At 74.1% G+C, this 56778-nt stretch carries 54 protein-coding genes and 4 pseudogenes (1 of these 58 only partly in view); 23 read left to right on the forward strand and 35 right to left on the reverse strand.

The window, feature by feature from the left end; genetic code table 11:
- From KPL59_RS37485 to KPL59_RS37495, 8 genes and pseudogenes are all read left to right on the forward strand, one after another.
- Positions 1 to 419, forward strand: a pseudogene (locus KPL59_RS37485) (YbaK/EbsC family protein); the annotation flags it as partial.
- A 78-nt stretch (positions 420 to 497) separates the two neighbouring features.
- Positions 498 to 578: pseudogene (locus KPL59_RS35530) on the forward strand (hypothetical protein); the annotation flags it as partial.
- A gap of 10 nt (positions 579 to 588) precedes the next feature.
- On the forward strand, positions 589 to 873 hold the full coding sequence (locus KPL59_RS36810) for an SAM-dependent methyltransferase (protein ID WP_308187853.1): 285 nt from the start codon (positions 589 to 591) through the stop codon (positions 871 to 873).
- Between the two features lie 165 nt (positions 874 to 1038).
- Positions 1039 to 1305, forward strand: a complete 267-nt coding sequence (locus KPL59_RS35540) for an SAM-dependent methyltransferase (protein WP_374111609.1) — start codon at positions 1039 to 1041, stop codon at positions 1303 to 1305.
- 19 nt (positions 1306 to 1324) lie between these two features.
- Complete coding sequence (locus KPL59_RS09220; RefSeq protein WP_226360560.1) at positions 1325 to 1822, forward strand: hypothetical protein; 498 nt, start codon at positions 1325 to 1327, stop codon at positions 1820 to 1822.
- Positions 1823 to 1910: 88 nt separating this feature from the next.
- Positions 1911 to 2396 (forward strand): annotated as a pseudogene (locus tag KPL59_RS37490) (diguanylate cyclase domain-containing protein); the annotation flags it as partial.
- Positions 2279 to 3133 carry a diguanylate cyclase domain-containing protein gene (locus KPL59_RS35550; RefSeq protein WP_374111613.1) on the forward strand — a complete coding sequence of 285 codons (855 nt, stop codon included), beginning with the start codon at positions 2279 to 2281 and terminating at the stop codon, positions 3131 to 3133. The pseudogene KPL59_RS37490 and the gene KPL59_RS35550, both read left to right, overlap by 118 nt.
- Before the next feature lie 14 nt (positions 3134 to 3147).
- Entirely contained in the window at positions 3148 to 3567 is a 420-nt protein-coding gene (locus KPL59_RS37495) for a hypothetical protein (protein WP_374111614.1), read from the forward strand.
- Here KPL59_RS37495 and KPL59_RS09235 read toward each other — a convergent pair.
- The 3 genes and pseudogenes from KPL59_RS09235 to KPL59_RS09245 all read right to left on the reverse strand — a co-directional run bounded on the left by KPL59_RS09235 (position 3564) and on the right by KPL59_RS09245 (position 5996).
- Positions 3564 to 3872 carry a hypothetical protein gene (locus tag KPL59_RS09235; RefSeq protein ID WP_226360562.1) on the reverse strand — a complete coding sequence of 103 codons (309 nt, stop codon included), beginning with the start codon at positions 3870 to 3872 and terminating at the stop codon, positions 3564 to 3566. The two genes, KPL59_RS37495 and KPL59_RS09235, sit on opposite strands and share 4 nt — an antisense overlap.
- Before the next feature lie 697 nt (positions 3873 to 4569).
- Positions 4570 to 5181: pseudogene (locus KPL59_RS09240) on the reverse strand (alpha/beta family hydrolase).
- Positions 5178 to 5996: an SOS response-associated peptidase gene (locus tag KPL59_RS09245; RefSeq protein WP_226353275.1), complete on the reverse strand. Its 819-nt coding sequence runs from the start codon at positions 5994 to 5996 to the stop codon at positions 5178 to 5180. The pseudogene KPL59_RS09240 and the gene KPL59_RS09245 overlap by 4 nt, the downstream one beginning before the upstream one ends.
- A 35-nt stretch (positions 5997 to 6031) precedes the next feature.
- Between KPL59_RS09245 and aroA the strand changes: the two genes are divergently transcribed.
- The 4 genes from aroA (at position 6032) to KPL59_RS09265 (ending at position 10101) form a co-directional block, all read left to right on the forward strand.
- A complete protein-coding gene (aroA, locus tag KPL59_RS09250; RefSeq protein ID WP_226353274.1) occupies positions 6032 to 7324 on the forward strand; it encodes a 3-phosphoshikimate 1-carboxyvinyltransferase in 1293 nt (430 codons plus the stop codon).
- Between the two features lies 1 nt (position 7325).
- Positions 7326 to 8345 carry a ribosome small subunit-dependent GTPase A gene (gene rsgA / locus KPL59_RS09255; protein WP_226360563.1) on the forward strand — a complete coding sequence of 340 codons (1020 nt, stop codon included), beginning with the start codon at positions 7326 to 7328 and terminating at the stop codon, positions 8343 to 8345.
- 65 nt (positions 8346 to 8410) lie between these two features.
- The gene (locus KPL59_RS09260) at positions 8411 to 9217 is read left to right on the forward strand and encodes a hypothetical protein (protein ID WP_226360564.1); all 807 of its coding nucleotides are present in this window, start codon (positions 8411 to 8413) and stop codon (positions 9215 to 9217) included.
- A 77-nt stretch (positions 9218 to 9294) separates the two neighbouring features.
- Positions 9295 to 10101 carry a crotonase/enoyl-CoA hydratase family protein gene (locus tag KPL59_RS09265; protein WP_226353271.1) on the forward strand — a complete coding sequence of 269 codons (807 nt, stop codon included), beginning with the start codon at positions 9295 to 9297 and terminating at the stop codon, positions 10099 to 10101.
- An 8-nt stretch (positions 10102 to 10109) separates the two neighbouring features.
- On the opposite strand, the gene KPL59_RS09270 is transcribed toward KPL59_RS09265, so the two are convergent.
- The 3 genes from KPL59_RS09270 to rhaI are packed head-to-tail and all read right to left on the reverse strand — an operon-like array spanning position 10110 to position 14823.
- Complete coding sequence (locus tag KPL59_RS09270; RefSeq protein ID WP_226353270.1) at positions 10110 to 11588, reverse strand: rhamnulokinase family protein; 1479 nt, start codon at positions 11586 to 11588, stop codon at positions 10110 to 10112.
- On the reverse strand, positions 11585 to 13624 hold the full coding sequence (locus KPL59_RS09275; protein WP_226360565.1) for a bifunctional aldolase/short-chain dehydrogenase: 2040 nt from the start codon (positions 13622 to 13624) through the stop codon (positions 11585 to 11587). The genes KPL59_RS09270 and KPL59_RS09275 overlap by 4 nt, the downstream gene beginning before the upstream one ends.
- Before the next feature lie 35 nt (positions 13625 to 13659).
- Complete coding sequence (gene rhaI / locus KPL59_RS09280) at positions 13660 to 14823, reverse strand: L-rhamnose isomerase (RefSeq protein ID WP_226353269.1); 1164 nt, start codon at positions 14821 to 14823, stop codon at positions 13660 to 13662.
- 237 nt (positions 14824 to 15060) lie between these two features.
- Here rhaI and KPL59_RS09285 point away from each other — a divergent pair, with 237 nt between their 5' ends.
- The 3 genes from KPL59_RS09285 to KPL59_RS09295 all read left to right on the forward strand — a co-directional run bounded on the left by KPL59_RS09285 (position 15061) and on the right by KPL59_RS09295 (position 17826).
- Positions 15061 to 15387, forward strand: a complete 327-nt coding sequence (locus tag KPL59_RS09285; RefSeq protein WP_308187854.1) for an L-rhamnose mutarotase — start codon at positions 15061 to 15063, stop codon at positions 15385 to 15387.
- A gap of 38 nt (positions 15388 to 15425) precedes the next feature.
- A complete protein-coding gene (locus KPL59_RS09290; protein ID WP_226360566.1) occupies positions 15426 to 16751 on the forward strand; it encodes an MFS transporter in 1326 nt (441 codons plus the stop codon).
- Positions 16752 to 16836: 85 nt separating this feature from the next.
- On the forward strand, positions 16837 to 17826 hold the full coding sequence (locus tag KPL59_RS09295; protein WP_226353267.1) for a LacI family DNA-binding transcriptional regulator: 990 nt from the start codon (positions 16837 to 16839) through the stop codon (positions 17824 to 17826).
- A gap of 4 nt (positions 17827 to 17830) precedes the next feature.
- On the opposite strand, the gene KPL59_RS09300 is transcribed toward KPL59_RS09295, so the two are convergent.
- Together KPL59_RS09300 and KPL59_RS09305 are read right to left on the reverse strand one after the other, a co-directional pair.
- Entirely contained in the window at positions 17831 to 18337 is a 507-nt protein-coding gene (locus KPL59_RS09300; RefSeq protein WP_043276975.1) for a hypothetical protein, read from the reverse strand.
- Positions 18338 to 18359: 22 nt separating this feature from the next.
- Positions 18360 to 19796 carry a wax ester/triacylglycerol synthase family O-acyltransferase gene (locus KPL59_RS09305; RefSeq protein ID WP_020622724.1) on the reverse strand — a complete coding sequence of 479 codons (1437 nt, stop codon included), beginning with the start codon at positions 19794 to 19796 and terminating at the stop codon, positions 18360 to 18362.
- Between KPL59_RS09305 and KPL59_RS09310 the strand changes: the two genes are divergently transcribed.
- From KPL59_RS09310 to KPL59_RS09320, 3 genes are read left to right on the forward strand one after another with little or no spacing between them, the layout of a single operon-like run.
- Entirely contained in the window at positions 19795 to 20589 is a 795-nt protein-coding gene (locus tag KPL59_RS09310; protein ID WP_075310372.1) for an RNA methyltransferase, read from the forward strand. The genes KPL59_RS09305 and KPL59_RS09310 overlap by 2 nt on opposite strands.
- A 22-nt stretch (positions 20590 to 20611) precedes the next feature.
- Complete coding sequence (locus KPL59_RS09315) at positions 20612 to 21883, forward strand: alpha-hydroxy acid oxidase (RefSeq protein WP_226360567.1); 1272 nt, start codon at positions 20612 to 20614, stop codon at positions 21881 to 21883.
- Positions 21884 to 21902: 19 nt separating this feature from the next.
- Positions 21903 to 22154 carry an antitoxin gene (locus KPL59_RS09320; RefSeq protein ID WP_020622727.1) on the forward strand — a complete coding sequence of 84 codons (252 nt, stop codon included), beginning with the start codon at positions 21903 to 21905 and terminating at the stop codon, positions 22152 to 22154.
- 126 nt (positions 22155 to 22280) lie between these two features.
- On the opposite strand, the gene KPL59_RS09325 is transcribed toward KPL59_RS09320, so the two are convergent.
- The 4 genes from KPL59_RS09325 to KPL59_RS09340 form a co-directional block, all read right to left on the reverse strand.
- The gene (locus KPL59_RS09325) at positions 22281 to 22685 is read right to left on the reverse strand and encodes an HAD-IA family hydrolase (RefSeq protein ID WP_226360568.1); all 405 of its coding nucleotides are present in this window, start codon (positions 22683 to 22685) and stop codon (positions 22281 to 22283) included.
- A 183-nt stretch (positions 22686 to 22868) separates the two neighbouring features.
- Positions 22869 to 23633 carry an ABC transporter permease gene (locus KPL59_RS09330; RefSeq protein WP_226360569.1) on the reverse strand — a complete coding sequence of 255 codons (765 nt, stop codon included), beginning with the start codon at positions 23631 to 23633 and terminating at the stop codon, positions 22869 to 22871.
- On the reverse strand, positions 23630 to 24616 hold the full coding sequence (locus tag KPL59_RS09335) for an ABC transporter ATP-binding protein (RefSeq protein WP_226360570.1): 987 nt from the start codon (positions 24614 to 24616) through the stop codon (positions 23630 to 23632). The genes KPL59_RS09330 and KPL59_RS09335 overlap by 4 nt, the downstream gene beginning before the upstream one ends.
- A 16-nt stretch (positions 24617 to 24632) precedes the next feature.
- Positions 24633 to 25136 carry a MarR family winged helix-turn-helix transcriptional regulator gene (locus KPL59_RS09340; RefSeq protein ID WP_226360571.1) on the reverse strand — a complete coding sequence of 168 codons (504 nt, stop codon included), beginning with the start codon at positions 25134 to 25136 and terminating at the stop codon, positions 24633 to 24635.
- 363 nt (positions 25137 to 25499) lie between these two features.
- Here KPL59_RS09340 and KPL59_RS36815 point away from each other — a divergent pair, with 363 nt between their 5' ends.
- Entirely contained in the window at positions 25500 to 26294 is a 795-nt protein-coding gene (locus KPL59_RS36815; RefSeq protein WP_308187855.1) for an Rv3235 family protein, read from the forward strand.
- 139 nt (positions 26295 to 26433) lie between these two features.
- Here the strand turns inward: KPL59_RS36815 and secA are convergent, their stop codons facing one another.
- From secA to ald, 13 genes are all read right to left on the reverse strand, one after another.
- Positions 26434 to 29259 (reverse strand): preprotein translocase subunit SecA, encoded by a 2826-nt coding sequence (gene secA / locus KPL59_RS09355; protein ID WP_226360573.1) that lies wholly within the window; start codon positions 29257 to 29259, stop codon positions 26434 to 26436.
- A 211-nt stretch (positions 29260 to 29470) separates the two neighbouring features.
- Entirely contained in the window at positions 29471 to 30130 is a 660-nt protein-coding gene (gene hpf / locus KPL59_RS09360) for a ribosome hibernation-promoting factor, HPF/YfiA family (RefSeq protein ID WP_020622735.1), read from the reverse strand.
- Between the two features lie 325 nt (positions 30131 to 30455).
- On the reverse strand, positions 30456 to 31184 hold the full coding sequence (locus KPL59_RS09365) for a ComF family protein (protein ID WP_226360574.1): 729 nt from the start codon (positions 31182 to 31184) through the stop codon (positions 30456 to 30458).
- 117 nt (positions 31185 to 31301) lie between these two features.
- Positions 31302 to 33026, reverse strand: coding sequence for an LpqB family beta-propeller domain-containing protein (locus tag KPL59_RS09370; protein WP_226360575.1), 1725 nt, complete (start codon positions 33024 to 33026; stop codon positions 31302 to 31304).
- Complete coding sequence (gene mtrB / locus KPL59_RS09375; RefSeq protein ID WP_374111615.1) at positions 33023 to 34804, reverse strand: MtrAB system histidine kinase MtrB; 1782 nt, start codon at positions 34802 to 34804, stop codon at positions 33023 to 33025. The genes KPL59_RS09370 and mtrB overlap by 4 nt, the downstream gene beginning before the upstream one ends.
- Positions 34805 to 34835: 31 nt before the next feature.
- Complete coding sequence (gene mtrA, locus KPL59_RS09380; protein ID WP_020622190.1) at positions 34836 to 35513, reverse strand: MtrAB system response regulator MtrA; 678 nt, start codon at positions 35511 to 35513, stop codon at positions 34836 to 34838.
- A gap of 25 nt (positions 35514 to 35538) precedes the next feature.
- A complete protein-coding gene (locus KPL59_RS09385) occupies positions 35539 to 36183 on the reverse strand; it encodes a dTMP kinase (RefSeq protein ID WP_226360576.1) in 645 nt (214 codons plus the stop codon).
- 18 nt (positions 36184 to 36201) lie between these two features.
- On the reverse strand, positions 36202 to 36681 hold the full coding sequence (locus KPL59_RS09390) for an NUDIX hydrolase (protein ID WP_075310358.1): 480 nt from the start codon (positions 36679 to 36681) through the stop codon (positions 36202 to 36204).
- A gap of 140 nt (positions 36682 to 36821) precedes the next feature.
- Positions 36822 to 38309: an adenosylhomocysteinase gene (gene ahcY, locus KPL59_RS09395; RefSeq protein ID WP_226360577.1), complete on the reverse strand. Its 1488-nt coding sequence runs from the start codon at positions 38307 to 38309 to the stop codon at positions 36822 to 36824.
- 265 nt (positions 38310 to 38574) lie between these two features.
- Entirely contained in the window at positions 38575 to 39912 is a 1338-nt protein-coding gene (locus KPL59_RS09400; protein ID WP_226360578.1) for a glutamate mutase L, read from the reverse strand.
- 186 nt (positions 39913 to 40098) lie between these two features.
- Positions 40099 to 41643, reverse strand: a complete 1545-nt coding sequence (locus tag KPL59_RS09405; RefSeq protein ID WP_226360579.1) for an amino acid permease — start codon at positions 41641 to 41643, stop codon at positions 40099 to 40101.
- Positions 41644 to 41727: 84 nt separating this feature from the next.
- Complete coding sequence (locus KPL59_RS09410) at positions 41728 to 43236, reverse strand: amino acid permease (protein ID WP_226360580.1); 1509 nt, start codon at positions 43234 to 43236, stop codon at positions 41728 to 41730.
- A gap of 121 nt (positions 43237 to 43357) precedes the next feature.
- Entirely contained in the window at positions 43358 to 44458 is a 1101-nt protein-coding gene (gene ald, locus KPL59_RS09415; RefSeq protein WP_226360581.1) for an alanine dehydrogenase, read from the reverse strand.
- A 96-nt stretch (positions 44459 to 44554) separates the two neighbouring features.
- Between ald and KPL59_RS09420 the strand changes: the two genes are divergently transcribed.
- Positions 44555 to 45058, forward strand: a complete 504-nt coding sequence (locus KPL59_RS09420; RefSeq protein ID WP_020623597.1) for an Lrp/AsnC family transcriptional regulator — start codon at positions 44555 to 44557, stop codon at positions 45056 to 45058.
- Positions 45059 to 45119: 61 nt separating this feature from the next.
- Here the strand turns inward: KPL59_RS09420 and KPL59_RS36820 are convergent, their stop codons facing one another.
- Complete coding sequence (locus KPL59_RS36820; protein ID WP_226360582.1) at positions 45120 to 45710, reverse strand: TetR/AcrR family transcriptional regulator; 591 nt, start codon at positions 45708 to 45710, stop codon at positions 45120 to 45122.
- A gap of 75 nt (positions 45711 to 45785) precedes the next feature.
- Between KPL59_RS36820 and KPL59_RS09430 the strand changes: the two genes are divergently transcribed.
- Positions 45786 to 47003: an NAD(P)/FAD-dependent oxidoreductase gene (locus tag KPL59_RS09430; RefSeq protein ID WP_226360583.1), complete on the forward strand. Its 1218-nt coding sequence runs from the start codon at positions 45786 to 45788 to the stop codon at positions 47001 to 47003.
- Between the two features lie 40 nt (positions 47004 to 47043).
- Here the strand turns inward: KPL59_RS09430 and manA are convergent, their stop codons facing one another.
- The 5 genes from manA to KPL59_RS09455 form a co-directional block, all read right to left on the reverse strand.
- On the reverse strand, positions 47044 to 48255 hold the full coding sequence (gene manA, locus KPL59_RS09435) for a mannose-6-phosphate isomerase, class I (RefSeq protein ID WP_226360584.1): 1212 nt from the start codon (positions 48253 to 48255) through the stop codon (positions 47044 to 47046).
- A 28-nt stretch (positions 48256 to 48283) separates the two neighbouring features.
- Complete coding sequence (locus KPL59_RS09440) at positions 48284 to 49402, reverse strand: SIS domain-containing protein (protein WP_139318934.1); 1119 nt, start codon at positions 49400 to 49402, stop codon at positions 48284 to 48286.
- Complete coding sequence (locus KPL59_RS09445) at positions 49399 to 49602, reverse strand: Trm112 family protein (RefSeq protein WP_226360585.1); 204 nt, start codon at positions 49600 to 49602, stop codon at positions 49399 to 49401. Before KPL59_RS09445 ends, KPL59_RS09440 begins: the two co-directional genes overlap by 4 nt.
- A gap of 110 nt (positions 49603 to 49712) precedes the next feature.
- Positions 49713 to 51125: a phosphomannomutase/phosphoglucomutase gene (locus tag KPL59_RS09450; protein ID WP_226360586.1), complete on the reverse strand. Its 1413-nt coding sequence runs from the start codon at positions 51123 to 51125 to the stop codon at positions 49713 to 49715.
- 64 nt (positions 51126 to 51189) lie between these two features.
- Entirely contained in the window at positions 51190 to 51540 is a 351-nt protein-coding gene (locus tag KPL59_RS09455; RefSeq protein ID WP_020627719.1) for a DUF3499 domain-containing protein, read from the reverse strand.
- Between the two features lie 134 nt (positions 51541 to 51674).
- On the opposite strand from KPL59_RS09455, the gene KPL59_RS09460 reads away from it, so the two are divergent.
- A complete protein-coding gene (locus KPL59_RS09460) occupies positions 51675 to 52160 on the forward strand; it encodes a metallopeptidase family protein (RefSeq protein ID WP_374111610.1) in 486 nt (161 codons plus the stop codon).
- A gap of 194 nt (positions 52161 to 52354) precedes the next feature.
- Here the strand turns inward: KPL59_RS09460 and KPL59_RS09465 are convergent, their stop codons facing one another.
- On the reverse strand, positions 52355 to 52645 hold the full coding sequence (locus KPL59_RS09465) for a WhiB family transcriptional regulator (protein WP_043282017.1): 291 nt from the start codon (positions 52643 to 52645) through the stop codon (positions 52355 to 52357).
- A gap of 221 nt (positions 52646 to 52866) precedes the next feature.
- Here KPL59_RS09465 and KPL59_RS09470 point away from each other — a divergent pair, with 221 nt between their 5' ends.
- Positions 52867 to 53637 carry a site-2 protease family protein gene (locus tag KPL59_RS09470; protein WP_226360587.1) on the forward strand — a complete coding sequence of 257 codons (771 nt, stop codon included), beginning with the start codon at positions 52867 to 52869 and terminating at the stop codon, positions 53635 to 53637.
- 323 nt (positions 53638 to 53960) lie between these two features.
- Here KPL59_RS09470 and KPL59_RS09475 read toward each other — a convergent pair whose 3' ends face one another.
- The 3 genes in view from KPL59_RS09475 to cofD are tightly spaced (at most 4 nt apart) and all read right to left on the reverse strand, a layout consistent with a single transcriptional unit that may run on beyond the window.
- Positions 53961 to 54491 (reverse strand): NUDIX hydrolase, encoded by a 531-nt coding sequence (locus KPL59_RS09475; protein WP_020627715.1) that lies wholly within the window; start codon positions 54489 to 54491, stop codon positions 53961 to 53963.
- Between the two features lie 4 nt (positions 54492 to 54495).
- Positions 54496 to 55881 (reverse strand): coenzyme F420-0:L-glutamate ligase, encoded by a 1386-nt coding sequence (locus tag KPL59_RS09480; protein WP_226360588.1) that lies wholly within the window; start codon positions 55879 to 55881, stop codon positions 54496 to 54498.
- Positions 55874 to 56778, reverse strand: partial view of a 2-phospho-L-lactate transferase gene (gene cofD, locus KPL59_RS09485; RefSeq protein WP_226360589.1) — the 3' portion only. It continues 94 nt past the right edge of the window; the window shows 905 of its 999 coding nt (coding positions 95–999); its start codon lies beyond the right edge, outside the window; the stop codon is at positions 55874 to 55876. The genes KPL59_RS09480 and cofD overlap by 8 nt, the downstream gene beginning before the upstream one ends.

Raw genomic sequence — 56778 nt, forward strand, 5'->3', positions numbered from 1 at the left:
CATGGGGCAGGACCCGCGACGGGTGTTCAAGACCCTCGTCGCACTCGTCGACGGGACCATAACGACCGCGGGATCGTGGCCGGTGGCGGCCCAGGCTGGACCTCAAGGCGCTGGCCCCGCCGCCGCGGGCGGGAAGAGGCCGTCATGGCCGACGTCGCGACGCCGAGCGGACCACCGGCTACGCGCGGGCGGCATCTCCCCGCTGGGCCAGCGTCGGCGGTTGCCGACGGTCCTGGACGTCTCTCCGCGAGGAGCACCCGACGGTGTTCTGCTCCGGGGGCAGGCGCGGCCTGGAGATCGAGCTCGCCCCGGCGGACCTGGTGGCACTCACCGGCGCCGTCGTCGCACCGTCGCACCGCGACCGACGGCTGACCGCAGGGGTCACACGGACGGGTCCGATCCGGGCTCCACGCCAGTAGGGTCGGGCCACCGACGGCCCCGGACCGCCGTCGGCACCGTCGAGACGAGCAACGGGGAGCACGCGTGGACCGACCGGAATGGGCGCCCGACGAGGTGGACATGACCAGCCGAGCGTCGCCCGGGTCTACGACTACTACCTGGGCGGGTCGCACAACTTCGAGGTCGACCGTGCCTTCGCCGACGGGTGCTCGACGCGCTGCCCGAGATGGCGGCCGTCGCGCAGGCCAACCGGGCGTTCCTGCGCCGGGCCGTGCCCACCTGTGCGCGCAGGGGATCCGCCAGTTCCTCGACCTCGGCTCGGGCATCCCGACCGTCGGCAACGTGCACGAGGTCGCGGCGACCGCCTGCGACGACGCCCGGGTGCTCTACGTCGACAACGACCCGATCGCCGTCGCGCACAGCCGTGCGTGCTCGATGACGACCCGTCGACGGCCGTCCTCGCCGCCGACCTGACCGACCCGCGACGGGTCCTCGACGACCCCCTGACCCGCAGCCACCTCGACCTGACGCAGCCGGTGGCGTGCTGCTCGTCTCGGTGCTGCACTTCGTCCCGGACGAGGCCGACCCGGCCGGGATCATCGCCGCATACGCCGCCGCGACACCGTCCCCGGCAGCCACGTGGTCGTCAGCCACGCGAGTGACGAGGGGGGCCTCTCCGGTGCGAGCCAGGCCCAAGACAACCTCTACAACAGGGACACGTCCCCGAACCGGATGCGGATGCGCGACACCGAGGAGCTCACGGCGCTGCTGGCCGGCCTGGAGCTGGTGGAACCCGGAGTCGTGCGGATCCCGCTCTGGCGTCCGGAGACCCCGGTGGGCCCCGAGGCGCAGCGCTACCCCGGCCTGGCCGCCGTCGCCCGTCACACCGGGCCGCCCGGCGACTGACAGTGGGAGGAGAGCCGTCATGGCGAAACCCGTCCCCGTCCTGCCCGACGACGGGGGCCCGGGGCCGTCGACGCTGGCCGACGCCTGGGTGCGTCGCCGCGATCGAGGCCCGCAGCTTCGTCTCCGCCGCGCCCGGGCCGACCTGCACGCGGTGCTGTCCGGCGCGGGCTGGTGGTTCACCGCCGTCGTCGAGGGGCGGGCCGAGGAGGTCATGGCCGAGGAGGTCGGCGCCGAGCTGGTCGCCGCACACCTCACCGACCCGGCCGCCCTGCGCTGCTCGATCGACGTGCTGTCCGAGCACTTCGCCGAGCACACCCTCGACCCGGAGCGGGTTCCGCCGCTGGAGCAGGGCGGTCGGGGCGCTGTCGACGGGATACGCCCGGATGCTGCGCGACCGCACCCGGCTGGAGCAGGAGCGGATCAGCTCGGCCGCGTTCGCCGCACGCACGCGCCGCCGCCGAGGACGCCCGCTGGCGCTCCGAGGCGCGCTACGGCGTGGTGTTCGAGAGCTCCGTGATCGGCATCAGCGTCGCCGACACCGAGGGCCGGATCCTGGAGGCCAACCGCACGCTGACCCAGATGCTCGGCCACCGGCCCGGCGGCTCGTGGGCCGCTCGGTGTTCGAGTTCATCCATCCCGAGGACACCCCCGACATGTGGCCGCAGATCGAGGCCATGCTCGCCGGACGGATCGGGCACGTCCGGATGGAGAAGGCCTACTTCCGGGTCGACGGCGACCAGGTGTGGACCGAGCTGACCGTCTCGCTGGTCCGCTCCCCCGACGGCGAGCCCCGCTACCTCGTCGCGCGATGGTCTCCGACGTCACCGAGCGCCGTCGTCGTGCACAGTCGCGGCTGCGTCACCAGGCCCGAGCACGACCCGCTCACCGGGCTGCCGAACCGCTCGCTGTTTCTTCACCCGGCTCGAGGACCGCGCTCGCCGGGCCGTACGGGCTCCCCCGCCCCGGTCGGGGTCTGCTACCTCGACCTGGACGGCTTCAAGGCCGTCAACGACACCCTCGGCCACGACGCGGGCGACCAGCTCCTGCGCACCGTCGCGCACCGCCTCGACGCCGAGCTCCGCCCGGCAGGGCAACACCGTCGCCCGGATGGGCGGCGGACGAGTTCGTGGTCCTCGTGGAGCAGTGCACCGGCGTCGAGCAGCTGGCCGAGGTCGCCGACCGGGCGCTGGCGGTCGTCCGGCGGCCGGTGCACGTGCGCGGCCGGGAGGTGGTGGTGTCGGCCAGCATCGGGATCGTCGCCCGCCCGTTCCGCGACGCCGCGGGCACCGCCACCGGCGAGGACCGTCGCCGGTGCCGCGGGCGCCGCCGAGCTCATGCAGGCCGCGGACACCACCATGTACTGGGCCAAGCGCGACGGCCGGACCGCATCGCGGTCTTCGACCCGGCCCGGCACGCGAACGACGTGCACCTGTTCGAGCTGGCCGGCCGGATGCCGGGCGCGCTGGAGCGCGGCGAGTTCCACCTGGAGTACCAGCCGCTGGTCGCGCTCGACGACGGCGCGCCGTCGTCGGGGTGGAGGCGCTGGCCCGCTGGCGCACCGCCGACGGCGAGCGGCGGCGGCCGGCCGACGTGTTCATCCCGCTGGCCGGCAGACCGGCCTTATCGTCCCGCTGGGGGGCTGCACCTGTTGGAGCAGGCCTGCACCGACGCCCGGTCCTGGGTGGACTCGGGCGCCGACGCGGGCCTGGTGCTCAGCGTGAAAGGCGGGGGGCCAGCAGCTGCGCAGGCCCGACGCCGTCCTCCGCATCGCCGACGTGCTTGGAGCGGACGGCGGGTGGCCCGCCTCGTCGCGTGCAGCTGGAGCTGACCGAGAGCGACCTCATGTCCGCCCTGCGGGGCGCCCGGTGCAGGCGTTGGAGGAGCTGTCGCGGCTCGGGTGTGCGCATCGCCATCGACGACTTCGGCACCGGCTACTCCGAACCTGGTCTACCTGCACCGACATGCCCGGTGGACGGGCTCAAGCTGGCCGGGTCGTTCGTCACCGGCCGGGGGTGGCGCCTGCCCCGGCGAGGAGGGTCCGGACGACCCGGGCCCCGGCGACGTCGACAGCCCGGTCATCCTCTCGGCGATGATCGAGCTGGCGCACACCCTCTCGGGCTGACCGTCGTCGCGGAGTCGGTCGAGACCGGCTGGCAGGCCCGCAGGCTGCACGACCTGGGATCGACATCGGCCAGGGCTGGCACCTGGGGGTCGCCACGCCCCGCGGCCGAGCTCGCCGCGCTGCTGGCCGGGGCCCGCTAGGACGGCGGGCCCGGGGCCAGACGCTGCCGCACGTCGTCGACGATCCGGTCGGCGCGCCGAGCACGGCCGATCCCACCATCCAGGTCTCGTCCTCGACCTCGTGCACCCGGCCGGCGCGGACGGCGGGGCGGCGGTGCCCACAGCCTGCTCACCGCACCCCGGGCACCGGCCGACGGGTCACCGGCCCGGTCGGTGAAGAACACGACGTCGCCGTCGATCTCCGAGGCCATCTCCGGTCCGACCTGCAGCATCGAGTACTCGTTCCAGGCACGGTCGCCCAGGTCGAAGCCCATCGCGGTCAACACGGACCCGGAGAAGCTCCTCGGCCGTAGAGCCGGAACGACTCCGGCTGGAACCGCACGATCGACGCCGTCCGCGGCCGGGCGCACCGACCTCCCTGCCCACCTGCTCGGCGCGCAGCCGCCACCTGTCGAGCAGCTCCTCCATCTCGCCGGTGCGCTGCACCGCGGCAGCGGTGACCCGGGCCTGTTCGGTCCAGTCGGTGCCGCTGCCGATCGAGGAACACGGTCGGGGCGATCCGCGCGAGCTGCGCGTGGAGCGGGGTGTGCCGCGTGGCCGAGCCGATGATCAGGTCGGGCCGCAGCGACGCGACCCGCCTCGAGGTCGGGATCGTTGATCGCTCCGGTCGGCCGGGTGCCCGTCAGGCGGTCGACCAGGTACGGCGGGAACCCGGCCCCGACCGACGACTCACTCGCCCCGACCGGGACGATCCCGAGCGCGACCAGCGCGGTCCAGGGTGCGGGAGTCCAGCACCACGACGCGCGACGGCCGCGCCGGCAGCCGCGTCTCACCATCCGCGTGGGTGACCGTGTAGCCGCCTCCCCCGGACGGGGCCGGCTCGGGCGCCGCGGCGCACCCGGCCACCACGAGGCAGCAGCGCGGACAGGACCGCAGCGGCCGCCGACGCTCTCAGAGATCGGATCTTCGACACGGAGGGAACATACCGGGCACATAGGGTAGGCATACCTTTTCTGCCGGCTTCTACCGGTCGAGCTGCTCTCGCCGCCGCCATCCGGCGACGACCTCGCGCAGCCGGTCGTGTTGTTGCTTCTTCAGACCGTGATCGCCGTCGAGCAGCACCACCCGCCGGTCGGGGACCGTCGCCGGGACGCCGAACCGGTCGCTGCGGCCCTGCTCCACCACGAGCACCGGCACCCCGGCGCCGTCGAGCTCCGGTGCCCGGGTCCGCTCCGGACGGCCCGGGGGTGGTGCAGCGGGAAGGCCAGGCACAGCACCGCGGCGGCACCGGCCGTCGTCGCCGTGCGGCAGGCGACGCGCGCACCGGAGCTGCGGCCGCCGACGACCAGCGGCCCGTCGTGGCCGGGCCGCACCGCCGCGACGACGGCGAGCCACGCCTCGTCGAGGTGCCCGGCCGGCGGGGGGCCCGCCGGCCCGCGACCCGGTAGGGCTGCTCGACCAGGCCGACGTCGAACCCGGCGGCGGTGGCCGCCGCGGTCGCGGTGACCAGGTCGGGGGCGTCGACACCGCCGCCGGCGCCGTGCCCGAGCAGCAGCAGCCCGCGCGGTTGTTCCGCCCGGTGCAGGGTGACCCGGCCGGTCCGCGCGGGGTGTCGACCTCGCGCGCCCCGGTCACGACAGCAGGTCGAGCTGGATCGGCTCGGTCACCTGGTCGTCGGGGATCCGGTCGAGCAGCTCGGGAGCGTTGTTGCGGACGTTGTTGACCTGCGGCGACACCGGCCGGATCTCGAGGGTGGACACCAGCTCGGGGGTCGGCGGGACGAGCAGCCGGGTGACCCGGTCGTCGCCGGTGCCGCGGTCCGGGTCGAGCCAGTCCGACCAGTCGTCGGGGCGCAGCACGAGCGGCATCCGGTCGTGCACCTGGGCGAGCGGGCCGACCGCCTCGGTGGTGAGCACGCAGGCGGTGACCAGGCCGTCCGGGTACTTCTCGGCGAGCTCGCCGCCGCTGGGCCGCCAGTACTCCCACAGGCCGGCCATCGCCATCGTGGCGTCGTCGGCGTAGTGGGTGAAGTACGGCTGCTTGGTCGGCTTGCCGGTCCCGCCCTGGCTCTTCGGGACGGCGTCGTGGCGCTGCCACTCGTACCAGCCGTCCATCGGGAACAGGCAGCGCCGCGACGCGGCCGCACGGCGGAACGCGGGCTTCTCGGTGATCGTCTCCGACCGGGCGTTCACCATCCGCGCACCCGCCGACGGGTCCTTCGCCCAGAACGGCACCAGGCCCCAGCGGACGGTCCGCAGCGACCGCTCGGTGGTGTCCCGGTCGGGTTCGCCGCTCTCGTCGCGGGGGTGGCGTTCGACCACCACGGTGATGTCCTTGGTCGGCGCCACGTTGTAGTCCGGACGCTGCGAGGACTCCTGCGTCGCGTCGACGGCGTGGAACTCGTCGGCCAGGTCCGCGGGGGCCTTGGTGGAGGCGTAACGGCCGCACATGCATCCCATGCTCCCATGTGGGGAAGGATGGGGGCGTGAGCTACTGGACCGCCCCCACGCCCGGGTCGCCGGTGACCGGCACCGTGACCGTCCCCGGGTCGAAGTCGGTGACCAACCGTGCGCTGCTGCTCGCCGGGCTGTCCGGCGGCGGGGTCCGGGTCGACGGTGCGCCGCCCACCCGCGACACCGCGCTGATGACCGGCGCGCTCACCGCGCTGGGCGTCCCGGTCGTCACCGAGGGCGACACGGTGCGGATCGGCGCGCACGGCGGGCTGCGCGGCGGCACGGCGGCGTTCCCGGCGGAGGTCGACTGCGGGCTGGCCGGGACAGTCATGCGGTTCGTCCCGCCGGCCGCGGCGACGGCGTCGGGTGCGGTCCGCTTCGACGGCGACCCGCGCGCCCGGGAGCGCCCGATAGGCACCGTGCTGGGCGCCCTGCGCGACCTCGGCGCCACCGTGTCCTTCGACGGCGCCGCCGACGCGCTGCCCTTCGTCCTGGACGGGGGCCCGGTCCGGGGTGGCGAGGTCACGATCGACGCGTCGGCGTCGTCGCAGTTCGTGTCCGGGCTGCTGCTGTCCGGGGCGCAGTTCGAGCGCGGGGTGACCGTCCGCCACGACGGGAAGCCGCTGCCCTCGCTGCCGCACATCGCGATGACGGTGGAGATGCTCCGCACCGCCGGGGTGGTCGTCGACGACGGCGAGCCGAACCGCTGGCGGGTCGAGCCCGGCCCGGTCGCGGCGCGGGACTGGACGGTCGAGCCGGACCTGTCGAACGCCGCGGTGTTCCTCGCCGCGGCCGTCGTGACCGGTGGGCGGGTCACCGTGCGCGGCTGGCCCGCCGAGACCACCCAGCCCGGCGTCGACGTGCTGCCGGTGCTGGAGCAGTTCGGCGCGACCGTGTCGCACACCGCCGAGGGGCTGACCGTGACCGGCCCGGACCGGCTCAACGGCGTCGACGTCGACCTGCACGACGCGGGCGAGCTCGCACCCACCGTCGCGGCGATCGCCGCGCTCGCCTCGGGCACCTCGCGGCTGCGCGGGATCGGGCACCTGCGCGGGCACGAGACCGACCGGCTCGCCGCGCTCGCCACCGAGATCACCGCGCTCGGCGGCGCCGTCACCGAGACCGACGACGGGCTGGTCATCGAACCGAAGCCGCTGACCGGGCGCGCCGACCGGCCCTGGGGCGCCTACGCCGACCACCGGATGGCGACCGCGGGCGCGATCATCGGTCTGGTCGTGCCGGGCGTCGAGATCGACGACGTCGCCAGCACCGACAAGACCATCCCGGACTTCCCCGGCCGGTGGGCGGCGCTGGTCGGGAACTGACGTGCCCCGCGACATCAGCAGGCTCGACGAGTCCGACGTCCGCGTCCGCCCGGGACGGCGCGGCAGCCGTCCGCGCAGCAAGCGCCGCCCCGCGCACGCCGACGCGACCCGCGCGATGGTCACCGCCGTCGACCGGGGCCGCTGGACCTGCGCGGTCGACGCCGACCCGAGCCTCCCCCAGGTCGTCGCCATGCGGGCCCGCGAGCTGGGCCGGACGCCGGTCGTCGTCGGGGACCGGGTGGACCTCGTCGGGGACCTGTCCGGCGAGCCGGACACCCTCGCGCGGATCGTGCGGGTCGCCGAGCGCGAGACCGTGCTGCGCCGCACCGCCGACGACACCGACCCCTACGAGCGGATCGTCGTCGCGAACGCGCAGCGGCTGATCGTGGTCACCGCCGTCGCCGCCCCGGTGCCGCGCAGCGGGTTCGTCGACCGCTGCCTGGTCGCGGCGTTCGCCGGCGGGCTGCAGCCGGTGCTGTGCCTGACCAAGTCCGACCTCGCCGACCCGGAGCCGTTCGCCGCGCAGTACCGCGAGCTCGGCGTGCCGGTGCTGGTGACCGGACGTTCGGAGTCCGGGCCGCCGACCGGGCTGGACGCGCTGCGCGCGGAGCTGTCCGGGCGGCTGTGCGCGCTCGTCGGACACTCAGGGGTCGGCAAGTCCACGCTGGTCAACGCGATCGTCCCGGCCGCGACCCAGGCCATCGGGCGGGTGTCGGGCGTCGGCAAGGGGCGGCACACGACCACCGCGGCCCTGGCGTTCCCGCACGCCCACGGCTGGGTCGTCGACACCCCGGGGGTCCGGTCGTTCGGGCTCGCGCACGTCAGCGCGGACGACGTCGTCGCCGCGTTCGGCGACCTCGCCGAGGCCATCGAGGACTGCCCGCGCGGCTGCGGACACCTCGGGCCGCCCGCCGACCCGGAGTGTGCACTGGACGACCTGGTCGCCTCCGGCGCGCTCGGAGGAGGCAGACTCGACGCGTTGCGCCGCGTGCTGGTGGCGCTGGCGACCGACAGGTTCTGACGGTCCTGACAGTTCCGACGATCACGATGAAGGCCGGGGAGCGGGTAGTGCCGGGACGGCGCGCGATGACGCTGCTGCTGTGCGGGGCGGTGCTGGTACCCGGGCTGTCCGGGTGCTCGTGGCCCGGCTCGTCGGGCGCCACCCCGCCGCCCGCGGTCGCGCCGGCGGCGCTGCCGAAGTACTACGACCCGGCCCCGCTGGTCGCCGACGTGCGGGCTCGCACCCGGCTCGACGGCGGCTCGACGCTGTCGGTGGCGGGCACCTTGACCCACGACGGCACGACCGTCCCGGTGACCGGCGACGGCGCCCTGCGGGTCGACGGGGCCGGGGACGCCCCCGCCGTGCGGCTGCTGCTGCGCTCGGGGCCTTCCGGCACGGTCGCCCGGAGCACCGAGATCATCCGGATCGGCGGCCGCACCTGGCTGCGCCCCGGCGACGGCGGCTGGGGCGAGGCCGGGCGGGTCCCGCTGCCACCGGAGCAGATGGCGCACGCGACGCTCGCCGCGAACGTCGCCGCCGGGGTCGACCCGCTGGGGGCGGTGGCCCGCTACCCGGACGCGGTGCTCGTCGCCGACGCCGCCGACGCCGCCGACGACGCCGTCGACGGCACCCCGGCCGTGCACTACACGCTGGTCGTCGACCTGGTGCGGGCCGTGGCGACCGAGACCGACCCGGCGCGCCGGGCGGCGCTGCAGGCCCAGCAGCGGGCCGGGCTGACCCGGCTGAGCTCGGAGATCTGGGTCGACGCCGAACGCAGGCCGCTGCGCAGCCGGGTCCGCCAGCAGCTCCCCGACGGCGCGGCCCTCGACGTCCTCGTCCGCTACGACGGTTGGGGCGCCCCGATCACCATCGAGCCGCCCGTCCGCGGCTGAGGGCCCCGGCCCTCCGGGTGCCGCTGCGGCGCGACGACGGGCCGTGGCGGCCTCCGATCCGGGCTACGGTGCGATGCATGAGCGAGCGGGTCCGGACCACCGTGGACGACGGCGTCGCCGAGGTGCGGTTCACCCGGCCGGAGCGCCGCAACGCCCTCGACGTCGCCCAGTTCACCGCGATCGTGCACGCCGCGGACGCGCTGCGCGACCGCGCGGACGTCCGCGTCGTGGTGCTGTCGGCGCAGGGGCCGGACTTCTGCGCGGGCCTGGACCGCGACATGTTCCGCGCGATGCGCGCCGGCGAACGGCTCTCGGCCACCGCCGAGCTGCCCCCGCCGCGCGACGGCTCCCCGGCCCGCGCGACCGGGCAGCGCGCCGCGTACGCCTGGACCGAACTGGACGTGCCGGTGATCGCCGCCGTGCAGGGGCACGCGCTGGGCGGCGGACTGCAGATCGCGCTCGGCGCGGACCTGCGGGTCGTCGCCCCCACCGCGACGCTGTCGGTGCTGGAGATCGTCTGGGGCCTGGTGCCCGACATGGGCGGCACGCTGCTGCTGCCGCAGCTGGTCGGGCGCGACGTCGCCCGCGACCTGACCTTCACCGGGCGCACGGTGTCCGGCACCGAGGCCGTCGCGCTGGGGCTCGCGACCCGCACCGCCGAGGACCCGCGGGCCGCCGCGCTGGCGACCGCACGGGAGATCGCCGCCCGCAACCCGTACGCGGTCCGCGCGGCGAAGCGGCTGCTCGCGACGCCCCGTCCGCCCGCCGAGCAGCTCGCCGCCGAGCAGGCCGAGATCGGTGCGCTGATCGCGAGCCCGAACCAGCGCGAGGCCGTCGCCGCGCGGCTGGAGGGCCGCGACCCGGTGTTCGACGACCCCTCCTGAGGACGGGGTCAGCGTCGGTCGAGACGCTCCCGCGCGCGCTCGGCGGCCCGTGCTCGCACCGGGTCGGGCCGGTGGGTCCGGACCGGCTGGGTGTCACGTACCAGGGCCCGCAGCGCGCCGAGGTCACCGCTGATGAGCCCGGCGGTGCGGGCCTGCACGAGCGCGTTGCCGAGCGCGGCGGCCTCCACCGGCCCGGCGACGACCGGGCGGTCGCAGGCGTCGGCGGCGAGGTCGCACAGCAGCTTGTTGCGCGCACCCCCGCCGACCAGATGCACCACCGGAGCGGACCGCCCGGACAGCTCCGCGGCCCGGTCCACGGCGGACCGGTAGGCCAGCGCGAGGCTGTCGAGGACGCACCGCACCACCGCGGCCCGGTCGGCGGGCACCGGCTCCCCGCGTTCGCGGCACGCCTCGGCGATCCGGGCGGGCATGTCGCCGGGCTCGAGGAACCGCGGGTCCCCGGCGTCGACGACGGAGCCGAACGCGGGCCTGCGGCCCGCCTCCGCCAGCAACGCGTCGAGGTCGGGCGCGGCGCCGCCGTCGGCGTCGGTCCAGGTGCGCAGCGACTCCTGCAGCAGCCACAGCCCCATCACGTTGCGCAGGAAGCGCACGGTGGAGTCGACACCCAGCTCGTTGGTGAACCCGGACGTGCGGGCGTCCTCGGTGAGCACCGGCTTCTCCAGCTCCACCCCGACCAGGGACCAGGTGCCGCAGGAGACGTAGGCGAAGTCGTCGCCGGCCGCGGGGACCCCGAGCACCGCCGACGCCGTGTCGTGCGACCCCACTGCGGTGAGCGGGACCGGGCCGGACAGCCCGGTCGTGGCCAGCACCTCCGGCAGCAGCTCTCCGATCCGGTCACCGGGCTCCACCAGCGGCACGAGCAGCCCCGGGTCCAGCCCGAGCCGCACCGCCAGGTCGGTGGACCACCGGCGGGTCCGCGCGTCGAGCAGGCCGGTGGTGGAGGCGTTGGTGACCTCCGCCCCGACCGCGCCGGTCAGCCAGTACCCCAGCAGGTCGGGCACGAGCAGCATCCGCTGCGCGACGGCCAGGGCGGCGCCGCCCTGGCGGGCGGCGAGCTGGAACACCGTGTTGAACGGCAGGTGCTGCAGCCCGTTGACCGCGTACAGCTCCTCCGGGCCGACGACGGCGTGCACCGCGTCCACCCCGGCCCGGTGCGACGGGTCGCGGTAGTGCACCGGGTTGCCGAGCAGCGTGCCGTCGTCGTCGAGCAGGCCGACGTCGACGGCCCAGCCGTCGACGCCGACGCCGTCGAGCCGCCCGGCGGCGCGGCCCGCGGCCCGCAGGCCGTCGAGGACACCGCGGTACAGGTCGAGCACGTCCCAGTGCAGGATGCCGCGCACCCGCACCGGCCGGTTCGCGAACCGGTGCGCCTCGGTGAGGTCGAGAGTCCCCGGCCCCATCCGGACGGTCATGACCCGCCCGCTGGAGGCACCGAGGTCGACCGCGGCGACGGTGCCGGTCCTCATCGCAGGAACGCCGCCGCGACGCCCGAGTCCACCGGCACGTGCAGCCCGGTGGTGCGCGTGAGATCGCCGCCGGTCAGCGCGAACACCGCAGCGGCGACGTGCGACGGGAGCACCTCGCGCTTGAGGATCGTGCGCTGCGCGTAGAACTCGCCCAGCTCCGACTCCTCGACGCCGTAGACGGCCGCACGCTGCGCACCCCAGCCGCCGGCGAAGATCCCGGACCCGCGGACCACACCGTCGGGGTTGATGCCGTTCACCCGGATTCCGTACCCACCGAGCTCGGCGGCCAGCAGGCGGACCTGGTGGGCCTGGTCGGCCTTGGTGGCGCCGTAGGCGACGTTGTTCGGCCCGGCGAACACGGCGTTCTTCGAGGAGATGTAGACGATGTCGCCACCCATCCCCTGGTCGATCATGATCCGGGCGGCTTCGCGGGAGACCAGGAAGGAACCCTTGGCCATCACGTCGTGCTGGAGGTCCCAGTCGGCCTCCGTGGTCTCCAGCAGCGGCTTGGAGATCGACAGCCCGGCGTTGTTGACGACGAGGTCGACGCCGCCGAAGGCCAGCGCAGCCTCGGCGAACGCGGCGGCGACGCCGTCGGCGGAGGACACGTCGGCGGCCACCCCGATCGCGACGTCGGTGCCGCCGAGCTCCGCGGCGGCGTCGGTGGCCTTCTGCAGGTCGAGATCCGCGACGACGACGCAGGCACCCTCGGCGGCCAGCCGCGCGGCGACGGCCTTCCCGATCCCGGACGCCGCGCCGGTGACCAGCGCGACCCGGGTCGCCAGCGGCTTCGGCCTGGGCATCCGGGCGAGCTTGGCCTCCTCCAGGGCCCAGTACTCGATGCGGAACTTCTCGGACTCGTCGATCGGGGCGTAGCGGGAGACGGCCTCGGCACCGCGCATCACGTTGATCGCGTTGACGTAGAACTCGCCGGCGACCCGTGCGGTCTGCTTGTTCGCGCCGAAGGAGAACATCCCGACGCCCGGGACCAGCACGATCGCCGGGTCTGCGCCGCGGATCGCGGGCGAGTCGGCGTCGGCGTGCCGGTCGTAGTAGGCGCGGTAGTCCTCGCGGTAGACCGCGTGCAGCTCGCGCAGCCGCGCCGCGCACTCCTCGACCGTCGCCGACGGCGGCAGGTCGAGCACCAGCGGCGTCACCTTGGTGCGCAGGAAGTGGTCCGGGCAGGAGGTGCCCAGCCCGGCCAACGGCGCGAGCTTCTCCCGGGACAGGAAGTCCAGCACGACCTCGGAGTCGGTGAAGTGTCCGACCTGGGGCCGGTCGGTGGAGGCCAGCCCACGGACCACCGGGGCGAGTGCGGCGGCCCGGGCGCGCCGCTGCTCCGGCGGCAGCGGCTCGTGGCCGGGACGGACGGCGCCGAACGGCTCCGCGACCCCGCGGGAGTCCAGGTACTCCTGCGCGGTGCGGATGATCTCCCGGGAGTGCGCCTCGCAGGACGCGGCGTCCTCACCCCAGGCGGTGATGCCGTGCCCGCCGAGGATCACCCCGATCGCCTGCGGGTTCGCCTCGGCGACGGCGGCGATGTCGAGCCCGAGCTGGAACCCGGGGCGGCGCCACGGCACCCACAGCACGCGGTCGCCGAAGATCTCCTTGGTCAGTGCCTCGCCGTCGGCGGCGCAGGCGATCGCGATGCCGGCATCGGGGTGCAGGTGGTCGACGTGCGGTGCGGTGACCAGGCCGTGCATCGCGGTGTCGATCGACGGCGCCGCCCCGCCCCGCCCGTGCAGGCAGTAGTCGAACGCGGCGACCATCTCGTCCTCGCGCTCGACGCCCGGGTAGACCTCCACCAGCGAGCGCAGCCGGTCCAGCCGCAACGCCGCCAGGCCGGCCTCGGTGAGCGTGCCGAGGTCGCCACCGGAGCCCTTGACCCAGAGGAGCTCGACGTCGCCGCCGGTGACCGGGTCGGTGGCGGTGCCCTTGGCGGAGGTGTTGCCGCCGGCGTAGTTCGTGGTGCCCGGGTCGGCCCCGAGGCTGTTCGAGCGGGCGATCAGGTCGGCGACGACGGGGTGCGTGGTCATGGTCTCCTCGTTCGGGGTCGGGTCGGCGGCGGTCATCAGGCGCCCCAGGACGCCTGCTCGCCACCGACGCGGGTCGCGGCGAGGTGCTGGTCGTGACCGGAGGCGCGGTAGGCCACGAACGGGTCGACGGGTAGGCCGCGGGCCTCGCGGAACCCGGCGAGCAGCGGGCGGACGTCGGCGGTGAACGCGTCGACGAGCACCTGGTGGGCGCCGAGGACGTCACCGGCGGCCTGGGCCTCGCGCAGCGCGGTGCGGTCGACGAGCAGCGCCCTCGCGGTGGCCTCCTGCACGTTGAGCACCGAGCGGATCTGGCCCTGGATCTTGGGCTCGATGTTGTGGCACTGGTCGAGCATGAAGTTCACGCCCTGACCGCTCAGGGCGTCGTTGCCGACGATCTCGTTCATGATCCGGAACAGCTGGAACGGGTCCGCGGCGCCGACGATCAGGTCGTCGTCGGCGTAGTTGCGGGAGTTGAAGTCGAACGCGCCCAGCCGCCCGGCGCGCAGCAGCTGCACGACGATGAACTCGATGTTGGTGTTCGGCGCGTGGTGGCCGGTGTCGAGCACGACCTGGGCGCGGTCCCCCAGCGCCAGGCAGTGCAGCAGCGAGGTGCCCCAGTCCGGCACGTCGGTCGTGTAGAAGTACGGCTCGAAGAACTTGTACTCCAGCAGCAGCCGCATGTCCGGGTCGAGCAGCGCGTAGATCTCCGACAGCGACTCGGCGAGGCGGTCCTGGCGGGCGCGGATGTCGTCCTGGCCCGCGTAGTTGGTGCCGTCGGGCAGCCACAGCTTCAGGTCGGTCGACCCGGTGGCGCGCATGACCTCGACGCACTCGGCGTGGTGGGCGATCGCCTTCTTGCGGACCAGCGGGTCCGGGTGGGTCAGCGAGCCCAGGCGGTAGTCGTCGTCCTGGAAGAGGTTGGAGTTGACCGCGCCGATGCGCACACCGGAGTCGGCGGCGTGCGCGGACAGCGCGGCGTAGTCCTCGACCCGGTCCCACGGGATGTGCAGCGAGACCCGCGGGGCCAGCCCGGTGAAGCGGTGCACCGTCGCGGCGTCGGACACCTTCTCGAACGGGTTCCGCGCGGTGCCCGGCTGCCCGAACACCTTGAACCGGGTGCCCGAGTTCCCGAACGCCCAGCTCGGCAGCTCGATCGTCTGCGCGGACAACGCGGACAGGACCGTCTCGGACGGCGTCATCGGTGATCACCCCGGTGTGTTCGACACGAGACCACCTCATGGTGGCCGCGAATTGAAACGAATCAATGTCAGAGCGACACCGTACGGTTGCGGCGAGGATCCGGTCAACCCGAGTCTCGCATCGACCACGAAACGTCGTGCTCGTAGGCCCTTGCTTGCCGTCGGTGCGCTGTGTCACACTGCGCCGACCGCAGGAATGAAACGGTTCATTGTTGCGGCGGATCGAGGGGGATTCCGGTGGCCGAGCGCGTGTGCTTCCTGATGCACCTGCGGCCCGAGCGGGTCGACGAGTACCTGACCGCACACCGCGAGGTGTGGCCGGAGATGCTCGACGCCCTGCGCCGGCACGGCTGGCGGGACTACTCGCTGTTCGTGAAGCCCGAGGCCGCACTCGTCGTCGGCGTCGTCGTCTGCGACGACTTCGCGGCCGCACTGGCCGGCATGGACGGCGAGCCGGTCAACGCGCGCTGGCAGGCCGCGATGGCCCCCCTCGTCTCCACCGGCGACGGCACCCGCCCCGACCAGGGGCTGGACCGTCTCACCGAGTACTTCCACCTCGACTGACCCCGACCCACCTTCCGACCCCTGAGAGGGCTGCGACGATGCGAATCGGAAGCACGAGCACCACCGGATGGAAGGCGACGGCCGCCGTCGCCATGTCCAACTACATCGAGGCCGGTGCGATCATCGCCATCGCCACCAGCCTCTCCCTCTGGCAGGACGCCTTCGGCATCGACGACTTCGCCGTCGGACTGCTCGCCGCGTTCAGTGCCAACGCCTTCGGCGCGGCCATCGGAGCCGCGATCGGTGGGCCGCTCTGCGACCGCTACGGCCGCAAGTTCATCTACACCTACGACCTCGTGGTGTTCATGGTCGGCGTCCTGATCGCGACGTTCGCGGTCAGCTTCCCGATGCTGCTCGCCGCGTTCCTGATCACCGGCATCGCGGTCGGGGCAGGTGTCCCGGCGTCGTGGACCTACATCGCCGAGGAGGCACCCGCGCACGAGCGCGCCAAGCACGTCGGCGCGGCCCAGCTCGCGTGGTCAGCCGGTCCGGTCGTGGGGTTCCTGCTCGCCGTGGTGCTCACCGCCCCGCTCGGGCTGCTCGGGGCGCGCCTGGTCTTCTTCCACCTGTTCCTGGTGGCGGCCGTGGTCTGGTGGATCCGGCGGGGCCTGAGCGAGTCGACGCTGTGGAAGGCCGCCCGTGCCTCCGAGGGCGGCACGCCGGCGCCGCGCCGCGGCCTGCGGGAGCTGTTCTCGCGCGGCACCAACATCAAGGCCCTCGCCTTCCTGTTCGGCATCTACGGGTTCTGGGGGATCGTGGCCGGCCAGATGGGCATCTTCATGCCCCGCGTCTACGAGACCGCCGGTGTCCAGAGCGAGGTCGAGCAGAACCTGCTCCAGGTGCTCCTCTGGACGTGCACGCTGCTCGCGACCTACTTCGGCTTCCAGCGCTACGCCGACCGGATGAGCCGTCGGACGTTGTACGTCATCGGCGCGGTGCTGGGGGTGTTCGCGTGGGTCCTGCTGGTCTTCGCCGACGCGACGCTGCCCGTGCTGCTCCTCTTCGCGGTCTCCTGGGGTGTGTCCGCGGGAATCGGCGCCCAGGCGTTCTACGCCCTGTGGACCAGCGAGCTCTTCGCCACGCCGTACCGGGCCAGTGCCCAGGGCGTGCTGTTCTTCGCGGCGCGCGTGTCGATCGGTCTCCTGAGCTACTTCTTCCCGGTCATGCTCGCCACGAGCGGTGTCCCCGCGGTCGGGCTGCTGATGATCGGGCTGCTCCTGCTGTCCCTGGTGGTCGGCGCGGTCTGGTCCCCCGACACCCGCGGGAAGACGCTGACCCAGCTCGAGATCGAGCGCTACGGCGAGGTCCTCTCCGACACCGTCACCCGACCGGCCACGGACCGCGCCGGATCCCCCGGCGCGTAACCGGGCCCGCCCCGGTGGGTGCGGAGGGCCACCGTGCGCGACGGCTACCGTGGGCGGGTACCTCAGGTCGGCCGGAGGGTGGTCCGTGGCCAGCATCAAGGACGTCGCGCGTCTGGCCGGCGTCTCGCTCGGCACGGTCAGCAACGTCCTGAACCGGCCCGAGCGGGTCGGCGCGGAGCGCCGGGCACGGGTCGAGCGGGCCATCGAGGAGCTCGGGTTCGTGCGCAGCGAGCCGGCCCGGCAGCTGCGCGCCGGGATGAGCCGCACCGTGGCCGTCGTCGTCCTCGACGTCACCAACCCGTTCTTCGGCGAGATCGTCGAGGGCGCGGAGGAGGTCGCCGAGGCCCATCACGCGCAGGTGGTGGTCTGCAACAGCGCCGGTGACCCCGCGCGGGAGGCCCGCCACCTCGACCGGCTCCTGCAGCAGCAGGTCGGCGGCATCCTGCTCTCCCCGGTGCACGAGGTCGCCGGCGCCGCCCAGCTCGCGTCACGCCGGTCCCGTCCGCCGGTGGTGTTCGTCGACCGGGTGCCCTCGGGGTGGGGGTTCGCCTCCGTCGCCGTCGACGACGTCCGAGGTGGTGCCCTGGTCGGGGAGCTGCTCAGCGACACCCGGCACGAACGCATCGCCTTCGCCGGTGGTCCGTCGGGGTTGCGCCAGGTCGTCGACCGGCTGCACGGGTTGCGGTCGGCGTTCCGCGGCCGCGAGCCGGTGCACGTGGTCGACGTCGACGAGCTCACCATCCGAACCGGCGCACGCGTCCTGGACGATCTGCTCGCGCTGCCGACCGCGAGCCGCCCGACCGCGGTGTTCTGTGCCAACGATCTGCTGGCCATCGGGGTGCTCAACGCCTGTGTGCGCCGCGGCGTCGCCGTCCCGGACGAGCTGTCGGTCGTCGGCTACGACGACATCTCCTTCGCCGAGACCGCGAGCGTCCCGCTCACCACCGTCGCCCAGCCCGCGCGCCGGCTCGGGGTCGAGGCCGCGCAGCTGCTGCTCGGCGGCGAGCAGCGCAGCGTCGTGTTCTCCCCCGAGCTGGTGGTGCGGTCCTCCACGCGACCCGCACCCGCAGGCTGAGGGCTCAGCCCAGCTCGACCAGGAACGGCAGCTCGGTGCCGTCGTACCAGGCGAGCTCGTGGTCCTCGGCCTCGCCGACGAGGAACTCGGCGTCCATGTCGCCCAGGTCGGCCTTGTCGACCGCACCGGCCGCCTCCCGGACGGCGTGCTCGGCCTCCGGCAGGTCGACGTGCACGGCGGCGATCTTCGACAGCGGCACCGGGCCGGTCACCCGGACCGCGCCGTCGTCGAGGTCTGGGCGCAGGGTGACGTCGTCGGTGTCGGCGGACACCACGACCCGGCGGGCGGGGGTGTCGTTCTCGCCCAGGCCGAACTCGACCGCGAGCAGCCGCAGCGACGCCCGCGCCGCCTCGTTCATCGCGGCGTACTCGAGCTCCTCGTCGTCACCCGCGGTGTAGGACTCGCGCAGCTTCGGGGTGAGTGCGAACGCGGTGCCGCCGAGCGGCTCGAAGTTCCCGGTCTTCACGGCGCGGGCCAGCATCGGCCAGGTTGCGGGGAGGTAGATCCTCAACGGTGCTCTCCTCTGACGGGGCTCACCCCGACTGTCGCAGTGTCTCGAGGAGCTCCTCGAGCGACTCGTCCACCATCCCGGCCAGCACGTCCAGGTCGCCCATGGCGTCCCGGTCCCCGTTCAGGCCGTAGTAGACACCGCCGTCGTAGCTGGTCAGGCCGATGGAGACGGCCTGGCCCTTCGCCAGCGGGACCACCGGGAACATCTCCAGCATCCGCGCCCCGGCCGCGTAGAGCGGGAACTGCGGCCCGGGGACGTTGGTGACGACCAGGTTGAAGAAGTGCCGTGCCATGCCGTTCGCGGCGCGGGCACCGACGGCGTGCAGCGTCGGCGGGGCGAACCCGCCGATCCGGACCAGGGTGTCGGCACCGACGGCGTCGCCGGTGTCGGTGTGCTCGCGCATCTGGTGGGTGACCTGGTGCAGCCGCACCAGCGGGCTCGGCTCGCCGACGGGCAGGTCCACCAGGAACGAGGCCACCCGGTTCCCGAGCGACCCGCCGGCCGCCGAGCTGGGCACGTCGCCCTCGCCGCGCACCGACAACGGCACCAGCGCCCGCACCGACGACGACCCGGCGACCGGCTCGCCGCGTGACATCAGCCAGGTCCGCAGGGCACCGGCGATCACGGCGAGCACCACGTCGTTGACGTCGCAGCCGTAGGCGGCGCGGACCTTGCGGTAGTCCTCCAGGTCGGTGCGGGCCAGCGCGAACCGGCGCTGGGTGGAGATCTCGGCGTTCAGTGGCAGCCCCGGCGCGCGACGACCCGCGGTCCGGGCCATGTTCAGGACCTTGCCCGCGGCCCCGGCGAGCTTGCCGACGGTGGCCAGCGCGTCCCCCGCGGCGACCCGCACGTTGTCCACGATCTCGGTGGGGCGGGTGACGGCCTCGGAGATCGCGTCGAGCACCAGCTGCCCGTCGGTCGGCTCGGGGCGCGGCATCCACAGCTCGTCCGGGGTGGCCCGCGGCTCGGCGGAGACGTCGAGGATGACCTGGCCGATGTCGATCGCGGAGATCCCGTCGACCATCGCCTGGTGGGTCTTGGTGAGGATCGCGACCCGGCCGGTGTCGCCGTCCCCGGCGGGGCCGAGCCCCTCGATGAGGTACATCTCCCACAGCGGACGGGTGTGGTCCAGCGGCCGGGACATCAGCCGTCCGACCAGGTCGGTCAGCTGGTCCTCGCTGCCCGGACGGGGCAGCGCCGAGCGCCGCACGTGGTAGGCGATGTCGAACTCCGGGTCGTCCACCCACACCGGACGCGCGAGGTTGGCCGGGACGTGGCGCACCTTCTGCCGGTAGCGCGGCACCAGCGCGATCCGCTGCTCGATCAACTCGACCAGGCGGTCGTAGTCGAACCCGTCGTCCGCGCGCTCGAAGACGGCGACCCCGCCGACGTGCATCGGGGTGGTCGCCTCCTCCAGGTACAGGAAGGACGCGTCGAGTGCGGAGAGCCGGGACGGCATGGCCGCGATCCTACGTGCGACGCTTCTCCCCGTGAGCGATGCAGGTGCGGTCTCCCCGAAGGACCGGTTCATCACGGTCTACGGCCGCAAGCCCGTCCTGGAGGCGCTGGCCGACCCCGACCTGGAGGTCGACAAGGTCGTGCTGGCCGACACGGTGCGCGGTGGCGGCGAACGCGAGATCACCGCGGCCGCCCGCGACCGCGGGGTGCCGGTGCAGCGTGCGACCGCGCAGCGGGTGAAGGTGCTGGCCGGCAACGGGCGCCACGACCAGGGTGTGCTGGCCGACGTCGTCGCCCCGCGGATGTCGCCGCTGGAGCACTTCCTGTCCGACCTGGGCACCAGGCGGCCGGCGTCGGTGCTGGTCCTCGACGCCGTCACCAACCCGTCGAACGTCGGGATGATCCTGCGCAGCGCGACGGCCGCCGGTCTGGACGGCGTGCTCCTGCCCCGCCGCGGGGTGCCCGCCATCGACCCGCTGGTGATCAAGGCCTCGGCCGGGGTGGCGTTCGCCGCGCCCGTGCTGCGCTGCGCCACCGCCGCCGAGGGCGTCGACCTCATGCACGCGGCCGGGTTCGGCGTGTTCGGCCTCGACGCCGGCGGCGACTCGCTGCTGGAGGCGTCGCTCCCGCCCCGGGTCGCCCTGGTGCTGGGCAACGAGACCGACGGCCTGACCGAGGACGTCCGCTCCCGGCTCGACGGGATCCTCTCGCTGCCGATGTACGGCGGGGTCGAGTCGCTCAACGTCGCCTCCGCCGGTGCCGTCGCCGCCTACGAGCTGCTGCGCCGACGCTGAGCGGTCACCTAGTGTCGGGGCGATGGTGCGCCGTCGCATTCCCCGCCCGTCCGAGCTCGCGCCGCTGCTGCGGCCCGCCCCGTTCACCCTGGACCGCACGGCGGCCCGGCTGGCCCGCGCGTCGAGCATCGGGGACCTGCGCGAGCTGGCCCGGCGGCGGGCGCCGCGGGCGGTGTTCGACTACACCGACGGGGCCGCCGAGGACGAGGTGAGCCTGCGCCGGGCCCGCGAGGTGTGGGCCTCGGTGGAGTTCTCGCCGACCGTGCTCACCGACGTCTCCCGGGTGGACACCGGCCGGGACGTCCTCGGCGGGCGCTCGTCGCTGCCGTTCGCGCTGGCCCCGACCGGCTTCACCCGCATGATGCACACCGAGGGCGAGCGCGCGGTCGCCGCCGTCGCCGCCCGGGCCGGGATCCCCTACGCCCTCTCGACCATGGGCTCCACGACGATCGAGGGCGTCGCCGAGGCGGGGCGCGGCGGGCGGCACTGGTTCCAGCTCTACCTGTGGCGTGACCGATCGGTCGCCCACGAGCTCGTCTCCCGGGCACGCGAGGCCGGCTACGACACGCTCCTGCTCACGGTGGACACTCCGGTCGGCGGCAACCGGCGCCGCGACGCGCGCAACGGCCTGTCCATTCCGCCCGCGCTGTCGCTGCGGACCTTCGTCGACGGTGCCCGCCACCCCCGCTGGTGGTTCGACCTGCTCACCACCGAGCCGCTGACGTTCGAGTCGCTCGCCGCGGGCGACGGCAGCCCGTACGAGGTGATCAACCGGGTGTTCGACCCGGCCCTCACCCTCGACGACGTCACCTGGCTGCGCGGCGCCTGGCCCGGGAAGCTTGTGGTCAAGGGCATCCAGTCGGTCACCGACGCCCGCCGCGTCACCGACGCGGGCGCCGACGGCGTGCTGCTGTCCAACCACGGCGGACGCCAGCTGGACCGCGCCCCGGTGCCCGCCGAGCTGATCGAGCCGGTGGTGCAGGAGCTGGGCGACGACGCGGAGGTCCTGGTGGACACCGGGATCACCCACGGCGGCGACGTCGTCGCGGCGGTCGCGCTCGGCGCCCGCGCGGCGCTGGTCGGCCGCGCCTACCTGTACGGGCTGATGGCCGGGGGCGAGGCCGGGGTGGCGCGCGCCGTGGAGATCCTGCGGGCCGAGGTGGAGCGCACGATGCAGCTGCTCGGCGTCACCCGGGTCGACGACCTCCGCCCGGAGCACGCACGGCTCCGCTCGTCGACCAGCGGCCACCATCACCCGAACGAGCGACGTCCCGGCGCTGCGCCCCGGCGCTGACCGGGCCAGCATGGGGCGCATGGGTTTCCTGGACAAGGCCAAGGAACTGCTCGGCCAGCACGACGACAAGGTCGACCAGGCGCTGAACAAGGCCGGTGACGCGGCGAAGCAGAAGTACGCCGGTCACGACGGCCAGATCGACGCGGCGACGAAGTTCGCCCGGGAGAAGACCGGCACCGGCGACACCACCGCCCAGCAGCCGGGCCCGGACGGGCAGGCCCCGCCGCCGCCTGCGCCGGGTGAGGCCCCGCCGCCGCCTCCGCAGCAGTAAGCCTTCGCAGCAGTAGGCAGAGCACGACCGACCCGGCCGACCGCCGGGCCGCCCACGAGGCGCCGTCCGCTCACCGCGGGCGGCGCCTCCGCACGTCACGACCCGCCCGGCCCGGTCCCCGGCGGCTCAGCCCCGGGCGGGGACCCCGAGCAGGACCTCCAGCTCGCCGAGGGTGGTCTCGGCGCCGGTGTGCCGCACCCCGACCGCCCCGGCCGCGGCGGCGCCGCGCACACACGCCCCCATGTCGTCGACGACGACGCAGTCCCCCGCGGGCAGGCCCAGCTCCGCCGCGACGGCGGCGAAGGAGTCGGGACTCGGCTTGCGGGCACCGCGGACCGCGCCGAGCAGCACCGTGCCGAACGCCGCGGCGACCTCGTCGGGCACCGCGTGCGCGCCGGAGAACAGCGCGGTGCGGATCCCCGCGGCCGCGGCGCGACGGGCGTAGGCGAGCAGCAGGGCGCCGCCGGCAGGGTCGTCGAGGACACCGCCGTAATCGACGATCAGGCCGCGCAGGGTCCGGGTGTCCGCCACGCGACCGACGGTACCGAGTGTCGCGGCCGCCCGGGGCCCTCGCCCAGCACTGCCGCCTCGCCGCTCGACCGCCGCGGCTCAGTGCTGCTGCTTCGCCGCTCGACCGCCGCGGCTCGGTGCTGCTGCTTCGCCGCTCGACCGCCGCGGCTCAGTGCTGCTGCTTCGCCGCTCGACCGGCGCGGCTCAGTCCAGCGCGCGGCGCAGGAAGCCGCGGATCCCCAGGAGGGTGAACAGCACGATCGCCGCCACCGGGACGAGCACGCACACCCACAGCGGGATGTGCGGGACCTGCGGCACCAGCGACGCGCGGATCCCCTCGCTGACGTAGGTCAGCGGGTTGAGCGCCGACAGCACCTGGAACCAGCGCAGGTCCGCCAGCGTGAGCCACGGGTACTGCACCGAGCCGGTGAACAGCAGCGGTGTGAAGATCACCGCGAACAGGATGTTGATCCGCCGCGGCGGCACCGCGGTGCCGAGCGTGAGCCCCATCGCCGCACCGAGCAGGCTCCCGAGCACCACCATCAGCAGCGCGGGTGCCAGCCCGTCGACCGGCCACCGGATGTCGATCATCAGGAAGCCGATGGGCACCATCAGCAGGCTGGCGATCAGGCCGCGCAGCCCCGCGAAGACGATCTTCTCGACGGCGACGGCCCACACCGGCATCGGCGCGAGCAGCCGGTCGTCGATCTCCCGGGTCCAGGACAGCTCGAACACCAGCGGCAGCGTCACCGCCTGCAGGGCGCCGAACATCGCGTTCAGCGCGATCAGACCCGGCAGCATGATCTGCCCGTACTCGGGCGCGACGAAGCCGCCGCGGCCGAGGACCACGACGAACACCAGCAGGAAGAAGAACGGCTGCACCAGCGTCTGGGCGAGGAACGACGGCAGCTCCCGGCCGGTGACGAACAGGTCGCGGCGCAGCACCGCCAGGAAGGCGCGCCCGGTCATCGGAGGTCCCTCCCGGTCAGGTCGATGAACACGTCCTCCAGCGTCGCCTGCCCCAGGCTGACGTCGCGCACCGTGGCGCCGTGCCGCCCGAGCAGATCGACGGCCGGTGCGAGCAGCGCCGCCGGCTCCCCGGTGACCGACAGCCGGAACGCCGTCGCGGTGCCGCTCTCCCCCGGGCCGCGGCCCGGCGGGGTCTCGGCGCGGGCGACACCGCCCAGCCCGGCCAGCGCCGCCCGCAGCGTTTCCGCCGCACCGGGGCCGTGGTCGGCGACGATCTCCACCGTCGCGCTCCCCGGCAGCGACCGGACCAGCGCGTCCGGGGTGTCCAGGGCGAGCAGCCTGCCGTGGTCGACGATCCCGATCCGGTCCGACAGCTTGTGCGCCTCGTCCATGTCGTGGGTGGTCAGCACGACGGTCACGCCCTCGGCGCGCAGGCCGCCGATCTGGTCGTGGACGAACAGCCGGGCCTGCGGGTCCAGGCCGGTGGAGGGCTCGTCGAGGAACAGCACCTCCGGCCGGTGCATGAGCCCGCGGGCGATCATGACGCGTTGGGCCTGACCACCGGAGAGGTCGTCGGCGATCGCCTTCGCCTTGTCGGTCAGCCCCATCCGCTCCAGCAGCTCGTCGGCGCGGCGGTTGCGCTCGGCCCGACCGACACCGTGGTAGGCGGCGTGGAAGATCAGGTTGTCGCGGACGCCTAGGGACCGGTCCAGGTTCTGGCGCTGCGGGACGACGGCCAGCTTCGCGCAGACGGCGACGGCGTCGGCGCGCACGTCGAGACCGGCGACCCGGGCCGTGCCCGAGGTCGGCACCACGCGGGTCGTGAGCACGCCGACGGTCGTGGTCTTCCCCGCGCCGTTGGGGCCGAGCAGTCCGAACACCTCGCCCTCGGCCACCGAGAACGACAGGCCGTCGACGGCGTTGCCCTTCGCCTTCGGATACCGCTTCACCAGGTCGACCACCTCGACCGCGGTCCGCCCCATCGCACTCCCCTGCCGATCACGTCGCGTCGGACCGATCCTGCTCCAGGTCGACGATCACCGCGACCAGATAGTCGCGGACGGCGGCGTCGAGTCCGTCCGGTGGTTCCCGCAGCCACGGCCCGCGACCGTCCGGACGGGCGGCGCGCCACCGGTCCCGTCCGGCGTCGGTGAGCGCGACGAGCCGGACCCGCCGGTCGGCCGGGTCACCGCGGCGGGCCACCAACCCGGCCGCTTCCAGCGCGTCGACGACCGGGGTCAGGCTGGTCGGGGCGACCCGGACCCGGGCCGCGAGCTCGCGCTGGGCGAGCCCGCCGCACCGCTGCAGCACGTCGAGGACGGCGAACCCGGTGACGCCGAGGCCGTGCGCCCCGGTCCGCCGGCGACGTTCGGCGAGCACCGCCGCCCCGGCCCGGACGACGAGGTCGGCCAGCGACTCCGCGGGGCCCTCCACCGGGTCGGGCGCGGCGACGAGACGGGGCGGGGTGAGATCGATCCGTCCCGGTGGGCGGGGTGCGGGCATCGCGGGAGGGTAGGACGGGGCCGGACCCGGCGGGCGCGGTCGGGCGGAGCCGGTCGCGTTCGCGAACACCGGCCGCCGTCGCCGTGGTGGGCCACACACGGCCCGCCTCGTCGCCGTGGTGGGGCCACGCACGGCCTTCCCGTGCTGTGGTGGGCCACGCACGGCCTTCCTCTCGACGCCCCTCGCCGTCGTGAGCCACGCACGGCCACACCCACGCCGATGGATCAGCCGCGGCCCGACCCGCCTCCCCCGGGTCGTGCTGGTCCGGACCATGCGGAGCCGGACCATGCGGAGCCGGACGGTCCGGTGGCGGACGCGAGCCGGTTCCCGCCGTGGCGTCGGGGCGCGCCGCAGTCTGACGCCGTGACCACGACGACGACCGACGCCGACCCGGATGCCGGTGCCCGCACCCGGACCGGCACCGCTCCGGGGAGCGGTACCCGCGTGCGGGCCGACACCGCCCCGGATGCCGGAGGCCGGACCCGGACCCGGACCCGGACCCGGACCCGGACCGGAGCGGACTCCGGGGCCGGATCCGGTCCACGCACCGACACCGCCCGCCCCGGGTCCGCCGAGGAGCCGGCGCCGGCCCTGCCGTCCGGACCTGCACCGCTCCTGGCCCGCACCCCCGCCGACGTGCCCGAACCGCTCGCGCCGGGGGTGGTCGTCGTGCTGCCCGGTGGCTTCCGGATGTCCTCCGGACCGGCGCCCGCACCGCGCGAGGCGGTCCGCCCCGTCCCGGTGCCGACGGTGCCGGAGGACGTCTCCCCGGCCGACCTCGCCCGGGTACGGGCCCCGGCCACCGGGATCGTCCGACTGCTGACCGAGGTGCTCGCCGGGCGTCGCCCGCCGGAGGGGGTCGCGGCCGTCACCACCCCGGCGGTGCGTCGCTACCTGACCGCGGCCCGGTTCGTGCACTCGGGCCACCGGTCCCGTGGCCTCTCGGGCGTCGGAGGACGGGCCGGTGCCCCCGGCTGCGGGCGTCCGGGCAGACCGACCGCGCGCCGGGCGCCGCGGGTGCACGTGGGCCTGCCCCGGCCGGAGGTGGCCGAGGTCTGTGCGACCGTCACCGTCGGCGGGCGGGTACGTGCCCTGGCGCTGCGGCTGGACCGCACACCGGACGGCCGGTGGCTCGCCACCGCCGTCCGGCTCGTGTGAGACCCGCGTCCGGGTGCCCGCTCGTGCGCGTCCTGCCGGTGGGACCGTGGGAGACCTGCCGTCGGGCCCCCGCTCGTGCGGGTCGCGACCGCGGGATCGGCGCCGCCGGCGGGAGGCCCCCACCGGACGGCGCACGGTCTCAGCGCCGCCGGCGGGCCTTCTCCGCGCGACGCCGCTCGGCGCGGTTGACGCCCTCGTCGCCGTTCGGGGAGGCCCCGTTGCCGCGGGCCGGCACCTGGTGGCGGCCGGTGCGACCGGTGCCCGGGGCGGCCGCTCCGCCGTCACCGCGACGCGCGACCCCGCCGTCCTCACCCGGACCGCTGTACTGCAGGTTCTGCGGCGGGCTGGTGCGGAACAGGTTCGGCAGGACCACGGTGGACTCGGCGGGGTCCTCGGCCGGGACCCGGCGCACGACCGGGATCTCGGTCGTCTCCGGCTCGGCCTCCTGGACGGGGGCGGCCGGCTGCTGCACCTGGACGACGACGTTGAACAGGTGCCCGATCGTCTCCTCCTTGATGCCCTCGAGCATCGCGGAGAACATGTCGAATCCCTCGCGCTGGTACTCGATCACCGGGTCGCGCTGGGCCATCGCCCGCAGCCCGATGCCCTCCTTGAGGTAGTCCATCTCGTAGAGGTGCTCGCGCCACTTGCGGTCGATGACCTGCATCAGGACCTGGCGCTCGAGCTCGCGCATGCCGCCCTGCGGGCCGATGAGCGCGTCGATCTCGGCCTCACGTCGGGCGTAGGCGGCCTCGGCGTCGGCGAGGATGACCCGCTCGAGCTCCTCGGCCGACAGGTCGTCGATGTCCTCGGCGACGGTGCGCCAGTCGAGCTGGATCGGGTACAGACCCTTGAGCGCCGTCCACAGCTTCTCGAGGTCCCAGTCCTCGGAGTAGCCCTCGGCGGTGGCGCCGACGACGTAGGCGTGGATCACGTCCTCGAGCATGTTGCGGGTCTGGCGCTGCACGTCCTCGCCGTCGAGGACCCGGCGGCGCTCGTCGTAGATGACCTTGCGCTGCTGGTTGAGGACCTCGTCGTACTTGAGGACGTTCTTGCGGATCTCGAAGTTCTGCTGCTCGACCTGGGTCTGCGCGCTGCGGATCGCGCGGGTGACCATCCCCGCCTCGATCGGCACGTCGTCCGGCAGGTTGAACCGGTTCATGATCGACTCGACGACCTGGCCGTTGAAGCGGCGCATCAGCTCGTCGCCCAGGGACAGGTAGAAGCGGGACTCACCCGGGTCGCCCTGGCGGCCGGAGCGGCCGCGCAGCTGGTTGTCGATGCGCCGGGACTCGTGCCGCTCGGTGCCGAGCACGTAGAGACCACCCGCGGCGCGGACCTCGTCGGCCTCGGCCTTGACCTGCTTGCGCATGCGGTCGAGCACCGCGTCCCACGCGGCCTCGTACTGCTCACGGGTCTCGACCGGGTCCAGCCCCTGGCTGCGCAGCTCCAGGTCGGCGAGGAACTCGGGGTTGCCGCCGAGCATGATGTCGGTACCGCGGCCGGCCATGTTCGTCGCGACGGTGACGGCGCCCGCGTGCCCGGCCTGGGCGATGATCTGCGCCTCACGCGCGTGGTTCTTGGCGTTGAGCACCTCGTGCGGCACGCCGCGGCGCAGCAGCAGCTTCGACAGGTACTCGGACTTCTCGACGCTCGTCGTGCCGATCAGGACCGGCTGGCCCTTCTCGTGCTTCTCGGCGATGTCGTCGGCGACCGCCTCGAACTTCGCGGGCTCGGTCTTGTAGATCAGGTCGGACTGGTCGACGCGCACCCGCGGGCGGTTCGGCGGGATCGAGACGACCGACATCTTGTAGATCTCGTGCAGCTCGGCGGCCTCGGTCTGGGCCGTACCGGTCATGCCGGCGAGCTTGTCGTAGAGCCGGAAGAAGTTCTGCAGCGTGATCGTCGCCAGGGTCTGGTTCTCCGGCTTGATCTCGACGCCTTCCTTGGCCTCGATCGCCTGGTGCATGCCCTCGTTGTAGCGACGACCGGCGAGCACCCGGCCGGTGAACTCGTCGACGATCAGGACCTCACCGTCGTTGACGATGTAGTCCTTGTCCTTCTTGAACAGCTCCTTGGCCTTGACCGCGTTGTTGAGGTAGCCGACCAGCGGGGTGTTCGCGGACTCGTAGAGGTTGTCGATGCCGAGCTGGTCCTCGATCAGCGCGACACCCTCCTCGGTGATGCCGACGGTGCGCTTGCGCTCGTCGACCTCGTAGTGGATGTCCTTGGACAGCATCGGCGCGAGCCGCGCGAACTCCTGGTACCAGCGGGCGCTCTGCTCGGCCGGACCGGAGATGATCAGCGGGGTGCGGGCCTCGTCGATGAGGATCGAGTCCGCCTCGTCGACGATGGCGAAGTTGTGCCCGCGCTGGACCATGTCGGCGGTGTTCCACGCCATGTTGTCGCGCAGGTAGTCGAAGCCGAACTCGTTGTTCGTGCCGTAGGTGACGTCGCAGGCGTACTGCTCGCGGCGCTGCGCCGGGGTCATCTCCGACAGGATCACGCCCACGGTGAGACCCAGCCAGCGGTGGATGCGGCCCATGGTCTCGGAGTCGCGCTTGGCGAGGTAGTCGTTCGTGGTGACCACGTGCACGCCGTCGCCGGGCAGCGCGTTGAGGTAGACGGCCAGCGTCGAGGTCAGGGTCTTGCCCTCACCGGTGCCCATCTCGGCCACGTTGCCCATGTGCAGCGCGCCGGCACCCATCAGCTGCACGGTGAACGGGCGCTGGCCCAGCGTGCGCTGTGCGGCCTCGCGCACCGTGGCGAAGGCCTCGGGCAGCAGGTCGTCGAGCGACTCACCGTCGGCGCGGCGACGACGGAACTCGTCGGTCTTGGCGCGCAGCTGGGCGTCGGTGAGGCCCTCGAACTCGGGCTCCAGTCCGTCGATGTGCGCGGCGATCTTCGCGAGCCGCTTCACCAGCTTGGTCTCGCCGGCCCGGAGGAGTCGACTCAGGAAGGGCACTGCCGACCTCATTCACGTCGCGGTCAGGACACGGGGCCTCCCACCACGGTCTCCGCGCCGCGTCCCGGCGCCTCGGACGGCACCGGCGCGGCGCCGGCGCCGCGCGGCGGACCGACCCCGCCGACCATGGTACGGGCACCCGGGCGATGGCCCGCGCCGCGGCGGGGAGGCGTCTCCCGCCGCGGTACGGGGCACCGTCGGGCGCGGATGCTCAGCCGTCGAGCCGGATCACGCCGTAGTCGTAGCCGCGGCGGCGGTAGACGACCGAGGCACGGCCGGTCTCGCTGCAGGAGAACATGTAGAAGTCGTGGCCGACGAGCTCCATCCGCGACAGCGCCTCGTCGACGCTCATCGGCGTGGCCGGGTGGGACTTCTCGCGGACGATACGGCCGGGCCGGTACTCCGCCTCCCACTGCTCCTCGAGGCGGGCCAGCTCGTCGTCGGTCAGGGACTCGTCGTGGCTGCGCGGTGCGGGAATGGTGTCGGTCATCGGAGGAGCCGCTTCCATCAGCGCGACGGCCGAGGCGTCGGCGGCGGCGCGGGAGGCGGCGACGCGGTCGCGGCGGCTGGGCTTGCGACGGTCGTGGGAGCGGCGCAGCCGTTCGGCGAGCTTGCCGACGGCCAGGTCGAGTGCGGCGTAGAAGTCGGCGGCGGAGGCCTCGGCGCGGGCGACCGCTCCGCAGCCGCCACGTCCGGTGATCTCGACGCGCTGGCAGGACTTCTGCTGACGGCGGTTCGGCTCGTGGAAGAGCTCCACCTCCATTCCGACGATCTTGTGGTCGTGGCGCTCCAGGCGGCTCAACTTGTCCTGGACCAGGCCACGGAAGTGCTCCGGCACCTCGACGTTGCGGCCGGTGACGACGATCTCCACTCGAACATCCCTCGCTTCAGTCGTGCTGAACCCGGGACCCGACGACGGCCCCAGGGGGTGGGCTCGCGGTCGTTCCTCCTGATGTGGTAGCGGTCGGAGTTCGGCCGACGTTATCGGGAAATCTGCCTCCGGGACAGGTCGTTCGCCGACCCGTCGGGTGGACACCCTGGCGCCGACGGACGCGGTGTGCGACGACCCCGCGGCACCCGGGTGACCCACCGCCCCTGGGGTGACGCGCCCACCTCCCGATCGCGCGCCCGACGACCACAGTGGACCCCCGACAGGACCGGCACGCGACCGTCTCCGTATGTGACAGCCGTCACAATCAGCGGTTCGGTCGACGTCGCCGCGCCGAGGCGTCGGCGAGCACCACGGCGCCCACCGCGGGCAGCCCGGCCCCGGCGAGCACGGCCCCGCAGGCGCGCAGCGTCGCCCCGGAGGTCACGACGTCGTCGACCAGCAGCACCGCCTCCCCCGGGACCGCCGGAACCGGCTCGCGGCCGCGGGCCGGGTGCAGCGCCGAGGCCAGGTTCGCCGCCCGGCCCGCGCCGTCGAGCCCCACCGAGTCCCTGGCGCGGCGGTGCAGGGCCAGTACCGCGTCCGTGCGGGCCGGTAGCCCGGCCGCGGTCAGCAGCGGCACCAGCGCCCGGCACAGCCGCACCACGTGGTCACCGCCGCGGACCCGGGCCGCCGACGGCCGGGACGGTACGGGCACCAGGCGCACCGTGGTCGGGTCCGGCGTCCCGTCGGCCCGCGGCGCGAGCACCGCCGACACCGGTCCGACCAGCAGCCGGGCCAGGTCCGGCGCCAGGTCCCGCCGGCCGCGTTCCTTGTAGGCCAGCACCGCCCGGCGCAGCGGCCCGCGGTAGCGCCCGGCCGCCGCGACCCGGCCGGCGCGGGGTACCCGGACCGGCACCGGGCCCGGGGTGTCCTGCGCGCAGGCCGGGCACCAGCCCCCGCCACCGGGCGGCCCGGCACCGCAGCCGCCGCAGGTCCGGGGCAGCAGGAGGTCCAGCAGGGCGGCGGCCGGGGACGGGGCTCGGGTGGGGGTCACGGCACCGATACTCGCCCCGGCCACCGTCACCGCGGCGCCGCCGGAGCCCGCCGGAGGCGGGTTGTCCACATGCTCCGGAGTTGTCCACAGGCCAGCGGTCCGGTCACCGGGACGGCGTCAGCCGGGGTAGAACGGCTGGGTGGCCGCCCCGGTCCCGCCCACCTGCTGCCAGGCGTCGAACTCGCTGCCGGTGTAGCTCCACAGGCCGGTCCGGTCGGTCACGTACAGCGGGCGCCCCTCGGCGGCGGCCAGTGCCCGCAGCGGCGCGGTCAGGTTCGTCCCGGGGATCTGGTCCAGACGGAGCCCGTCGGCGCTCACCTCGGACATGGGGCGGTCGGAGTCGGAGGCGACCACGATCCGGTCCGCCGAGTGCCAGTCGACCGACACCACGTCGTCGAGGTCGCCGGGGCGCAGCCGGCGCAGCGGCCCGACGGCGACCTCGCCGGCCTCCAGCGGGACGATCGGGCCGACGAGCAGCGCACCGTCCGCGACGACGGCGATCCGGCCGCCCTCACGCGCCAGCGCGATGTCCCCGATCCGGCCCAGCGGCGCCAGCCTGCCCGCGTCCACCGCGCCCTCGACCGGTGGCCCGGTCCGCGGGACGAGGACCCGGCGCAGCCTGCCGTCCACGACCGCCCAGATCTCGTCGCCGGGCCCGTTCCAGCTCAGCGAGCGGACGTCCGCTCCGGACACCGGGGTGGCGGTCAGCTCGCCGCCCAGCGGGCCGGTGAGCAGCCGCTGGGTGCCCGTCGACTCCCGGGACACGACGGCGATCCGCCCGCTGCGCGCGGACGCGGCGGCCTCGGTGATGTCGAACGAGCCGTTCCCGGCCTGCCCGGCGACCGGCGAGCTGACGCCGGTCGCGCTGAGCTGGTGTACCCGGCCACCGTCGACGACGTAGGGGAAGGCGGGGGCCCGGCCCGGGCCGGCGACGAGGTCGGCCTGGTCCGCGGCGGCCACCGTCGGCCTGCCGGGGACCAGCGGCCCGCCGTCGGCCAGCAGCTCCACCCGCGGGACGCCCACCCCGCCGAGGGTCTGCGCGACCTGCGCGGCGAGCAGCTCCCGGTCCTGCACGGACAGCCCCGACACCCCGGTCAGGTCGATCGACGCGGTACCCGCCGCGGGGTCGGTGGTGGCCGACCGGATCCGGGCGGTCGCCGGGAACATCGTCACCGCGGCCCCGGCCAGACCGGTGGACGGCCCGCGCAGCAGGACGTCGACGGCGTCCATCGCGAGCTCGCCGGGACGCCCGCTGCGGATGTAGTGCCCGTCGGGGAGCAACATCCGGCGGACCGGGTCGACGAACCAGGCCTGCAGCTCCCTGTAGTACAGGCGGAAGTCCGCCAGCCGGACCATCACCCCGGGCGGCGGCCGGTCGATCCGCCAGTGCTCGCCCTCCCGGACGACCCCGACGTCGACCTCGACCCGCTGCGGCGAGGACTCGAACGCCCCGCCGGGCCCGACCGTCCCCAACCGGGTGCCCCGCACCCGCACCGTCATCCGGTCCGGGCCCGGGGTGCCGCCGTCCGGGGACACCACGGTGTCGAACCGGTCGTCCAGGACGGTCAGCGACGCCGCGTCGTCCCATCCCGACGCCGACGCCGTCAGGTAGCGGCGGGCCTGCGCGTGCCGGTCGTCGGGCGAGCCGGAACGGTAGACGAACCCGCGGACCAGGCCGAGCGGCTCGTCGTCCTCGATCGGGCCGCTCAGGTCCCGCTCGGCCGCCTGTTCGCCCTGGCGCAGCACTTGCACGTCGGACTGCTGGGGCACCGTCGCGCACCCGGCGACCACGGCGGCGACGACCGCCACGACCAGGGCCGCCCACGCGGGCCGGGCGGTCACCGGTCGCCACCCGGGTCGATGATGGCGCGCTCGGCGGGCTGCATCGGCGCGTGCTCCTCGGCCCGCAGCCGCCACAGGTCCTCCTCACGCAGCTCGCGGCCGATCCCCTGCGGCGGGGTCGGCACCGAGCTGCCGTTGCGCCGTTCCCCAGCATCCGCGGCCGGTGGGCCGAGCGGCAGCGGCGAGGCGGTGATGTGCCCGCCGACCTCGCGCGGCAGGGTCAGCCGGAACGCCGAGCCGTTGCCCGGCTCCCCCCAGGCCTGCAGCCAGCCGCCGTGCAGCCGGGCGTCCTCGATGCTGATCGACAGCCCGAGGCCGGTGCCGCCGCTGCGCCGGGCCCGCGACTCCTCGGCCCGCCAGAACCGGTTGAACACCAGGTCGGCCTCGCCGGGGCGCAGCCCGACGCCGTGGTCGCGCACGACCACGGCGACCGCGGCGTGGTCACCGGCCACCGTCACCTCCACCGGGCGGCCCTCGCCGTGGTCGATCGCGTTCGCGACGAGGTTGCGCACGATGCGCTCCACCCGGCGCGGGTCGGCCTCGATCAGCTCGCCGGCCGGCAGGTCCAGGACGAGGTCGGTGCCGGCGTCGGTGGCGATGCCGCGCACCGCGTCGGTCGCCCGCCGCACCACCGCGGACAGGTCGACCCGTTCGGCACCCAGCTCGGCCACGCCGGCGTCGAGCCGGGAGATCTCCAGCAGGTCGGCGAGCAGCTCCTCGAACCGGTCCAGCTCGGTGACCAGCAGCTCGGAGCTGCGGCGCAGCGCCGGGAGCAGCTCGTCGCGGGAGGCGTAGAGGACGTCGGCGGCCATCCGCACGGTGGTCAGCGGCGTGCGCAGCTCGTGACTCACGTCGGAGGTGAACCGCCGCTGCAACGCACCGAACTCCTCGAGCTGGGCGATCTGCGCGGCGAGGCTGCCCGCCATCTCGTTGTAGGACTCGGCGAGCCGGGCGACCTCGTCCTCGCCGCGGACGGCCATCCGCTCGTCCAGGTGTCCCCCCGCGAAGCGTTCGGCGACGTCGGCGGCGTGCCGGATCGGACGCACGACCTGCCGGGTGACGAGGCTGGCGATCGCGGCCAGCAGCACCAGCAGCACCAGCCCGCCGACGATCAGCGTGCTCTGCACCAGCCCGAGCGTCAGCTGCTCACCGTTGAGCGGGAACAGCAGGTAGAACTGCATCTCCCGGCCCGCGGTGGCGATCTTCTGCCCGATGACGAGGTTCGGGACGCCATCCACGGTCGTGTACTGGCGGTTCAGGCTGTCCAGCGACCCGCGGGCGGTGATGTCCTGCTGGCGCGCGGTGATCTGGCCGACGTCGCCCGCGGACACCTCCGGCCCGTTCGCCGATCCCGTGGTCAGCGCGGCGCTGAACTCCCCCGCCGACCCGGCCCGCCCGGGACCGGTGGTGTCGGTCAGCCGCTCCAGGGCGCTGTCCAGGGTCTCCTGCACGCCCTCGCGGTCCGGGTCGACGCTCGCCAGCTGCCCCTCCAGGACCTGCCGGTTCGCGTCCGACTGGGAGATCGCGGCGTCGAGCTTGCTCTGCAGCAGCCGTTCGGCGATCTCGCTCTGCAGCACCAGACCGAGCACCAGCACCACCGCCGACGACAGCGCCAGCGTCGAGGTGACCACCCGCAGCTGCAGCGACCGCCGCCAGGCCGCGGCGGTGAGCGCGCCCAGCTCGTGCGCCTGCACCCGCAGCGGGCCCAGCACGCGGGCGACCCGCCGGGCGCCGGGCAGCCGGGCCAGCCGGGTGCGGAGTCCGCGGCGGCCGGTCACCACGGCCGGTGCACCACCCACGGCGCGCCGGTCACGGAGGACCGGCCTTGTACCCCACCCCGCGGACGGTCAGGACCACCTCGGGGCGCTCCGGGTCGCGCTCGACCTTCGACCGGAGCCGCTGCACGTGCACGTTCACCAGCCGGGTGTCCGCCGCGTGCCGGTAGCCCCACACCTGCTCCAGCAGGACCTCGCGGGTGAACACCTGGCGCGGCTTGCGGGCCAGCGCCACCAGCAGGTCGAACTCCAGCGGGGTCAGCGCGATCGGCCGGCCCTCCCGGGTGACCTGGTGCGCGGGCACGTCGATGTCGATCTCGCCGATGGACAGCTGCTCGGCGGGCTCGGCGTCGTTGCGGCGGACCCTGGCCCGGATCCGCGCGACGAGCTCCTTGGGCTTGAACGGCTTCACGACGTAGTCGTCGGCACCGGACTCCAGGCCGAGCACGACGTCGACGGTGTCGCTCTTGGCCGTCAGCATGACGATCGGGACGCCGGACTCCGCCCGGATCGCCCGGCACACGTCGATGCCGTTCATGCCGGGCAGCATCAGGTCGAGCAGCACCACGTCCGGCTGGGTGTCCCGGACGGCGGGCAGCGCCCGCGTGCCGTCGGACACGACCGCTGTCTCGAACCCCTCGCCCCGCAGCACGATGGTGAGCATCTCGGCCAGGGCCGGGTCGTCGTCGACCACCAGTACGCGCGACTTCATGGACCCCACTATCCCAGTCGTCCGGTCAGGCCCCGTGCAGCAGGGCGGGAACCAGCGCCGATGGGGTGACGGCGGGGTCGTCGAGCACCGTCCACGGGCTCAGCCACGACCCGGCCGCGAGGGCCCGGTAGACGGCGTCGGTGCGGGCCTGCAGGCCGTCGTCGCTCTCGTAGGCGTCGCGGGCGCGGGCGGCGTCGGCGGCCGCCCGCGCCCGGGCGCGCTCGGCCGCGACCTCGCGCGGCGGGGCGAGCAGCAGCTGGTGGTCCGGGACCGGCAGGCCGAACCGGTCCATCTCCAGCGCCCGGACCCAGGCGACGACCTCGCCCGCGGCGTCCTGCCCGAGCCGGGCGGCGCTGTAGGCCGCGTTGGAGGCGACGTAGCGGTCGACGAGCACCACGTCGTGGGCGGCGAGCGCGTCGCGCAGGCCGGGGGCGGCCGCCCGCCGGTCGAGTGCGAACAGCACGGCCATCGCGTGCACCGAGGAGGCCAGGTCGCCCATCCGTCCGTAGAGCGCGTCGCGGGCCAGCTCCGCGTGCACGTCGTCGGCGTACCGGGGGAAGGCCAGCGTGGCGACCGAGGCGCCGCGCCCGCCCAGCTCGGCGACCAGCGCCGTGGTGAACGTGTGTTTGCCCGCGCCGTCGAGCCCCTCGACGACCACCAGTCTCCCCACGGCGGTCGAGCCTAGGGGTCAGGCGCCCAGGGTCGAGACCGTGGGCCAGCTCGTCGCGAAACCGGGGTGCAGCTCCAGCTCGCCCAGCCGGTCGGTACGCACCCAGCGCAGCTCGGTGCTCTCCGCGCCCCGTACTCGGACCGGCGGCGCGTCCGGTGTCCGCACGACGACGGTGGTGTAGCTCCAGCCGCCGTGGTCGTCGACGAACTCCCGCACCGGTGCCAGCCCGGCGACGTCGAGCGTGCTCTCCTCGGCCGCCTCGCGCAGCGCCGCCTGCACCGCGGACTCCCCCCGGTCCCGGGCACCGCCGGGGATCCCCCAGGTGCCGCCGTGGTGGCTCCAGGACGCCCGGTGCTGCAGCAGCACCCGGTCGACGCCCACCGGGTCGGCGTCGTCGTGGTGCCGCACGAGCAGCCCGGCCGCGCCGAACAGGCCCCAGTGCCGGTGCCCCAGGGCGCAGTGGACCCAGCCGTCACCCGACCCGGCCTCGATCGTCATCTCGACGGTGACCTCCTGGTACGCCGACGGCGCGGCGGCCCGGGAAGGGGCCGCCGCGCCGTCGGAGCGAGAAAACTGTACCGATGCGCGATCCGCGAGCTACTCGCTCAGTACCGATGCGCGATCCGCGAGCTACTCGCTCAGTACCGGTAGTGCTCGGGCTTGTACGGGCCCTCGACGTCCACGCCGATGTACTCGGCCTGGTCCTTGCTGAGCTTGGTCAGCTCACCACCGAGTGCCTGCACGTGGATCCGCGCGACCTTCTCGTCCAGGTGCTTCGGCAGCCGGTAGACGTCGTTGTTGTACTCCTCGTGCTTGGTGAACAGCTCGATCTGGGCGATCACCTGGTTGGAGAAGCTGTTGGACATCACGAACGAGGGGTGACCGGTCGCGTTGCCCAGGTTCATCAGCCGGCCCTCGGACAGCACGATGATGGAGTGCCCGTCCGGGAAGCTCCACTCGTCGACCTGGGGCTTGATGTTGATCTTCTTGATGCCCTCGACGCGGGACAGGCCCGCCATGTCGATCTCGTTGTCGAAGTGACCGACGTTGGCGACGATCGCCTGGTGCTTCATGCGCTTCATCAGGTCGACCGTGACGATGTCCTTGTTGCCCGTCGCGGTCACCACGATGTCGGCCTTCTCGATGACGTTCTCGAGGGTGTTGACCTCGTGGCCCTCGAGCAGCGCCTGCAGCGCGCAGATCGGGTCGACCTCGGCGACGATGACGCGCGCGCCCTGGCCGGCGAGCGCCTCGACCGAGCCCTTGCCGGTGTCGCCGTAGGCCGCGACGACCGCGACCTTGCCGCCGAGCAGCACGTCGGTGGCCCGGTTGAGGCCGTCGACCAGCGAGTGGCGGATGCCGTACTTGTTGTCGAACTTCGACTTGGTGACCGAGTCGTTGACGTTGATCGCCGGGAAGAGCAGCTCGCCGCGCTCGGCCAGCTGGTACAGCCGGTTGACGCCGGTGGTGGTCTCCTCGGTGACGCCGCGGATGTCGGAGTTGATCGTCGTCCAGCGCTGCGGGTCCTCGGCGAGGCTGCGGCGCAGGGTGTCGAACACGACCCGCTCCTCGTCGGAGACCGACAGGTCGTCGTCGGCGAAGCTCGGAACGACGCCGGTCTTCTCGAACTCGACGCCCTTGTGCACGAGCAGGGTGGCGTCGCCGCCGTCGTCGAGGATCATGTTCGGGCCGACGACGTTGCCGTCGGCGTCACGGAACTTGAACAGCTGCTCGGTGCACCACCAGTAGTCCTCCAGCGACTCGCCCTTCCAGGCGAACACCGGGACGCCCTTGGGCTCCTCGGGGGTGCCGTGCGGGCCGACGACGGTCGCGGCGGCCGCGTAGTCCTGGGTGGAGAAGATGTTGCAGGACACCCAGCGGACGTCGGCGCCGAGCGCGACGAGGGTCTCGATGAGGACCGCGGTCTGGGTGGTCATGTGCAGGGACCCGGCGATCCGGGCGCCCGACAGCGGCTTCGACTCGCCGTACTCCCGGCGCAGGTCCATCAGGCCCGGCATCTCGTTCTCGGCGAGCCGGATGTCCTTGCGGCCGTACTCCGCCTCGGAGATGTCGGCGATCGCGAAGTCCAGGCCGCCGGCGTGCTGCAGCTTCGGGTGATCGGTCATGGGGTGGGTGCGCCTCCTCAGGCGATCGAGTCGTACTCGTCGGCACGACGGGTGCGGTCCGACGGCGAGGAGGAGCGACGTGCACGGGGCACGGCGTCCTCCCTCCTCGTCGGAGACAGGCGCCCTTTCTCGTCCGTGCCGGCCGGGCCCGAGCGTGGCGGACGGACCGGTGACCGGTCACGGCCGCTGCAGCGCCTCTCGGCGCCCGGCGATGTCGCGACCTCCATGGTCGCGAGCCGGTGCGGGGGTGTCAACTCATGCGTGATCAGCCCGTCAGGTGCTCGGCGAGCAGCCCGCTCGCCGCGACCTCGCGGCCGTGGGCGGCCAGCAGCCCGGCCGGGGCCAGCACGGACTCGCTGTCGACCCGCACCTCCGCCCGGGCCAGCAACGGGGCCAGGACGGCGTCGTGGCGCACCGTGCGGGCCGCGGCGGCCAGCCCGGCCGCGTCGCGCTGGCGGAACACGCCCCCGGTGAGGACGACGAGACCGAACTCACCTGCGTCGACGGGGGTGTCCGGGCCGGGCTCGGGCTGCGCGGGGTCGGCGAGGACGCCGGTGTGGCGCAGGTGCCTGCGCAGCGCGACCACCGCGGCGATCGCCGCCAGCCTGCGGTCCTCGGCCGCCGCGCCCCGGTCGGCGGGCACGGTGGCCCGCGACTCCTGCAGCGTGGCGACGGCCGGGCCGAGCAGGTCGGCCTCGACCGGGTCGACGATGCCCTCGGTCTGGGCCTCCGTCAGGACGCCGACGGCGCCGTCGCGCACCCCGAGGTCACCCTCCACGGTCGCGGCCGCCGGACCGGAGCCGGGGCCGTGGCGGTGCACGTCGGTGGTCGCCGAGCCGACGTCGACGACGAGCACCCCGGTCCCGGTCAGCCGGGCCAGCACCCCGGCCCCGTCGCCGACGGCGGCGTGCGTGCCGGACCGGACCAGCGCGCCGAACCGGCCGGTGCCCGACCCCAGGACGTGCCGGGCGTAGAGCGCGGCGACGGCGTCCCGCGCGGGTCCGGCGACGATCGTGCCCGGCTGCGGCGTGACGTTGGGGCAGGTCGTCACGGCCCGCCCGCCGGCCAGCAGCAGGCCGAGCGCGTCGGCGCGGGCGTCCTCGCCGACCGAGAGCAGCACCGGCCAGTGCCCGCGGGTGCGGGCCAGCCTGCCCGCGTTGTGCAGCAGCACCGCCGGGTCGGCCCCGTCGGCCCCGCCGAGCAGCAGCACCGCCCCGGGACGACGGCTCGACAGCTCCAGCACCGCGTCGGGCTCCAGCGGACCGGGGTGCACCCCGACCACCCGAGCCCCCGCGGAGCGGCAGACCCGGTGCCCGGCCTCGGTCGCGGTCAACGTCTCGGCCCCGACCACGGCCAGGCGCAGGGCCCCGCCGGCCGAGGAGCAGGCCAGCACCCGCGGCGCGGCACGCCTGCGCCGGCCCGCGGCGGCCGCGGCGGCGGCGACCGCCGCGTCGACCCCGGTGAGCACGTCGGGGGTGGTCGGGTGCTCGGCGAATCCCGCCGGGGTCCCGTCGGGCAGCACCAGCACGGCCTTGGTCCAGCAGGAGCCGACGTCGAGGCAGACCGCAGGCGTGTGCGGGTCGTCCGGCGACGCGTCGGTCATGGAGGGCGAGCGTACTGCGGCCGGGCGGTTACAGGGAGTGGTCCGGGGAAGATCGGTTGCGACGCGCACGTGGCCGAGAGGTGGGTGCCCCGGCCCCACGATCGACACCATGATCAGCAGTACCTGAGCGCTGCCGCGGTCCGGCCGGACAGCGCTCAGGTACTGATCGACTGCGTCTCGGATCGACTACTGCTCGGACTGCTGCGGGGCCTTGCGTCCGCGGGACTCGGCGGCGATCTCGGCCAGGGACTGGCCGGTGGCCAGCCGCGAGCGCCTGCGGCCGTAGACGAAGTACAGGACCGCACCCAGCGCCATCCAGCCGAAGAACCGGATCCAGGTGTCGGCCGGCAGGAACAGCGCCACGCCGAAGCAGGCCACCGCCGACACGATCGGCAGCACCGGCATGAACGGCACCCTGAACGTGCGGGGCAGGTCCGGGCGGCGCTTGCGGAGCACGATCACGCCGATCGAGACGAGCACGAACGCGGCCAGGGTGCCGATGTTGACCAGCTGGCCCAGCTCGGTGAGCTCCAGGAAGCCGCCCATCAGGGCCGCCGAGACGCCGGTGATGATCGTCAGCCGGTACGGGGTGCGGAACCGCGGGTGCACCCGGGCCAGCCACGGCGGCAGCAGCCGGTCGCGGCTCATCGCGAACGCGACGCGGGTCTGGCCGAGCATCAGCGTCATGATCACGACGGTGAGGCCGATCAGGATGCCGAAGGAGATGATGAACTCCGCCGCGGGCAGCCCGGTCGCGGCCATCGCCGCCGCGGCCGGCGCCTCCACCCCGAGCTGCCCGTAGGGCAGGATCCCGGTGTAGACCAGCGACACGATGATGTAGAGCAGGGTCGCGATGGTCAGCGAGGCGATGATGCCGATCGGCATCGTGCGCTGCGGCTCCCGTACCTCCTCCGACAGCGTCGCGACGATGTCGAAGCCCAGGTAGGCGAAGAAGACCAGCGCGGCGGCGGTGAAGACGCCGGTCAGGCCGAACGCCGTATCGATGCCGAACAGGTCCATGATCAGCGGGGTGCCCGCCGCGGTGGAGTAGTCGGCCGGCCGGGCCTCCGGGACGAACGGGATCCAGTTCTCGCCCGAGACAAAGAAGACACCGATGCCGATGATCCCGGCGACGATCACGAGCTTGAGCGTGGTGACCGTGGCGTTGACCCAGGCCGACAGCTTGATGCCGACGATCAGCACGGCCATCATCAGCAGCGCGATGAACACCGCGGGCAGGTCGACGATCCCGCCGCCGCCGGGCCCGGCCGAGACGGCGTCGGGCACCGGGAGCCCGATGCTCGCCATCACCGTGTCGAAGTAGCCGCCCCAGCCCTTCGACACCGTGGCCGCGCCGAGGGTGAACTCCAGGACGAGGTCCCAGCCGATCATCCAGGCGATGAACTCGCCCATCGAGGCGTAGGAGAACGTGTACGCGCTGCCCGCCACCGGGACGGTGGAGGCGAACTCGGCGTAGCAGAGCGCCGCGAGCGCGCACACGATCCCGCTGATGAGGAACGAGAGGGACACCGCGGGACCCGAGTAGAGCGCCGCCGCCTCCCCTGCCAGCACGAACACGCCGGTGCCGATCAGGACACCGATCCCCATGATCGTCAGCTGGACCGGGCCGAGGGCCTTCTTGAGCTGGAACTCCGGTTCCTCGGTGTCCCGGATCGCCTGCTCGACCGATTTCGTACGAAAGATCCCACTGTTCGGGCTTCTGGCCGTCATGGCGGAAAAGATACGGAAAGTCCGTTTGATGCGGAACGGCGGCGCCCCCGGTCCGGGTGCGCCGCCGTCGTGGAGCGGGTCGGGTCAGTCCGAGGACGACGCCTGGGCGGGCAGGTCGCCGCGCTCGCGACGACCGAGGATCGAGTTCTTCCGCGAGTAGGCGAAGTACACGACCACACCGATGACCATCCAGATGATGAACCGCAGCCAGGTCTCGACCGACAGGTTCAGCATCAGCCAGACGCAGGCGAGCACGGCCAGGATCGGCACGAGCGGCACCAGCGGGGTACGGAAGCCGCGCGGCAGGTCCGGCCGGGTCCGGCGCAGGACCACCACGCCGATCGAGACCAGCACGAACGCGAACAGCGTGCCGATGTTGACCATCTGCTCGAGGTCCTGGGCCGGGAAGAACGTCGCGACCAGGGCGATGACGACGCCGATCAGCCAGGTGGCGCGCCCCGGGGTGCCGAAGCGGTTCGTCTTCGCCAGCGCGGTCGGCAGCAGCCCGTCGCGCGACATCGCGAAGATGACGCGGATCTGGCCGAGCATCAGCACCATGACGACCGTGGTGAGACCGAGCAGCGCACCGATGGCGATGATCGTCGCCGCCCAGTTGATGCCCAGCGAGGCGAAGGCGGTGGCCAGCGTGGCGCGGGTGCCGTCGGGCTTCGTGGCCAGGTCGGTGTAGGGCACCATGCCGGTGATCACGAGCGCGACGGCGACGTAGAGCACGGTGACGATCGCGAGCGAGCCGAGGATGCCGCGCGGCAGCGCCTTGGACGGGTTCTTCGTCTCCTCCGCGGTCGTGGCGACGGCGTCGAAGCCGATGAAGGCGAAGAACACGATCGCGGCGGCGGCGAACACCCCGTAGACGCCGAAGACGCTCGACGAGGCGCCCCCGAAGAACGACAGCAGCGACTGCTGGATGCCGGTGCCGGTGTCGACGCTGCCGGGCGTGGGCTCCGGGACGAACGGGGTGTAGTTCGCCGCGTTGATGAAGAAGGCACCCAGGATGATCACGAACAGCACGATCGCGACCTTGATCGTGGTGATCACCAGGCTGACCCGGCTGGACAGCTTCGTGCCGCGGTAGAGCAGGAACGCCAGGACGACGACGAGCAGCAGCGCGCCCCAGTCGAAGGAGAAGAAGCTCCCCAGCTCGAACGAGGTCGACACCTCGATGCCGAGCAGGCCGAGGGTCTGGGCGAGGTACTCCGACCAGCCCTTCGAGACGTAGGCCGAGCCGACAGCGAACTCCAGCACCAGGTCCCAGCCGATGATCCAGGCGATGAACTCGCCCAGGGTGGCGTAGGAGAAGGTGTAGGCGCTGCCGGCGACCGGCACCGTCGAGGCGAACTCCGCGTAGCAGAGCGCGGCCAGACCGCAGGCGACCGCCGCCAGCACGAACGACAGCGACACCGCGGGTCCCGCGATGTTGCCGGCCGTGCTGGCGGCCAGGGTGAAGATGCCGGCGCCGATGACCACCGCGACTCCGAAGACGATCAGGTCGATCGTCCCGAGGTCCTTTTTCAGCCGGGTGTCCGGTTCGTCGGTGTCCCGGATGGATTGCTCGACCGTCTTGGTGCGGAACATGCCGCCACCACGGCTCGTGACCGTCATGGCCGGTGAAACTACGACCGCGTTGCGGCCTGCGTCACGAATCCGGGGCCGGATTTAAGGTCACGATGGTGTTGCGCCGTCGAACCGGTCCCGGTCAGACGGTGCCGTACGGCAGCCCGTGGGCCTGCGCGACCTCGTGCGACAGCAGCCTCCCGGCGTGGGTCGACAGGCCGGCGGCCAGGTGCGGGTCGGCCTCGGTCGCGGCCCGCCAGCCCCGGTCGGCCAGGCGCAGCACGTGCGGCATCGTGGCATTGGTCAGCGCGCGGGTCGAGGTGTGCGGCACGGCGCCGGGCATGTTCGCGACGCAGTAGAAGATCGTGTCGTGCACCTGGTAGGTCGGATCGGCGTGGGTGGTCGGCCGCGAGTCCTCGAAGCATCCGCCCTGGTCGATCGCGATGTCGACGAGCACGGCACCGGGCCGCATCTGGGAGACGAGCTCGTTCGACACCAGGGTCGGCGCCTTGGCCCCGGGCAGCAGGACCGCGCCGATCACGAGGTCGGCGGTGGTCACCGCCTCGCGCACGGACAGCGCGGTGGAGTACTGGGTGCGCACGGCCCCGCCGTACTGCTCGTCGATCGCGCGGAGCTTGTCGACGTCGACGTCGAGCACGGTCACCTTCGCCCGCATGCCGGCGGCGATGGCGATGGCGTTCGCCCCCGCGACACCGGCCCCGAGCACGACGACCTCGGCGCCCGGGGCGCCCGGGACGCCGCCCAGGAGCATGCCGCGCCCGCCGGCCGAGCGCATGAGGTGGTAGCCGCCGGCCTGCGGGGCGAGCCGGCCCGCGACCTCGCTCATCGGGGCGAGCAACGGCAGCCGGCCGCGGGAGTCGGTGACGGTCTCGTAGGCGATGGAGGTCGTCCCAGCCGACAGCAGCGCGTCGGTGCAGGCACGCGACGCGGCCAGGTGCAGGTAGGTGAACAGCGTCAGGTCGGGCCGGAGGAAGCCGTACTCGGACTCGATGGGCTCCTTCACCTTGAGCAGCAGCTCGGCCGACCCCCACACCTCGGCGGTGTCGGACACGATGTGCGCCCCGGCCTCCTTGAAGTCCGCGTCGGAGATCGCGGACCCGGCGCCGGCGTCGTGCTCGACGACGACCTCGTGCCCCCGCCCGACGAGCTCGTGCACCCCGGCGGGCGTGAGCGCCACCCGGAACTCGTTGTCCTTGGTCTCCTTCGGCACTGCGACGCGCATGTCCTTCTCCTCCGCTCGGGGCCCTGTCCTGCATCAATGGTGAAGAAACATCGATAAGCTGCCAACAGAACTGAGCAAGATTCTCTGAGGTGACTGATGAACGACGATCCTTCGTCGACGCCGCGGAAGAGGCCGCCGTCGTCGAACCCTGTTCGGCTCGACGGGGTCGACCGCGCCCTGCTGCGCCAGCTGGAGCGGGATGCCCGGACGCCGAACAACTCACTCGCGGCGGGGGCGGGAATCGCCCCGTCGACGTGCCTGGGCCGGGTCCGGGCACTCCGCGAGAGCGGGGTGATCCGCGGGTACCACGCCGACGTCGACCCGGCGGCGACCGGCCACCCCCTGCAGGCGATGATCTCGGTCCGTCTGCAGTCCGACGCCCGCGACCGGCTCGCCGAGTTCGTGACCCGGGTGTCCCGCCGCCCCGAGGTCCGCGACGTGTACTTCCTCGCCGGCGAGGACGACTACATGATCCGGGTCGCGACCGCCGACACCGTGGCACTGCGCGACCTGGTCGGCACGCTCAACGCCTGGGCCGAGGTCGCGGGCACCCGCACGTCACTGATCTTCGAGCACCACCGGGCGCCCGACACCTACTGAGCAGCGTCACCACCTGAGCCGCGTCTCCTACCGAGCTGCGTCTCCTACCGAGCCGCGTCTCCTACCGAGCCGCGTCGTAGCCGTGGCGGATCAGCGCGAACGCGGCGTCGAGGTGCTCGCGGGCCCGACCGGCCTGCTCACGCAGCAGCGGCGGGATCCCGACGACGACGTGCGCGAGCACCCGGTCTGCCGGTGACGGTTCGTCCCGACCTGCGTCGCGGGCCAGCTCCGCCGCGAGCGCGGCCTCGTGGCGGGCCCACATCCGTCGCGCGTGGTCGCGCAGGCTCGGCGCCGCATCGATGATCCTGCGGAAGCGCTCCAGCTCCTCCGAGCCCGGCCGCCGGTCCGACGGCGGCCCGTCGACGCGCCGGAGCAGCCAGGCCTGCAGCCCGTCGACGACGTCGGTCCCCGGCGCACGGTCGCGCACCGCGGCGACCAGCTCGGCCTCCTGCGCCCCGTCCTCGTCGAACAGCAGCGCCTCCTTGCTGCCGAAGTGCTTGAACAGCGTGGTGACCGAGACGTCCGCGGCCTCGGCGACCTCGTCGACGGTCACCTCGTCGAAGCCCCGGTCGAGGAACAGCCGCAGTGCGGCGTCCGCGATGCCCTGGCGGGTGGCGGCCTTCTTGCGTTCGCGGCGTCCGGGCGTGGTCACGACGACAGGTTAGCGCAGTCACTCTGTAAGTGAAGTGACTACACTTTTGTAGTCGCTTCATCTACAGTCGGCGTCATGACCGACACCAGCAGCACCGCACCGCACGTCCTCGTCGCCGGGGCCGGCCCCGGCGGCCTGACCCTCGCCCGCGTCCTGCAGCGCCACGACATCGCCGTCACCGTCCTCGAGCGCGAGACCGACATCGCCACCCGCGACCAGGGCGGCACCCTGGACATGCAGCGCGACAGCGGACAGATCGCGCTCGACGCCGCCGGCCTGCTCGAGGAGTTCCTGCGCATCTCCCGGCCCGAGGGTCAGGACATGCGGATGCTCGCCCTCGACGGGACCGTCCTGCTCGACGAGCGCGCCGCGCCCGGCGAGACGTTCAACCCCGAGATCGACCGCGGCGACCTGCGCACCCTGCTCCTCGGGTCGCTCGGCCCCGGCACGGTGCGCTGGGGCGCCCGGCTCGACCACGTCGAACACCGCGACGACGGACGACTCGACGCCGTACTCGACGGGGAGCCTGGCAGCGACCGGATCACCGCGGACCTCGTCGTCGGGGCGGACGGGGCACGTTCCCGGGTCCGCCCGCTGCTGTCGGACGCGACGCCGTCCTACGCCGGGGTCACGTTCGTCGAGCTGCGGGTCACGCCGTCGGCGTTCCCCGGGCTCGACGACCTGGTCGGCCGCGGCTCCATGAGCGCCCGCGCCACCGGCCGGGCGCTGTTCTGCCAGCGGCTCGCCGACGGCTCCGCCCGCGTGTACGCCGGGTTCCGCCGGGAGCGCGGGTGGGCCGCCGCGCACGGGCTCGGCAGCACCGGCGGGGTGCTCGACGACCCGGCGGCCGCCCGCGCCGTGCTGCTCGACGCGTTCGGCGACGCCGCCCCCGAACTGCGGGAGCTCATCGTCCGCTGCGACGACCGGATCATCGACCGGCCGCTGGAGATGCTGCCGGTCGGGCACCGGTGGGAGCCGGTCCCGGGCATCACCCTGATCGGCGACGCCGCCCACCTGATGTCGCCGTTCTCCGGGCAGGGCGCCAACTCCGCCATGCTCGACGCCGCCGACCTGGCCCGGGAGATCGCCGCCACCCCGGACGACCTCGTCGCGGCGGTCACCCGCTACGAGGCGACCATGTTCCCGCGGGCCGAGGCCAACGCCGCCGCGGCGGCGCAGGGGCTGGAGCGCTTCTTCTCCGCGGCCGCCGCCGCGGACCCGGTGGCGGCGTTCGCCGAGGTGGCAGCGGCCGTCGCCGCGGCAGCCGAGGGGGACCGGGCCCGCCGCGGATGAGCCGCCGGTGCGACAGCGCTGCCCGCGAGTGCGGGCGCGGTTACAGGGCGTCGCCCGCCAGGAAGACGGTGGCGCCGTGCTCGCCGGTGGTCAGGACGGCGCCGCTGTCGGTCGCGGAGAGGAACACCGCGCGGCCGCGGGGCAGCTCGACGCTGCCACCGTCGGCGTCGACCGCGGCGTCACCGTCGACGCACAGCAGGATGCGGGCGCCGGTGCCGGGCACGTCGAGCTTGTCCCGGCCGTCGGTGACCGCACGGCGGAGCAGGAACTCCTCCACCGGCACGTCGTAGCGCTGCCAGCCGTCGGCGCCCGGGTCGGGGACCGGGGTGCGGACCGGGGGCGGCGGGGCGGTGAAGTCGAGGACCCGCAGCAGCTCCGGCACGTCGACGTGCTTGGGCGTCAGGCCGCCGCGCAGCACGTTGTCGGAGTTGGCCATCACCTCGATGCCCGCCCCGGACAGGTAGGCGTGCAGGTTCCCGGCCGGCAGGTACAGCGCCTCGCCGGGGGCCAGGGTGATCCGGTTGAGCAGCAGCGCGGCGAGCACGCCCGCGTCGTCGGGGTAGCGCTCGGACAGGTCGAGCGTGGTCTTCGCCTCGCCGGTCCACTCCGGGGCCGTGCCGCGCTCCAGCAGCCTGATCGCGCCGTCCTGCAGGGCCGGGACGAGCCCGTCGAGCACCGACTGGGGCAGCGTGATCCAGGTGGTGAACAGTGCGCGCAGCCCGTCCGGGCACGGCTGACCGGCGAGCAGCTCGGTGTAGGTGGCGAGCTCGGGGACGTCGAGGGCGCGCAGCAGCTCCACCGTGCGGGCCGGCTCACGGAACCCGACCAGCGCCACGAACTCGGTCAGCGCGCAGATCAGCTCCGGCTTGTGATGGGCGTCGCGGTAGTTGCGGTCCGGCGCGTCCACCGCGATCCCCGCGGCGTTCTCCCGCTCCCAGCCCTCGCGGGCCTGCTCCAGGCTCGGGTGGGCCTGCAGGCTCAGCGGCTCCTCGGCCGCCAGCACCTTCAGCAGGAACGGCAGCCGCCCTTCCCAGCGGTCGCGTCCCGGGCCGAGCGCGGCGACCGGGTCCGCGGCGATGAGCTCGTGCAGCGGGCGGGTGCCCCCGGCGACCGTCGACGGGGCGGCCGGGTGCGCGCCCAGCCACAGCTCCGCCTGCGGGTGCGGTGACGGGACGGGCTCGCCGAGCAGCTCGGCGATGACCGTCCGCGAACCCCAGGCGTAGGTGCGGATCGGGTTCTCCAGCAGTTCCACGGGTCTCCCGGTGTCAGGTGCGCGGGGGTCAGGTGATCAGGGTGGCGCCGGTCGCCAGGCCGAGGTACACGGCGGCGATGTCGGCACGCAGGGCGAGGACGCCGGCACGCAGCAGCGCCGCGTCGCGGGTGCCCCGCGGGATCTCGTCGACCGGGTGCGCCAGGTCGGCGTTCGGCCACTCCCGGCCGAGTACCCGGCGGCTCACCGCCTGCGGGTCCTCCTCGCCCGTGCCGAGCAGCACCAGGCGCGGCGGCGGCGCGTCGCCACCGGGGGCCGGGTCGTCGAACGGGTCGTGGAAGATGTCGCCCCCGCCCCGCTCGGACAGGTCGACGGCGACGCGCAGCCCGGCCAGGGTGCCGGCCTGCGCGAGCCCGTCGGCGTGCGCGACGACACCGGCGTGGGTGGCCAGCGCCAGCGCGCCGTGCCGGGCCACCGCGGCGGCGGCCGGGTCCACCCCCCACAGCAGCGGGGTCCGCTCGGCCAGCCGCAGCGCGAGCGCCTTCGCCGGGTTCACGAACGGCTCGTGCGCGGGCTGGCAGCGCTCGGCCTCGGCGTCGAGCGCGTCGGCCAGCGCCTCGAGCCGGGCCGGGACCTCCTCGCTGCGCATCCCGGGCAGCAGGTCCAGCTCGGCGACGGCAACCAGCGCGACCGTCAGCGCCTGGGCGAACCCGAGGCCCTCGGGCAGCGGGATGCGCGGCTCGACCAGCCGGGCGCGCCCGGCGCCCGCCTGGGCGACCGGCCCGGAGTCCGGCGCGGAGAGCACGACCTCGGCACCGCGGTGCACCGCGACGGAGACCGACTCGGCCAGCTCGGGGTCGGTGGGGTCCGTGGAGTGCGCGACGACGACGTCCAGCGGCCCGATCCAGCCCGGCATCCGCTCGGCGACCACGACCGGAACCGGACAGCGGTCGGTGAGCAGGGCCGTGACGAGGTCGGCCACCGCCCCGGAGACGCCGGGCCGGCGCAGCAGCACCAGCGCGCGGGGACGGTGCCCGCGCAGCCGGTCCAGACCGGCCTGGCCCGCGGTGTACAACGCGGACCGGACCTGGGCGCCCGCGGTCGCGGCGGCCCGCAGGACGCCCGTGGTGTCCCGCGCCGCCAGCTCCTCGGGATCGGCCAGCAGCGTGTCGTCGAGCACCCCGTTCACCCGTCGTCCCGTCCGTCCCCCGCCGGCCCGGTACCGGGCAGCGCCTCGTCGAGGAGCAGCACCGGGATCCCGTCGGTCACCGGGAACGCGCGACTGCACGCCGTGCAGGTCAGCCGGTCCTCACCCGGGGTCAGGACCGCGTGCGCGTCGCACGGGCAGGCCAGGATCTCCAGCAGCTGGGGGTCGAGCTGTAGGGCCACGGTTCTCCTCGTCGTCATCTCGCGCTCTCGATGCTGCCACCCGGTACCGACACTCCGCGGCAGCCGACCGGGTACGGACGCCGTCACCGCAGGTGTGCGGGGTCGTGCGATCAGGCGCGCACGACCGCCAGCACCTCGTCGACCAGGGCACGGACGGCCGCAGCGTCCGCCGCCTCGACGTTGAGCCGCAGCAGCGGCTCGGTGTTCGAGGCCCGCAGGTTGAACCACGAGCCGTCCGGCAGCGAGACGGTCAGCCCGTCCAGCCGGTCGAGCTCGACCCCGTCGCGCGCGCCGAAGACGCGCTCGATCTCGGCGACCCGCGCCGCCTGGTCCTCGACCGTCGAGTTGATCTCGCCGGAGGCGGCGTAGCGGTCGTAGTCGGCCATCAGCCCGGACACCGTCGCGCCGTCGGCCGCCGCCCGGTGCTCGCCGAGCGCGGCCAGCAGGTGCAGCGCTGCGAGCATCCCGGAGTCGGCCTTCCAGAAGTCGCGGAAGTAGTAGTGCGCGGAGTGCTCGCCGCCGAACACCGCGCCGGTCTCGGCCATCGTCTGCTTGATGAACGAGTGCCCCACCCGGGTGCGGACCGCGCGGCCGCCGTGCTCGGCGACCAGCTCGGGGACCGCCCGCGAGGTGATCAGGTTGTGGATCACGACGACGTCGGACTCCCCCGCCGCGTGCGCCCTGGCGAGCTCACGGGCCGCGACCAGACCGGTGATCGCGCTCGGGCTCACCGCCTCGCCCTGCTCGTCGACGGCGAAGCAGCGGTCGGCGTCGCCGTCGAAGGCCAGCCCGAGGTCCGCGCCCTCGGCGACGACCCGCTTCTGCAGGTCCACCAGGTTCGCCGGGTCCAGCGGGTTCGCCTCGTGGTTCGGGAAGTTCCCGTCGAGCTCGAAGTACAGCGGGACGACGCGCACGTTCAGGCCGTCGAACACGGTCGGGACGGTGTGCCCGCCCATCCCGTTCCCGGCGTCGACGACGACGGTCAGCTCCGGGGATGCGTCCAGCGAGGTCAGGTCGACCAGGCCGCGGAGGTGACGCGCGTAGCCGTCGAGCATGTCCTCGGTGCGCACCGCCCCCCGGGACGGGACCTCGGGGACCCCGGAGTCGAGGAAGCGGGCCGCCTCGTCGCGGATCGTCGCGAGACCCGAGTCCTGACCGACCGGGACGGCGCCGGCACGGCACAGCTTGATGCCGTTGTAGGCGGCCGGGTTGTGGCTCGCGGTGAACATCGCGCCGGGCAGGTCCAGCGAGCCGGAGGCGTAGTAGAGCATGTCGGTGCTCGCGAGCCCGATGTCGACGACGTCGAGCCCCTGCCCGGTCACCCCGTCGGAGAACGCCGCCGCCAGCGCGGGCGAGCTGTCCCGCATGTCCCGCCCGACGACCACCGCCGACGGCGCCGGGTCGTCGCCCGCCACGAGCCGCGCCGTCGCCGCACCCAGTGCACGCGCGGTGGACTCATCCAGTTGGTCGCCGACGACACCGCGGATGTCGTAGGCCTTCACGATCGCCGAGAGGTCGGGCACGACGCACGACCCTAGCGCAGTCGTGTCACCCGTCCGCGCAGGTCTCCTCACCCCGTGGGGCGGCTCAGCCGTCCTCGGGCTTCGGGAGCACCCGCAGGTGCCCGCGACGACCCGTGCCACCCGGCCGTGCGACGACCTCGACCGGCCGGTCCACCCGGCCCGCCTCGCGGACGGCGTCGGCGAGCGCGGTGAGGTCCTCACCGCTGTGCTGGGGCTGGGCGAACTCGCCCTCGAACCGGACGACCTCCCACCCGCGGGGGGCCGTGAGGTTGTGCGCGTGCCCGGTGCAGAGGTCGTAGGAGTGCGGCTCGGCCTGCGTGGCCAGCGGGCCGACGACGGCGGTCGAGTCGGCGTAGACGTAGGTGAGCGTGGCGACGGCGAGCTCGGTGCAGCCCGTCCGTGAACATCTCCGCACACTCAACACGTCGTCGACGATAGCCCGTCGCAGGCCCGCCGCCGTACTGCGACGCGCACCCCGCTCGACGGACGGTCCGCCCGCCGCGGTCGCGGGTCGCCCCTCGACGGGGCACGGGGTCCTAGAATGCCCTGGTGCCCACCGCTCGCCCCGAGAAAGACCGCCGGCCGCCGCGCAGCCCGCGCCGGCGGGACCGGCGCGGACGCGGCCTGCGCGGCCTGATGTACCCGGTGTCGACGCCGGCCTTCCGCACCCGCGCCGAACGCTTCGACGCGAAGGTGCTGGAGGCGCTCGAGCCGATCGAGGCGCGCTGGGGCCCGGAGCTGGTCGACCTCGACCTCGCCGTCGACGACGTGCCGTCGGTCGACCGCACCTCGCCCGACGAGATCGTGTGGGGCACCGGGGTGCTGGCCGACGTCGGCGTCCCGCTGGCGCACCTCGTCCCGGCCGGGGTCGACTCCGCCGGGATGCCGACCCGGGCGCGGATCGTGCTCTACCGCCGCCCGCTCGAGGCCAGGGCGCGCAACGGCGAGGACCTCGCCGACCTCGTGCACGAGGTGCTCGTCGAACAGGTCGCGGAGTACCTCAACATCGAGCCCGACGCCGTCGACGGCGACTGAGCGGCGCGGTACGGCCGCCCGGCACCCGCGCGCGGCGGACCGGGGACCACCGAACCCGGATACGACGACAGGCCGGTCACCGTGACGGCGACCGGCCCCGTGCTCGTTCCCCCGCAGGCGGATCTCAGACTGCGGTGCTGTCTGCGCTCTTCGCTCCGCTCAGACGGCTGTGCTGTCTGTGCTCTTCGCTCCGCTCAGACTGCGGCCCGGCGGAGGCGACGACGCTCCCGCTCGCTCAGCCCGCCCCAGATGCCGAAGCGCTCGTCCTGGGCCAGCGCGTACTCCAGGCACTCGGCGCGGACCTCGCAGCCGGAGCAGATGCGCTTGGCCTCCCGGGTGGAGCCGCCCTTCTCGGGGAAGAACGCCTCCGGATCGGTCTGGGCGCACAGCGCGCGCTCCTGCCAGTCCGGGACCTCCTCGGCGGAGCCGTCGTCCAGCAGGCCCCTCAGGTCCAGGATCTGGGCGACCTGGTCGTAGTCGGCCATCTCCTGGCCGGGTCGTTCGACCGCCCCCACCGGCTCGGCTTCCACCGGCCGCAGCATCCGCATGAACCCCTCGACGTCGTCCACTCGCCCACCTCCCCGCAACGCACTGGCGAATGACACCGCTGTAAGTACAGCGCTGACACTCGCTCTGTGCAAGCCGGCTCTGCCGATTGAGTGAAGGGTCGCGCGCGGACGTTTCCTCCGACATGGAGTATGGGTATGTGCCGTCCCTGACACGCCGCATCAGCCCCTGGTTCCTGCTGATCCTCGGCGTCACCCTGCTCGGTGGTGTTCTCGCTGCCGCCGCCGTCCCCGCCCAGTCGCCGGCCCTGGCGACCCTCGGGATCTTCGTCATGGTGCTCGGCGGCTGGGTGGTGTCGCTGTGCCTGCACGAGTACGGGCACGCCATCACCGCCTACCGCGGCGGGGACACCTCGGTCGCGGCGAAGGGCTACCTGACCCTCGACGTACGGCGCTACACCGATCCCGGCCTGTCACTGGTGCTGCCGCTGATCATCCTGCTGATCGGCGGGCTGCCGCTGCCCGGCGGCGCGGCGTGGATCAACCAGTGGGCGCTGCGGTCGCGGGCCCGGCGCAGCGCGGTCTCGCTGGCGGGCCCCGCGGCGAACCTCGTGCTGGGCATCGTGTTGATCATCACGGTGGCCGCGTTCCCGGGGATGCCGATCCCCGTCGCGGCGGGACTGTCCGCGCTCGCCTACTTCCAGATCATCGCGTTCGTGCTGAACATGCTGCCCGTGCCCGGCCTCGACGGCTGGGGCGTGCTGGAGCCGTACCTGTCCGTGCCGGCACTGCGCCTCGGCGAGCGGGTCCGGCCCTGGGCGCCGTTCGTGCTGCTCGCCCTGCTGCTGTTCGTGCCCGGGGTGGGCGCACTGTTCTTCGCCGTCACCCAGCTGCTCTTCGGCGCCGCCGGCGGCAACCAACAGCTGTTCCAGCTCGGCTACTCCGAGCTGTTCTTCTGGCGCAACCTCTGAGCCCCGCTCACCGCTCCGCGGTTCGCGCGCGAGTTCGGAGTCCGCGCGTGTCGTGACGCGCGCGAACCTCGGTCCCGCGCGCGAACCCCGATTCTGCGCGCGGACGTCGGTTTCCCGCGCGGACGCCGGTTCTGCGCGCGGACTCAGGTGTCGCTCGCGCACGCCGGTTCCGCGCGCGGACGCCGGTTTCCCGAGCGCACGCCGGTTCCGCGCGCGGACGCCGGTCTCGCGCGGGCGCCGGTTCCCGAGCGGACGCCGGTCTCCCGAACGGCCGCCGGTCTCCCGAACGGACACCGCCGGGGTGGGGCGGGCGGGGCGGCAGGTCAGCGGGCGGCGGCGACCATCGTCGCGACGGTGTCGTCGTCGTCCGGGAGGGCGTCGACCGGCCACCAGCGCAGGTCGAGCGACTCGTCGCTGATCCGCGGGGTCGCCCCGGCCGGGGCGCGGACCAGGTAGCGCACGTCGAGGTGCCGGGTCGGGACGCCGAGCGAGCAGGTGACCGGGTGGACGTCGACGTGCAGCGGGTGCTCGCCGATCTCCAGCCCCGCCATCCCGGACTCCTCGGTGGCCTCCCGCAGCGCCGCGGCGCGCAGCGAGCCGTCGCCGGGCTCGCAGTGCCCACCCAGCTGGATCCAGCGCCCGACCCGCGGGTGCAGGGTCAGCAGCGTGTGCTCGCCGGTCGCGTCGAGCAGCAGCGCCGACGCGGTGAGATGACCGGGCACGCAGGAGCGGTCGCAGGCGTCGTCCGGGCGCGCGTCCAGGAAGGCCAGCAGGGCGTGCTGCAGAGCCCGCTGACCGGCGTCGGGCGGGGTCCAGGCAGCGAGCTCGCGGGCAGCCGTCGCCGGGGCTACCACGGGTTCACAGCTCCAGCAGGCCGTCGCCGACCGGCCGCGGCTCGCGCGGGGCGATCGGCTCGACCGGCACACCGACGGCGACCGCGCCGAGCGCCGCCCAGTCCTCGGGCAGGTCCAGGACCCGCCGGGCGACGTCCGCGGCGAAGATCGTCGAGCCGACCCAGCAGGACGCCAGTCCCTCCGCGGCCAGCGCGACCAGCAGGGACTGCACCGCCGCCCCGCCGGCGACGGTGAACATGTCCCGCTCGGCGGCGTTGCGGGCCGCGTCCGGGTAGCCGTGCATCCCCGCGGTGGACCGGAACGCCAGCACCAGCTCCGGGGCGCGGCGCAGCAGGTCCCCGCGGGCGAGGCGGCGCTCCACCTCGTCGGCCGGGCGCCCGTCGGCGACCAGGTCGGCACGCCAGCGCTCGCGCAGGGCATCGAGCAGCGCGGTGCGCCGCGCCGCGTCGCGCAGCCACACGAACCGGAACGGGGTGCTGTGGTGCGGCGCGGGTGCGGTCAGCGCGACGCCCACCGCGCGGCGCACGGCGTCGGGGTCGACCGGCTCCTCGGCGAAGTCCCGGGTGCTGCGCCGCAGCAGGACCGCCTCGCGGCGTCCGCGGTCGATCGCCTCCTCGGTGCCCAGCCAGAACAGGTCCTCGGAGATCGGCCGGATCAGGTCGCGGGCGGTCGACCCGTCGTCGGGCAGGGCCGCGCCGCGCAGCACTGCCACCGGCAGCCCGCCGAGCTTTCCCTTCACCAGGTCCGCGGCCGCGGCGATCTCGTCGGCGACGGCGATCTCGGTGACGACCAGGTCGTTGCCCTGGCCGTCGACGGCGCCGGAGTAGCCGTGCAGCACCGGCAGCCCGGCCGCACCGATCGCGATGTCGGTCTGGCCGACCCGCCAGCTGCGCCCCAGGGTGTCGGTGACGACGACGCCGACCTCGACGCCGAGCCGCTCGGCCAGCCCCGCGCGCAGCCCGGCCGCGCTGGCGTCCGGGTCGACGGGCAGCAGGGCGAGCTCGTCGCGGCGGACGTTGGAGCCGTCGATGCCCGCGGCGGCCTGCACGATGCCGAGCTTCCCGGCCACGATCAGCGTCCGGCCCTTGCGGGCCACCACCCGCTCGGTCTCCTGGTCGACCAGCCTGCGACGCAGCGCGTCGCGCTCCTCGTCGTCGGAGGGGGCCGGCACCAGCCTGCCCTCGACCTTGGAGAACACCTTGCTGGTGACCACCACGACGTCGCCGTCGCGCAGCCAGGCCATCCGCTCGGCCAGGACGGCGGCGAGGTCGTCGCCGGGGCGGAACTCCGGCAGGCCGGGGACCGGGAGGATCTCCAGCTTCTGCGACGCGTGGTCGGGGAAACCGCCGGCCACCTCGGCCCTGTCGGCCCCGTCGGCCCCGTCAGACACCGACGCCCGCCAGCTCGAACGCGGCGCGGGCCATGTCGGCGGTCGCGTCGTGGTCGGTCATCAGCAGCGGCACCTCGCGCACGGTCGCGCCGGGCACGGTCGCGGCGTCACCGGTGTGCACCAGGTAGCCGTCGAGCAGGCCGCCCTCGCCGCGGCCGCCGTAGTGCCGGCCCACGCCCTCGGCGCTGGTCTCGACGCCGATCGCGGTCAGGCAGGCGTCGGCCATGCCGCGCACCGGCGCCCCGCCGACGATCGGGGACAGCCCCACGACCTTCGCGGGCGTCGCGGCGAGGGCCTGGGCGACCCCGGGCACCGAGACGACGGTGCCGATCGACACGACCGGGTTGGACGGGGCGACGAGCACGACGTCGGCCCCGGCGATCGCGGCCCGGGCGTCGGGCAGGATCGCGGCCTGGTCCGCTCCGACCGAGGCGAAGCGGTACGCCTTCGGGGCGGCCCGGTGCCGGATCCACCACTCCTGGAAGTGGATCGCGACCTGCGGGGTCTCCTCGACCGCGGCCGGGTCGGGGTTGTCGATCACGACGTGGGTCTCGACGCGGTCGTCGGTGGCGGGCAGCAGCCGCACCCCGGGCTGCCAGCGGTGGCAGAGCGCCTCGGTGACCTGGGAGAGCGGGTAGCCGGCACGCAGCATCCGGGTGCGGACGAGGTGGGTGGCGACGTCGCGGTCGCCCAGCCCGAACCAGGTCGCGTCGGCGCCGTAGGCCTCCAGCTCGGCCTTGACCGACCAGGTCTCGTCCGACCGGCCCCAGCCCTTCTCGACGTCGATGCCGCCGCCGAGGGTGTACATGACGGTGTCGAGGTCCGGACAGACCCGGAGCCCGTGCAGCCAGATGTCGTCGCCGACGTTGACCACGGCGGAGACCTCGTGCTCGGACT

It is taken from the genome of Pseudonocardia sp. ICBG1142 (assembly GCF_020496255.1).
Lineage (GTDB): Bacteria > Actinomycetota > Actinomycetes > Mycobacteriales > Pseudonocardiaceae > Pseudonocardia.

Bases quoted from the DNA above. Each gene is read 5' to 3' on its own strand.
- KPL59_RS09245 (WP_226353275.1), bottom strand. From the start codon at position 5,996: ATGTGCGGCCGTTACGCCTCCACCAAGGCCCCCGCGGACCTGGCCGAC.
- ald (WP_226360581.1), bottom strand. From the start codon at position 44,458: ATGCGCGTCGCAGTGCCGAAGGAGACCAAGGACAACGAGTTCCGGGTG.
- KPL59_RS09405 (WP_226360579.1), bottom strand. From the start codon at position 41,643: ATGACGGCCAGAAGCCCGAACAGTGGGATCTTTCGTACGAAATCGGTC.
- rhaI (WP_226353269.1), bottom strand. From the start codon at position 14,823: ATGACGCCGTCCGAGACGGTCCTGTCCGCGTTGTCCGCGCAGACGATC.
- KPL59_RS09260 (WP_226360564.1), top strand. From the start codon at position 8,411: ATGACGCTGCTGCTGTGCGGGGCGGTGCTGGTACCCGGGCTGTCCGGG.
- KPL59_RS09390 (WP_075310358.1), bottom strand. From the start codon at position 36,681: ATGACGATCGAGGCCGGGTCGGGTGACGGCTGGGTCCACTGCGCCCTG.
- KPL59_RS09420 (WP_020623597.1), top strand. From the start codon at position 44,555: ATGAACGACGATCCTTCGTCGACGCCGCGGAAGAGGCCGCCGTCGTCG.
- KPL59_RS09265 (WP_226353271.1), top strand. From the start codon at position 9,295: ATGAGCGAGCGGGTCCGGACCACCGTGGACGACGGCGTCGCCGAGGTG.
- KPL59_RS09330 (WP_226360569.1), bottom strand. From the start codon at position 23,633: ATGACCGGGCGCGCCTTCCTGGCGGTGCTGCGCCGCGACCTGTTCGTC.
- KPL59_RS09310 (WP_075310372.1), top strand. From the start codon at position 19,795: ATGGCCGCGATCCTACGTGCGACGCTTCTCCCCGTGAGCGATGCAGGT.
- KPL59_RS09315 (WP_226360567.1), top strand. From the start codon at position 20,612: ATGGTGCGCCGTCGCATTCCCCGCCCGTCCGAGCTCGCGCCGCTGCTG.
- KPL59_RS09305 (WP_020622724.1), bottom strand. From the start codon at position 19,796: ATGCCGTCCCGGCTCTCCGCACTCGACGCGTCCTTCCTGTACCTGGAG.
- KPL59_RS09290 (WP_226360566.1), top strand. From the start codon at position 15,426: ATGCGAATCGGAAGCACGAGCACCACCGGATGGAAGGCGACGGCCGCC.
- KPL59_RS09410 (WP_226360580.1), bottom strand. From the start codon at position 43,236: ATGTTCCGCACCAAGACGGTCGAGCAATCCATCCGGGACACCGACGAA.
- ahcY (WP_226360577.1), bottom strand. From the start codon at position 38,309: ATGACCGATCACCCGAAGCTGCAGCACGCCGGCGGCCTGGACTTCGCG.
- KPL59_RS09220 (WP_226360560.1), top strand. From the start codon at position 1,325: ATGGCGAAACCCGTCCCCGTCCTGCCCGACGACGGGGGCCCGGGGCCG.
- KPL59_RS09275 (WP_226360565.1), bottom strand. From the start codon at position 13,624: ATGACCACGCACCCCGTCGTCGCCGACCTGATCGCCCGCTCGAACAGC.
- KPL59_RS09465 (WP_043282017.1), bottom strand. From the start codon at position 52,645: ATGGCCGACTACGACCAGGTCGCCCAGATCCTGGACCTGAGGGGCCTG.
- KPL59_RS09400 (WP_226360578.1), bottom strand. From the start codon at position 39,912: ATGACCGACGCGTCGCCGGACGACCCGCACACGCCTGCGGTCTGCCTC.
- KPL59_RS09340 (WP_226360571.1), bottom strand. From the start codon at position 25,136: ATGCCCGCACCCCGCCCACCGGGACGGATCGATCTCACCCCGCCCCGT.
- KPL59_RS37495 (WP_374111614.1), top strand. From the start codon at position 3,148: ATGTCCGCCCTGCGGGGCGCCCGGTGCAGGCGTTGGAGGAGCTGTCGC.
- KPL59_RS09430 (WP_226360583.1), top strand. From the start codon at position 45,786: ATGACCGACACCAGCAGCACCGCACCGCACGTCCTCGTCGCCGGGGCC.
- KPL59_RS09335 (WP_226360570.1), bottom strand. From the start codon at position 24,616: ATGGGGCGGACCGCGGTCGAGGTGGTCGACCTGGTGAAGCGGTATCCG.
- mtrA (WP_020622190.1), bottom strand. From the start codon at position 35,513: ATGAAGTCGCGCGTACTGGTGGTCGACGACGACCCGGCCCTGGCCGAG.
- KPL59_RS09320 (WP_020622727.1), top strand. From the start codon at position 21,903: ATGGGTTTCCTGGACAAGGCCAAGGAACTGCTCGGCCAGCACGACGAC.
- KPL59_RS09270 (WP_226353270.1), bottom strand. From the start codon at position 11,588: ATGAGGACCGGCACCGTCGCCGCGGTCGACCTCGGTGCCTCCAGCGGG.